Source organism: Streptomyces sp. NPDC041968 (assembly GCF_055589025.1).
The window spans coordinates 169,860-225,620 of record NZ_JBVJCB010000006.1 but is presented as its reverse complement, the minus strand read 5'-3'; the positions used below and the strand labels follow the sequence as shown (position 1 = coordinate 225,620).

Below are 55,761 nucleotides of genomic sequence, written 5' to 3'. Positions count from 1 at the left end.
CGACGTCCGGGACCACGATGTCCGGGTCGTCCGCGAACTCCTCGGCGTGCGTCCGTTGGGCCTGCGCCTCCAGACCGTAGTCCAGTTCTTCAGAGACCCGGTCCTTGAGCTCCGTGATGAGCGGTTTGATGTCCATGCCGGGGACCAGCGGGCCCAGCAGGCGGGCGAAGCGGCTGAGCTGGTTCAGATCGGAGAGCAGGGCCTCGCCGGCGCCCGGATACTGCACCTTGACCGCCACCTCGCGGCCGTCGTGCCACACCGCCCGGTGCACCTGACCGATCGAGGCGGCCGCGGCCGGCTTGTCCTCGAACTCCAGGAACAGGTCGGGCCAGTCCTCGCCGAGCCGCTCAGCCAGCACGCCGTGTACCGTGCGCGTCGGCATCGGCGGTGCCGCTTCCTGCAGCTTGGTCAGCGCCGCCCGGTAGGGGCCGGCGACCTCCTCGGGCAGTGCCGACTCGAAGACGGACAGGGCCTGTCCGAACTTCATCGCCCCGCCCTTCAGCTCGCCCAGCACCTTGAACAGCTGCTCCGCGGTGCGTTGCTGCAACTGCTGGCCGACGATCTCCGCGGACTCACCCACGATGCGCTTGCCGAGCCCCCAGGTGGCCCGCCCGGCGAAGCCGAGCGGGAGCGCGGCGAGCTTGGCGGTCCGGGTGACCGCCTTGCGCGGAAGATCAGACATGCGCCCTCCAAGTCACAGCCGGCCGCGCCGGTACTGCCTTACGGCGTACTCCCGCTGACGGCCCTTGCCCAGCCATTGTCGCGCGCCGCTCCCCGTACTCGGAGGTGTGTTCCTGCCCACCTTTTCCGGCGGCACCGCACGGACAGGCGGGGTGAGCCCGGACGGGGTGCGTGTGCCACCGCAGGCCGGGCAGAGAGACCTCCCATCGCGCGCCGGCGCTCGAGGGCGTCCGGCCGTCCAGGAAGGCAAGCGCGTGGGCCGCGGCCAGCCCGGCGACCGTCGTGGCGAGGGTGAGGTCGCAGGGACGCACCCGCGGCCGGGTGCCGGAGCGCCACTGGGCGACCAGGCGGGGCCAGACCGGGTCCCGGTCGGCGCGCTCCGCGTGCAGGCAGCCCGCGCAGCCGGTCTCGCCCGGCAGGACGAGGGGGCCGACGACGCCGGTCCCCTCCACGACGCCGGCGTACAGATGGGGCGTACCCGAGGCCATCAGGGACTCCGCGGCGGCGGGGTCGGGGGCGTGCACCGCGACATCGTCGCGCGGGGCGACGACCACCAGGGAGAATCCCGAAACGGCCTCCCCGGCCGAGGGCGTGGAACCGCTGCGCGGCGGTCGGCCGGGGGCGGCGCGGCGGACGACACGGCGGGCGGTCTCGTCCCGGCGGTCGCCGACGGACTCGGCGGGGAGCCCGCCGGGGGCGACGTCCCCCGGCTCGACGCATCCGCCGTCGAGTACCTCCACCCCGCCGACACCGGCACCCGACAACAGGGCGGACAGCACCGCGCCCACCCGCCCCGCACCCATGACCCGCACCCGGAGGGACCGCCGGGCCGCGAGGTGCCTGATCGCGTCACCCGGTTCGGAGGTGGTCAGGGACAGGGAGGCCAGATCGGGACGGAGCCGGTCGAGGACCTCCTTCTGCTCCCGCAGGGCGTCGGCGTCCGGTCCGCCGCCCCGGGAGTCGTCGAGAAGCCCGGCCCCGGCCAGCCGGTCCAGCACCCGGTCGACGTGCCCGTCCGGCAGGTCCATGCGACGACCCTCCTCGCGCAGGAGCTGCGGACCGCGGGTGCCGTTGAGCAGTTCGAGGAAGCTGCCCGTCGCGGTGTCCACGGGGCCGAGCGTCAGCGCGTGCGCCGGCGTCATCCCGAACTGCACGGTGTTCAGGTCGCGCCAGCCGCGCCTGAGCGCGGGCTTCACCATCGGATGCATGCCAGGTCCCCCGTAGGTCTTCGCAGGTGGTCGAGCGACACCGTCGGCCCGGCCGCGGTCGGACGCGTACCGGTTTGTCGGAGCGGTCGTGAATCTGTCGGCGAGTGCCAGCATGCCCGGATCCGTGATCGGCCGTCGAAAGTTGTCCACAGGCGGTGGGTATTCGTCGTACAAATCAGTCGTCCACCTCACAGGAGAGGCAGCGGATCGGCGCCGAACCCTTCCGGAGCCGGGACTTCCCCGTGTACAGCGGGTAACGTCGTGGCGTGTCCGCCGACCCACTGCACCGCGCCGGGGCGTCCCAGCGCACACCGACGAATCCACCGCCGAACGGCTCGGGGACGAGCGCGATCGAAGTCCGCAGGAGCACCCGGCGACGCCGGACGGTCTCCGCGTACCGCGAGGGCGACCGCACCGTCGTGCTGATCCCCGCCCGCATGTCCGAGGCGGAGGAGCGGCGCTGGGTGAGCGTCATGCTGGACAAGCTGGCCGCCCAGGAGAGCAAACGCGTCCTCGGCGACGCCGAGCTGGCCGAGCGCGCGGAGCGACTGTCGGGCCAGTACTTCGAGGGGCGGGCCCGGCCCGCCTCGGTACGGTGGGTCACCAACCAGAACACGCGCTGGGGCTCGTGCACGCCGTCCGAGGGAAGCATCCGGCTGTCGCACCGCCTGCAGGGCATGCCCGAGTACGTCGTCGACTACGTCCTCCTCCACGAGCTGGCGCATCTGCTCGTCCCCGGGCACGGGCCCCGTTTCTGGCGGCTGCTGGAGGCGTATCCGAGGACCGAACGGGCCCGGGGCTACCTCGAGGGTGTGGTCGCCGCCGACCGTCTGCCGCACGTGCCCGGCGCCCGCAACGAATAGCGCGCCCCCAGGGGGCGCCCCCGTCAGGTGTCCGACACGGCCCGGCACGGGTTCTGTACCGGGTCTGTACCGACGCCTTCCGGTGTCCGGGACAGCCGTTAGCCTGGCGCGACGCACTTACATTCGGATGGGGGACGGTCGTAACGCATGGCCAGGGAATTCCAACGCGGCCACAAGGCCAGGATCAGTGACCTCACCGCGGGCACGGATCTGTACGTAGGCGTGCAGATCTCCGGCCCCGGGCTGACCTTCGACATCAGCTGTTTCGGTCTGGACGCCGAGGAGCGGCTGTCGGACGACCGGTTCTTCGTGTTCTTCAACCAACCGAAGACCCCCGAGGAATCCATCCAGCTCCTGGGCGCCCAAGCGGGCGACACGGAGTCGTTCCGGGTCACCCTCGACCGGATTCCGCCGCAGATCCGGAAGCTCTCCTTCACGGCGACGATCGACGGCGCCGGGCAGATGTCCCAGGTGTCTTCCGGATACATCCGGATCGTCGCGGGCGGTGAGGAGGTGGCCCGGTACCCGTTCAGCGGCTCGGAGTTCTCCACCGAGCGCGCCGTGATGCTGGGCGACTTCTACATGAAGGACGTCTGGCGCTTCGCCGCCGTCGGACAGGGTTTCGACGGCGGGCTGGACGCGCTGCTGAGGAACTTCGGCGGAGAGGTGGCCGAGGAGGAGGCGCCCGCGCCGCAGCAGGCGCAGCAGCCGCAGGCCGGCGCGGTGCCGGGCTTCGCCCCGCCCGCCCAGGCCGCGGCGCCTCCGGCCTTCGGCGCTCCCGCCGCACCCGCACCCGCCCCCGCGGCGGCCCCGCCTCCCCCCGCACCGCAGCCCGTCCCGCAGGGCTTCGCCCCGCCGCCGGGCGCCACTCCGCCCCCGGCCCCCGCGCCGGGCCCGGGCGTGCACGCCGCGCAGACCATCGTCGCCCCCATGAACACCCCGCCGGGCGGCTCCCCGGTGCCGCCCCCGCCGCCGGGTTACGGCCAGCCGGGCCTGCCCGGTCAGCAGCAGCCGTACGGTCAGGTCCCCGGCCAGACCGCCCCGCCGCCCCCCGGGTACGGCCAGCCGCACACCCCGCCCCCGCCGCCCGGGTACGGCCAGCCCGGCCAGCCGACCCCACCTCCCGGCTACGCCCAGCAGGCCCCCTACGGAACCCCGCACGGCGCGCCACAAGGTGCCCCGCAGGGAATCCCGCAGGGCGCACCGCAGGGAATCCCGCAGGGCGCACCGCAGGGCGCCGGTGTGACGGCCGCGCTGCAGCAGTTCCGTGAGACGGCGACCGGGCAGCGCTGGACCCAGCAGAACAAGAAGCTCGTCCGCGTCGACCTCGGCGCCGAAGGCCAGCCCGTGCTGGCCCGGCAGGGCAGCATGGTGCTCTATCAGGGCAAGGTCGACTTCAGCTACAAGGGCGCCGGATTCGCCGGCCGGGTCGTGGGCAACGCCACCGGCCAGGAGATGCAGCTGATGCGCTGCACCGGCAAGGGACAGGTCTTCCTCGCCGACAACTCGGCGATGCTGCACCCCCTCGAGCTCCAGGGCGACGCCATCTGCGTCTCCGCGGAGAACGTCCTCGCCTTCGACGAGAGCCTCCAGTACGAGGTCCGCCGCATCGAGGGGCACGGCATCCCCGGAGGCGCGCTCTTCACGATGCAGTTCCAGGGGACCGGCACCATCGTCGTCAAGACGCACGGCGTGCCCGTGGTGCTGCCGGTCACGCCCACCACCTTCGCCGACTGCAACGCGGTCGTCGCCTGGTCCGCCGCGGCCCAGGTGGTCGTCTCCAGCCAGGTGCGGATGCGCCGCAACTCCTACGCGGGCGACACGGGCGAGAGCGTCAACCTGCAGTTCCGGGCGGCGCCCGGCAACTTCGTCGTCGTCCAGCCGTACGAGATCTGAGGGAGAGCCCGACATGAACCAGCCGCTCGCGGGCTACGCTCCCGCACCGGTCACCGCCCGCATGGAGAACCACGGCAACCACATGCTGAAGGTCGCCATGCAGACCGGACACGACCTCCTCGCGCGCGTGGGCTCGATGGTCGCCTACGAGGGCTTCGTCCAGTACGAGCCCAACCCGCCTGCCGTCCGCCAGATCGCCCGCGACTGGGCCACCGGTGAGGGCGCGCCCCTGATGAAGTGCTCCGGCGACGGCCTGCTCTACCTCGCCGACTACGGCGCGAACGTCGTCGTCATCAACCTCAACGGCGACGGGATCTCCGTCAACGCCACCAACCTGCTCGCCTTCGACGCGCACCTGACGTGGGGCGTCGAGCGGGTCAAGGGGCTGGCGAAGTTCGCCGGCCAGGGCCTGTGGAACACCAAGATCTCAGGCCAGGGCTGGGTGGCGCTCACCTCCCGGGGCAAGCCGATCGTCGTCGACTGCGGTGGCGGCGAGGACGAGACGTACGTCGACCCGGACGCGCTCGTCGCCTGGTCCCCGAACCTCAAGGTGAAGGGCAAGCGGAGTTTCAAGGCGCAGTCGCTGATCGGCCGCGGCAGTGGCGAGGCCTACCAGATGGCCTTCTCAGGTCAGGGAATCGTCGTCGTCCAGCCCAGCGAGGACAGCACCGACCGCCTCCGGGTACGGGGCTGAGGGGGAGCGAGAACACCATGCAGAGCCCGCTTTTCGCCTACAACGACCAGCAGACCCAGGAAGCCTGGAGCCTGCAGAACAAGCACATGCTCCGCGTCGCCCTCCAGGGCCACGACGACGTACTCGCCCGCAAGGGCACGATGGTCGCCTACCAGGGTCTCGTCGAGTTCGACGCCGAGTACCAGAGCGGCAACCAGTCACGCGCGCGTGCGCACACGGGGGAGGGCCTGGACCTGATGCGCTGCCACGGGCAGGGCACGGTCTTCTTCGCCAACCTCGCCCAGCACATCCACGTGATGGACGTCGACCAGGACGGTCTCACCGTCGACAGCAGCTACGTACTGGCCATGGACTCGTCCCTGCACCACGAGGTGATCGCGGTCGACAGCCTGTACGGCATCTCCGGCTCGGGGAAGTACCAGCTCAACATCACCGGCCGGGGCAGGATCGCCCTGATGACCTCGGGTGCCCCGCTGCTCATGCAGGTGACGCCCGACAAGTTCGTCAACTGCGACGCCGACGCGATCGTCGCCTGGTCCACCGGCCTGCGCGTGCAGATGCAGGCCCAGACGCACTCCTCCGGGGTGTGGCGGCGCCGGGGCAACACCGGCGAGGGCTGGGAGCTGAGCTTCATGGGCAGCGGCTTCGCGCTCGTCCAGCCCAGCGAGCTGCTGCCGCCGCAGAACGCGCAGCTCGGCTCGGGCCTGTCCGCGCAGTACGGCATGGGCCAGCAGGGTGCCCGCGGTCAGAACCAGGGCAACGTCTGGAGCTGAGCGCACAGCGCGGGCCGACGGCCCGGTAAGGGGTGATCGCATACGCGGTCACCCCTTACACGTCAGAGCCGCGACCGGGTCGCCTCCAGCAGGCGTACGACCGACTCGTCGGCCACGTCCGCGACCTCGGCGTACGGGAACCAGCGCAGATCGAGGGACTCGTCACTGATCGCCTCCACGGCCCCGTCCGCGGCCACCGCCGCGTACTGGACGTCCAGATGCCAGGCGCAGGGTGTGTGGTGCCGGTCGAGCCGGACCGGACCGCCGGGGAGCAGGGTCAGACCGGCGATGCCGGACTCCTCCGTGCCCTCGCGCAGGGCCGCCTGCGCCAGGGTCTGGTCGACGGGCTCGCAGTGACCGCCCATCTGCAGCCACATGCGCAACTTCTTGTGCAGGGTCAGCAGGACCTGGCCGCGCGCCGGGTCGATCACCAGGGCGCTCGCCGTGATGTGCCCGTCCCCGCAGGCCTTCCACAGACCGTCGGGGTGCGTGGCGAGGTGGTCCAGGTAGAGCTGCCGCAGTGTGTCCTGGCCCTCGTACCCCTTGAGGACCAGGACCGCGTCGTCGTGAAGGCTCACTCGGCGTCGTCGCTCCGGCCCTCGGCCCCGGTCCCGCCGTGACCCTTGTCGTCCTGCCCGTTCCCGTCCTTCTTCTTCAGGTCGGGCTTGCCGGCCGCCTCGCCGAGCATCTTGTCCAGCTCGGAGAAGTCGAGCTGCTCACGGTGGACGAAGCCGTCCGGGTCGTCCAGGTCGGTCGCCGTCGGCAGCATGTCCGGGTGGGCCCACAGGCCGTCCCGGCCGTCGACACCGCGCGCGTCCGTCAGCGACGCCCACAGACGGGAGGCGTCCCGCAGCCGGCGCGGGCGCAGCTCCAGGCCGATCAGCGTGGCGAACGTCTGCTCCGCAGGACCGCCCGAGGCGCGGCGGCGGCGCAGCGTCTCGCGCAGCGCGTCGGCGGAGGACAGGCGCGGCTTGGCGGCGGCGTGCACCACCGCGTCCACCCAGCCCTCGACCAGGGCGAGCGCCGTCTCCAGCCGGGCCAGCGCCGCCTTCTGCTCCGGCGTGTCCTCCGGCTGGAACATGCCCTGCTGAAGCGCCTCCTGCAGCTGCTCGGGGTTCTGCGGGTCGAACTGGCCGACCACGTCCTCCAGCTTGGCCGTGTCCACCTTGATCCCACGGGCGTAGCCGTCGACCGCACCGAACAGGTGCGAGCGCAGCCACGGCACATGGGCGAAGAGGCGCTGGTGGGCCGCCTCGCGCAGGGCGAGATACAGCCGCACCTCCTCCTGCGGCACGCCGAGGTCCTTGCCGAACGCCTCGATGTTCACCGGCAGCAGGGCGGCCTTCCCGGCCGGGCCGAGCGGCAGGCCCACGTCGGTCGAGCCGACGACCTCGCCGGCCAGAACGCCGACGGCCTGACCGATCTGGGTGCCGAACATGGCGCCGCCCATGGACCGCATCATGCCGATCAGCGGGCCGGCCATGGCCTGCATCTCCTCCGGCAGCACATCGCCCATGGCGGTGCCGACGCGCTCGGCGACCGGATCGACCAGCTCCCGCCAGGCGGGCAGTGTCGCCTCGACCCACTCCGCGCGGCTCCAGGCCACCGCGGTGCCCGCGCCCGACGGCAGCGCCGTCGCGTCGTCCAGCCACAGGTCGGCCAGGCGCACGGCCTCCTGGACGGCCTTGCGCTCGGCGGGGCCCACGCTGGCGTCCTTGGTGCCGTCCGGTGTGCCCTGGGAGACCGTCTGGCGGGCGATCTGCTTGGCCATGTCCCAGTTCACCGGGCCGCCCTCGTAGGAGAGCATCTGGCCGAGCTGCTGGAACGCGGCGCCCAGGTCGGTGGGGTTCATGGAACCGAACATGGCAGCGAACGGGTTGTCCGCACCGGGGCCGCCAAAGCCTCCGGCTCCGGGCATCCCGAATCCGAACGGGTTGGCCGGTCCCTGACCACCGCCGCCCTGCTGGTCCTTCTTCTTGCCCTCGTCGCCGTCGTCCGGCTCCTCCGGCGGAAGGCCGAATCCGAATGGGGTGTCACTCACGGGGTTCCTCGGCTGGTAGGGCCGCCGGTTCTTTCCGGCGGCACGGCTGCCCGACTTTCACACCCAGCGTAGACACCTGGGGCGGTTCGGGCCTCGGTGCTTCGCCGACTGGCGGCCTGCGGCAGGATGGATGCCACCTGGTACGTACGCGTCGAGCGCGCCCGTACTGAAGACAACCGCTGGAGACGCCCGGTGAGTTCCCCAGATCCGCAGGTTCGCGCAGCGCGAAACCAGTCAACCAGTTCCGCCCGCCCCCGCGCGCGGGGACCCGTGGTCGCGGTCACCGGTGCCGCCTCCGGGGTCGGGGCGCTGCTCACCGAGCGGCTCGCCGCGTCCGACGAGGTCAGACAGGTCGTGGCCATCGACGAACGGCGGGGGGAGTGTGCGGCGGCGCAGTGGCAGATCCTGGACGTGCGGGACCCCGCCATCGCCGAGAAGCTGCGCGGCGCGGACGTGGTGGTGCACCTGGCGCTCGACCTCGATCTGGAGACGGACGCGGCCGCCCGGACGGCCTACAACGTGCGGGGGACACAGACCGTGCTGACCGCGGCCGCGGCGGCCGGCGTGCATCGGGTCGTCCTGTGCACCTCCGCGATGGTCTACGGCGCCCTCCCGGACAACGAGCTGCCGCTGTCCGAGGACGCCGAACTGCGCGCCACGGCCGAGGCGACGGGTGTCGGGGACCTGCTGGAGATCGAGCGGCTCGCGCGGCGCGCCCCGCGGGCGCACCCCGGGCTGAACGTGACCGTCGTTCGCCCGGCGGTCCTGGTCGGGGGCGTCGACACCGCGCTGACCAGGTACTTCGAGTCGCCTCGGCTGCTGGTCGTGGCCGGGTCGCGGCCGGCCTGGCAGTTCTGCCACGTGGACGATCTGTGCAGCGCCCTGGAGTACGCCGTCCTGGAGAAGGCCGAGGGGGAACTGGCCGTGGGGTGCGACGGATGGCTGGAGCAGGAGGAGGTCGAGGAGCTCAGCGGGGTCCGGCGGATGGAACTGCCCTCGGCGGTCGCGCTCGGCGCGGCGGCCCGGCTGCACCGGATCGGGCTGACACCCTCACCGGCCGGCGACCTGGCGTACACGATGTACCCCTGGGTGGTGAGCGGCAGCCGGCTGCACGACGCCGGATGGCGGCCGAAGTACACCAACGAGGAGGTCCTCGCCCAGCTGCTCGAGGAGGTCTCCGGGCGGCATACCGTCGCCGGGCGGCGCCTCGGCCGCAAGGACGCGACGGCGGCGGGCGCCGCGGGAGCCACGGTGGCGCTGCTGGGCGCGGCGGCGGTGGTGCGACGGGCGCGGAAGGCGCGACGCCGCTTCTGAGCGGGCACCGCCCGGCCCGGATCTCCCGCGCCCGCCTGTCCCGTACGCCTGCCTGCCCAGGCCGCCCGCCCGTTCCACCACGGGCCGGTCCCCTGTAGAAGGCTCCAAAGCGGTACGCGCGCGTGCCGGGTGATGACGCTATTCCGCGCCGTCCGCGCCGTGGGGCACGATGGACGCATGGCAACCACGAGCGACCACCCGGGCGAGCTGGCCGCCCCGGACCCCGTCAAGCTGATCGGCATCCGGGAGACCCCCCTCTCCGTGGACGAGGTCTTCCGGGCCGTCGGCGACGACGGGGCCGGCGGCACCGCCCTGTTCGTGGGGACGGTACGCAACCACGACGGGGGCACCGACGTCGACCGCCTCGGGTACTCCTGCCACCCCAGCGCCGAGGCCGAGATGCGGCGGATCGCCGAGAAGGTCGTCGCGAAGCACCCCGTACGGGCGCTCGCCGCCGTCCACCGGGTGGGGGACCTGGAGGTGGGCGACCTCGCCGTCGTCGTCGCCGTGTCCTGCCCGCACCGGGGGGAGGCCTTCGACGCGTGCCGGCAGCTGATCGACGACCTGAAGCACGAGGTGCCCATCTGGAAGCACCAGACGTTCTCCGACGGGACCGAGGAGTGGGTGGGCGCCTGCTGACGGGACCACCGTCACCTGCGTACCTCCGGTTGCGTAACCGCACCCCCGGCGTGAGCGTTGTCACTGCGGATGGTTAATCTGCTGATCAGTCAGTCGCGGAGCTCATGGGGTTGGGAGGTCGGCATGGCAGCGCTCGCCTGGTTGCTGATTCCGCTGTTCGCCGCCGTCGGCGCGGGTCTGTGGGGCAGCTGGGCCAACCGGACCCGCAAGGCACGGGGCGACGGTCCCGAACTGGACGGGTACGCCCGGTTCCGCGAGGCCATGGAGCGGGCCCGTACCGGCGCCTGACCTGGCACCGCCCTGACGGTGTTCCGACAGCCGCGTCCCGTACTGTCGTGCCATGCCACGCCGCACCGCGACGATGCTCGCCTCCACCCTGATGCTGATCGCGCTCCTGTGCGCGGGTGTGTTCATCCCCGTGCCGTACTCGGAGATGTCCCCGGGGCCGACGGTGAACACCCTGGGCGATCACGACGGCGAGCCGGTGCTGCAGATCTCCGGACACAAGACCTACGAGGCCGGCGGCCATCTGAACATGACCACCGTCCGGGTCACCAGCGCCGAGTACAAGATGAACCTCGTGGAAGCGGTCTACGGCTGGCTGGCGCACGACAACCGCGTGGTGCCGCACGACACCCTCTACCCGGAGGGCAAGACGGAGGAAGAGGCCACCCAGGAGAACGCCGAGGAGTTCAGCCAGTCCCAGGAGAGCGCCAAGGTCGCCGCCCTGAAGGCGCTCGACATCCCGGTGAAGTCCTGGGTGGTCGTCTCCACGGTGGTCAAGGACTCCCCGGCCGAGGGCAGGCTGCACGCCGGTGACGTGATTAAGGCCGTGGACGGGAAGACCGTCGGGAAACCCGGAGACGTCGCCGACCTGGTGACCGAGCACAAGCCCGGACAGGACGTCGTCTTCACCATCGTGCCCGCCGCGGAGCAGACGGCCGCGGAGAAGGAGAAGCGGACACCCACGAAGACCGAGAAGGTCACGGTCACCACCGAGACCTCCGACGACGCGGGCGAGAAGCGCGCCGTCGTCGGGATCTCCGCGGGAACCGACCACACGTTCCCGTTCTCCATCGACATCAAGCTGGCCGACGTCGGCGGCCCGAGCGCCGGCCTGATGTTCGCCCTCGGCATCTACGACAAGCTCACGCCGGGCGACCTCACCGGCGGCACGTTCGTCGCCGGCACCGGCACGATCGACGACAACGGCAAGGTCGGTCCGATCGGCGGCATCGGGATGAAGACCATCGGCGCGCGCGCCAAGGGGGCCAAGTACTTCCTGACGCCCGCCGACAACTGCGCGGCCGCCGCCGAGGACGTCCCCGACGGGCTCACCCTCGTGAAGGTGGACACCATCGACGACGCCCTCGGCGCGCTCGGCGACATCCGCTCGGGGAAGACGGCCGACCTGCCGAAGTGCGCGGAGGGCTGACCGGCCCCAGCGGTCGCCGACTCCCGGCGGGGCCGGTCTCCGCTACTCCTCGAAGGTCGCCGTCAGAGCCTGGGCCAGACCCGGCACCAGCTCGGAGCCCGTGAGGACCTCCGTGGCCGTGTCCTTCTCCCGCAGCCGCAGGGCCGAGTCGCGGCTGCCGTCGCGCAGGACCGCGACCGTCATGCGGACCTCCTGGCGGTCCGGGTGCTCCGCCACCCACTGCGCCAGCTTCGTCTCGTTCAGCCCCTGGGGGACCTGGGCCTCGGCGGAGGGCGGCAGCATCAGGCGCTCGACGGCGAGGGCGCAGCCGACCACCGCGTCGGGCCAGGCGATGGTGCCCAGGAACTCGTCGAGCGGCTGGTCCGTTGGAATCTCGTCCTGCTCGATCGGGGTCAGGCCGGAGCTCTCCGGCTCGGCCTGCAGACCGAGCCGGTTCGCGAGCGAGGGCTGGTCCGCCGTCAGGCGGGCGGTGTCGACAAGTGCAAAGAGGCGTGCGGGCTGGTCCCAGCCGAGGCCGGAGACGTACTCGTCGATCTCGAGTACGGCCCGGGTGAGGGGGCTCGCTGCCATGGGGGTGTTGGACATGGTCACAATCCTGCCTCGTTACTGGCCCGAATCGGGAACCGAGTAAACGATGAGTAAGTTGCATATGTGTGGGCCCACGATCACGGGGGCGCACGGGGGGCCCGCGAACCCGAGGGCCTGACGGATCAACAGCGAACTTCGAGGTGCGCACCTTGGCTTTCCAGATGCCGGACCGCGGCGGAGGCCCCCCGACGGGGCCGCGGATCAGAGTGGGCCGCCCGTCCCGGCGCGTCCGAACCCTGCTGATGACACTCGGTGTCCTGGCCGTGCTCGGCATGGCCTTCACCATGTTCGCGGGCTTCTGGACGGACTGGCTCTGGTACCGGTCGGTCCACTACTCGTCGGTGTTCACGACGACCCTGTGGACCAAGATCGGGCTGTTCCTCGTGTTCGGCCTGCTGATGGCAGTCGCCGTCGGGTTCAACATCTGGCTGGCCCACCGGCTGCGGCCGCCGCTGAGCGCCATGTCGATGGAGCAGCAGAACCTCGACCGGTACCGGATGGGCATCGCCCCGTACAAGAAGTGGCTGCTCTTCGGCATCACCGCTCTGGTCGGCCTGATCGCCGGCGCCTCGGCGTCCGGTCAGTGGCGGACCTGGCTGATGTGGGTCAACGGCGTGTCCTTCGGGCAGAAGGACCCCCAGTTCAAGCTGGACGTCGCCTTCTACGCCTTCGACCTGCCCTGGTACCGGTTCCTGCTCGGCTTCGGCTTCGCCGCCGTGATCATCTCCGTGATCGCGGCCGCGCTCACCCACTACCTGTACGGCGGGCTGCGCGTCACCAGCCCCGGCGCGCGCGCCACGGCCGCGGCCACCGGGCACCTCTCGGTGCTCCTCGGCATCTTCGTCGCCCTCAAGGCCGTCGCCTACTGGCTCGACCGGTACGGGCTGGCGGTGAAGTCCAGCGACTTCAAGGCGACCGACAACTGGACCGGCCTGCGGTACGTCGACGCCAACGCCTACCTGCCGGCCAAGACGATCCTGTTCTGCATCGCGGTCATCTGCGCGCTGCTGTTCTTCGCCACCATCTGGCGGCGCACCTGGCAGCTGCCGGTGATCGGCTTCGGCCTCATGGTGCTCTCCGCGATCCTCATCGGCGGTCTGTACCCGGCGCTCGTCCAGAAGTTCCAGGTCCAGCCGAACGAGCAGGCCAAGGAAGCGCCGTACGTCGAGAAGAACCTGACGGCGACACGCGACGCCTACGGCATCGAGGGCACCCAGGTCGCCGAGTACCCGGGCAGGAGCGAGACCAAGGACAAGACCAAGCTCCGGGACGACGCGGACGCCGCGGCCTCCGTACGGATCATGGACCCGAACATCGTCTCGCCCACGTTCCAGCAGCTCCAGCAGATGCGTAACTACTACGCGTTCCCGACCAACCTGGACGTCGACCGCTACGCCAAGGACGGCAAGGACCAGGACACGGTCATCGGTCTGCGCGAGCTGAACCTCGCCGGAATCCCGAAGAAGAACTGGATCAACAACCACTTCCGCTACACCCACGGCTACGGCGTCGTCGCGGCCAAGGGCACCGAGGTCGACCCCGAGGGCCGTCCGGTGTTCACCGAGTCCGACCTGCCGTCCGAGGGCGACCTCGGCACCTACGAGCAGCGGGTGTACTACGGCGAGAAGACCACCACGTACTCGATCGTCGGCGGTCCCCAGAAGGAGATCGACTACTCCGACGACACCGGCGAGAAGACGTTCAGCTACAAGGGCGACGGCGGCGTCGACCTCTCCAACCCGATCAACCGGGCGGCGTACGCGGCCGCGTTCAGCGAGCCGCAGATCCTGTACTCCGGCGCGATCGGCGAGGGCTCGAGGATCCTCTACAACCGCACGCCCAAGGAGCGCGTCGAGGCGGTCGCCCCGTGGCTGACCATCGACGGCGACGCCTACCCGGCGGTGGTGGACGGCCGCATCCAGTGGATCGTCGACGCCTACACGACGACGAACGGCTATCCGTACGCGTCCCGTACGACGCTGGGCGACACCACGGCGGACTCGCTGACCGCGAACAACAACTCGCGCGCGGTGGTGGCCCAGCAGAACCAGGTCAACTACATCCGCAACTCCGTGAAGGCGACCGTCGACGCGTACAGCGGCGACGTCAAGCTCTACCAGTGGGACACCAAGGACCCGGTCCTCAAGACCTGGATGAAGGCGTTCCCGAACACGGTGAAGGACAAGAGCGAGATCTCGGGCGCGCTGATGGCGCACCTGCGCTATCCGCAGGACCTGTTCAAGGTCCAGCGCGAGCTGCTCACGCGCTACCACGTGAAGGACGCCAACACGTTCCTCAGCGGCAGCGAGGTGTGGCAGGTGCCGGACGACCCGACCAACAAGTCGGGCGACGCGGTACCGCCGTACTACCTGAGCATGAAGATGCCCGACCAGCAGCAGCAGGCGTTCTCGCTCACGACGACCTTCACACCCAACGGACGTGACAACCTCAGCGCGTTCATGGCGGTCGACGCCGAAGCGGGGACGGAGGGCTACGGCAAGATCAGAATCCTGAAACTGCCGACCAGCACGACCGTCGACGGACCCAAACAGGTCCAGAGCCAGTTCAACTCCGAACAGGACATCGCCGAGTCCATCAGGCTGCTGAGAGGCGGCGACTCGGAGGTCGAGTACGGCAACCTGCTGACGGTGCCGCTCGACGGCGGACTGCTCTACGTGGAACCGGTCTACGTCCGCGGTGGCGACCTCAAGTACCCGCTGCTGCGCAAGGTGCTGGTGAGCTACGGGGGCAACACCGCCTTCGAGAACACCCTCGACGAGGCCCTCAACAAGGTCTTCGGAGCGCAGGCCGCCGAGACCGATCCACCGGCGGACGAGGGCGAGGACACGACCGAGCCACCACCGACGTCCACCAACCCGACGGTCCGGGAAGCGCTGAGCGACGCGCAGGAGGCCTTCGACGCCGGGCAGACAGCCCTGGAGCAGAAGGACCTCGCCGCGTACGCCGAGGCGCAGAAGGACCTGGAGGAGGCGCTGCGGCGGGCCGAGGACGCACAGGCCAAGGCCGACGAGAGCGGCGGCAAGAACGGGGACAAGGGCGAGGACGGCAAGGCCAGTCCCAGCTCCTCACCGAGCGGTGACGCCGGCGGGGGCTCGGACAGCGGCTGACGGCGCTGCCCCGAGTCGACTCCGTGCCCCGCACGGGGCCGTCGTTCGACCTGGTCAGAGCCCACCCCGCGCCGTGATACGGTTGTGAACACAACGGCGCGGGGTGGAGCAGCTCGGTAGCTCGCTGGGCTCATAACCCAGAGGTCGCAGGTTCAAATCCTGTCCCCGCTACTGAAGTCGAGCGCTACGTGCGAGCGACCACGAAGGCCCGGATTCCACAAGGAATCCGGGCCTTCGTGATGTGCGAACGCATGTGCCGACGGGGGCGACGGCCGCGCCGCCCAGGGGAGTTGGGCCCATCTGTGTTTGACTTGTCTCCCTGTGGGCATGTCGACAAAACGCTGAAGTGACCTCACTGGCTGCGGTATACCGGATGTACCCAGGTTGCAGGTGGTGCGACGATGGACGTTATGGGGGACATGGCAAATCTGTTCGGCACAGGGCGTTTTGCCCAGCCGTCGGGTCAGGAGGAGACCGCGGACGAGGCTCAGGAAGTCGCCGACGAGGCCGCCGAGGAAGTGCGTCGGCGGATCGCCGCCGATGCCGGTGACGTCGAGGCGATGAGTGTCCTCGGCGCGATGCTGCTGCGCCGCGGCGACTTCGACGGCGCCGAGACCCACCTGCGCGCCGCCACCGCAGCCGGCGACCGAGCCGCCGCCAACAACCTGGGCGTCCTGTTGCACCAGCGCGGATACGCGGACGAGGCCGCCGGCTGGTGGCGGATCGCCGCCGTCGCCGGGTCCGCCGCGGCCGCGCACGCCCTGGGGCGGCACTTCCGCGAGCGCGGGGACGAGCCCGCCGCCGAGTACTGGCTGTGCCAGTCCGCCGAACAGGGACACGTGCTGGGCGCCTACGCGCTCGCGGACCTGTTGGAGCACCGCGGCGACGAGGCCGGTTCCGAGCGGTGGATGCGGGCCGCGGCCGAACGCGGGCACCGGGAGGCCGCTTACCGGCTGGCCCGGTCGCTGGACCGTGCCGCCCGGCCGGACCGGGACTCCGAGGACGGGCCGGCGACCCCGGCGTCCGAGGAGGCCGAGCAGTGGTACCGGCAGGCCGCCGCACGCGGTCACCGGCGAGCCGCCCTGCACCTCGGGACGATCCTGGAGAAGCGCGGCGAGCTGAAGGAGGCCGCGCGCTGGTACCTGACGTCCGCCAAGGACGGCGAGGCCCGCGCGGCCTGCGCGCTCGGCTTCCTGCTCCGGGACGCCGGGGACGTCGAGAGCGCCGCCGTGTGGTGGCTGCGGGCCGCCCAGGACGGCGACGGCAACGCCGCCAACGCCCTGGGCGCGCTGCACGCCGAGCGTGGCGAGACACAGACCGCCGAGCGCTGGTACCGCGCGGCGATGGACGCCGGGGACGACAACGGGGCGTACAACCTCGGGCTGCTCTGCGCCGAACAGGGGCGCACCACGCAGGCCGAGCAGTGGTACCGCCGGGCGGCCTACGCGGGACACCGGGAGGCCTCCAACGCGCTGGCGATCCTGCTGCTGCGCGGCGGGGACGAGACCGGCGCCGAGCCGTGGTTCTCCAAGGCCGCCGAGGCGGGCAGTGTGGACGCCGCCTTCAACCTCGGCATCCTGCACGCGGGACGGGACGAGGAGCGGGCGGCGCTGAGCTGGTACGAGCGGGCCGCGGCCGCCGGGCACACGGAGGCGGCCCTGCAGGTCGGGATGGCGCGCCTGCGTGCCGGGGACGAGCGCGACGCCGAGCGGTTCCTGCGGTGCGCGGCCGGGGGTGGCAGCGCGGAGGCCGCCTACCGCCTGGCGACGGTGCTCGACGCCCGCCGGCCGCCTGCGCCCGCCCACGAGCTGGGCGAGCCGGCGCACGAGAAGTCCGAGTGCGAGGAGTGGTACGAGCGGGCGGCCTCCCAGGGGCACCGCCGCGCCCAGGTGCGGGTCGGCATGCTGGCCGCGGCCCGGGGCGACGTGGTGGAGGCGGCCCGGTGGTACCGGGAGGCGGCCGAGGCCGGGTCCCGCAACGGCGCCTTCAACCTCGGGCTGCTGCTGGCGCGGGAGGGGAGCGAGCCCGAGGCCGTCGTGTGGTGGCGCCGCGCGGCCGACGCGGGGCACGGGCGGGCGGCGCTGCGGCTGGCGCTGGTCTGCGCGCGGCGGGGCGAGCTGGCCCAGGGGCAGCGGTGGGCCGACCGGGCCGTCTCGCTGGGACCTCGGGAGGTGGCGGAACGGGCGGCCCGGCTGCGGGACGCGCTGCGGCAGGAGCTGTCGGCCTGACGCCGCGCGCCTCCGCGCCGCCCGGCGGGGCGGAGGCGGGGCGCGGCCGGGGCGGAAGCGATTTGCTTCCGGTCGAGGGGTTGACGTAGTGTTCACTTCATCGACGCGGGGTGGAGCAGCTCGGTAGCTCGCTGGGCTCATAACCCAGAGGTCGCAGGTTCAAATCCTGTCCCCGCTACTGAAGGCCGAGGGCCGGAATCCGAAAGGGTTCCGGCCCTCGGCGTGTTGGGCGGCAGTGAGCGCCGTAAGCAGCGGTCGCGACGTGAGTGAGCCCCGGCAACCAGAGGCTGCCGGGGCTCACTCGTACGTGGAAGGGGTCTAGGCCGCCGCGCAGTTCGGACAGGTGCCGCGGTAGGTCACCTCGACGTCCGAGACGGTGAAGCCGAAGCGCTCCGAGTCGGGGAGGTCGGCCATCGGATTGCCGGTCGGGTGGACGTCGCGGATCGCGCCGCACTGGGCGCAGACCAGGTGGTGGTGCGGCCGGTGCGCGTTGGGGTCGTACCGCTTCGCGCGCTTGTCCGTCGCGACCTCGAGCACCTCGCCGAGCGAGACCAGTTCACCCAGGGTGTTGTAGACGGTCGCCCGGGAGATCTCGGGGAGCTTGTCCACGGCTCGGGCGTGCACCTCGTCGGCCGTCAGATGGACGTGTTCGCCCTCGAGGACCTCGGCCACCACACGCCGCTGCGCGGTCATGCGCCATCCGCGTCCGCGCAGTCGTTCCAGTAGGTCACTCATGGAGGCCAGCCTAACAGCTAGGGGGACCAGGTCCCGAACGTGTGTGACTTTGGAGCCTTACTTGACTTAGACAATGTCTATTGTAGGATCGAGACCGGCATTAGCCAAGGGACAGGTTTTGCAGGATTGGCGCAGGAGGCGTACGTGACTCAGGGACCGCTTACTACGGAGGCCGGTGCTCCGGTAGCCGACAACCAGAACAGCGAGACCGCGGGTGCCGGCGGCCCCGTGCTCGTCCAGGACCAGCTCCTTCTCGAGAAGCTGGCCCACTTCAACCGTGAGCGCATCCCGGAGCGTGTCGTGCACGCCCGCGGTGCCGGCGCCTACGGCACCTTCACGGTCACCGCCGATGTCACCCGGTACACGCGTGCCGCGTTCCTCTCCGAGGTCGGCAAGGAGACGGAGACCTTCCTCCGCTTCTCGACCGTGGCCGGCAACCTGGGTGCGGCGGACGCCGTCCGCGACCCGCGTGGCTTCGCGCTGAAGTTCTACACCGAAGAGGGCAACTACGACCTCGTCGGCAACAACACCCCGGTGTTCTTCATCAAGGACGCCATCAAGTTCCCCGACTTCATCCACACCCAGAAGCGCGACCCGTACACGGGCAGCCAGGAGGCGGACAACGTCTGGGACTTCTGGAGCCTGTCGCCGGAGTCGACGCACCAGGTGACCTGGCTGCACGGCGACCGCGGCATCCCCGCCTCGTACCGGCACATGGACGGCTTCGGTTCGCACACCTACCAGTGGAACAACGAGGCCGGCGAGGCCTTCTGGGTGAAGTACCACTTCAAGACGGACCAGGGCATCAAGAACCTGACCGCCGAGGAGGCCGCCAAGCTCGCCGGTGAGGACCCCGACTCCCACCAGCGCGACCTGCGTGAGGCCATCGAGCGCGGCGACTTCCCGTCCTGGGCGGTCGGCGTGCAGATCATGCCGGTGGCCGAGGCGGCGACCTACCGCTTCAACCCGTTCGACCTGACCAAGGTGTGGCCGCACGCGGACTACCCGATCGTCTGGTTCGGCAAGCTGGAGCTCAACCGCAACCCGCAGAACATCTTCGCCGAGGTCGAGCAGTCGATCTTCTCCCCGGCGCACTTCGTGCCCGGCATCGGCCCGTCCCCGGACAAGATGCTCCAGGGCCGCCTCTTCGCGTACGGCGACGCCCACCGCTACCGCGTCGGCATCAACGCCGACCACCTGCCGGTGAACCGCCCGCACGCCACCGAGGCCCGCACCCACGCGCGTGACGGTTTCCTGTACGACGGTCGGCACGGCGGCGCGAAGAACTACGAGCCGAACAGCTTCGGCGGCCCGTTCCAGACGGACCGGGCGCTGTGGCAGCCGGTGGCCCTCACCGGTGTCACGGGCAACACCGAGGCTCCCGTGCACGCCGAGGACAACGACTTCGTCCAGGCGGGCAACCTCTACCGCCTGATGACGGAGGAGGAGAAGGAGCGCCTGGTCGCCAACCTGGCGGGCGGCATCTCCCAGGTCTCGCGCGAGGACATCGTCGAGCGCGCGATCAACAACTTCCGTCAGGCCGACGGAGACTTCGGCAAGCGGCTGGAGGCCGCGGTCCAGGCCCTGCGCGGCTGACGTCCAGCACTGGACCGCTTGTCGTAGCGGCGGGCCGGATCCCCGGGAACGGGGGTCCGGCCCGTTCGTCGTCGTCGCGCGGTCCGCTCAGGCCGTCACCGCCGGCTTCTCGTGCCGCGGTCGGGCCGGCGCCCAGCAGCGGATGATGTCGCGGACCGAGACGATGCCCGCGGGCTCGCCGCCGTCGAGGACGATGAGGTGGCGGAAACCGCCGTGCACCATCGCTTGGGCGGCCTCCTCCACGGTCCAGCACGGCGCGGCGAACACGACGTCGGTGGTCGTGTGGGCGTGGGCCCGTTCGGTGTCGGGGTCCTGGCCCAGGCCCACGGAGATGAGGACGTCGCGTTCGGTCAGGATGCCGATGCCGCCGGCGTCGGGGTCGTGCACCACGGCCGCGCCGACGCGGCGCGCGGACATCAGCGCGGCGGCCTGGCGGAGGGTGTGGTCGGGGCCGATGGTGAGGACGACCGTGCTCATGGCTTGGCGGACGAGCATGGGTGGAGCCACCTCCTGCCGGTGATCCATGAGTTGGTTCATGGATTCACAATTTCACAAGTGGGGGACTCTCAGAGTGGCAGGTAAAGCACAGGTCAACAAGAGGGCGTGAAGAGTGCGGAGCGGGGCGCTCGAGGCGCGCCCGCAGCGCGCTCAGTAGCGCTGGTTGAGGTAGCCGAGCAGCTCGTCGTGGAGCCGGCCGTTGGACGCCGCCGCGTTGCCGCTGTGCGGGCCGGGGCGGCCGTCGAGGCCGGTGAAGGTGCCGCCGGCCTCCGTGACGATGATCGCGTTCGCGGCCATGTCCCAGAGGGAGAGCTCGGGTTCGGCGCAGAGGTCGACCGAGCCCTCGGCGACCATCATGTACGGCCAGAAGTCGCCGTACGCGCGCGTGCGCCACACCTCGCGGGTCAGGTCCAGGAAGCCGTCCAGCCGGCCCTGCTCCTCCCAGCCGCTGAGCGAGGAGTACGCGAAGGAGGCGTCGGAGAGCGCGGACACCTGGGAGACCTGGAGCCGGGAGGCCGAGGTCAGGCTGCGTCCGGTGAAGGCGCCGTGGTCCTTCACCGCCCACCAGCGACGGCCCAGGGCCGGGGCGGAGACGAGGCCGACGACGGGCTGGTAACCGCCTTCGGCGGCTTCCGTGAGCGCGATGAGGGTGGCCCAGACGGGGACGCCGCGCACGTAGTTCTTGGTGCCGTCGATCGGGTCGATGATCCAGCGGCGGGAGCCGCTGCCCGCCACGCCGAACTCCTCGCCGTGGACCGAGTCGCGGGGCCGGGCCCGGGCGAGGTGGCCGCGGATGAGTTCCTCGGCGGCCTTGTCCGCTTCGCTCACCGGGGTCATGTCCGGCTTCGTCTCGACCTTCAGGTCGAGGGCCTTGAAGCGGTCCATCGTCGCGGCGTCGGCGGCGTCCGCGAGGACGTGGGCGAGGCGGAGGTCGTCGAGGTAGTCGGCCATGCGGTCACGGTATCTGCCGGAAGCGGGGCGGGGCCACCAGGGGTTTCGCGGGACGAGCGGGGCCGAGTCGACGGAGGGGCGCCTCGGGCGGGGCGGCGCCCGGTCGTTGGCGGGACGCGGGCGGGTGGGGCCGCGGCGGAGGGGGCCGTCCGGCCCGGCGTGGCGGGGCATCCTTGCCGCGCGAGGACCCTTGACAGTGCCCCCATACCCGTCAAATCTGGGCACCAGGTCGTTCGGCCCGAGGGAGGCGATGGTGCCTGCAGCCCGGGAGTCCCTGCTCGATGCCGCCTACACGGCGTTGGCGCGTCGACCGTGGGCCGCTGTGCGGATGGTGGACGTGGCGGCGGCGGCCGGGGTGTCCCGGCAGACGCTGTACAACGAGTTCGGCAGCAAGGACGGACTCGCCAGGGCGCTCGTCCGCAGGGAGGCGGACGGGTACCTGGCCGGGGTGGACCGCGCGCTGTCCGGCGGCCCGGGCGACCCCCGCGAACGGCTCGCCGCCACCGCCGAGTGGACCACGTCCGCCGCCCGCGAGAACGTCCTGGTACGGGCCATGCTCACCGGCTGCTGGAGCGAACGGCTGCCCGCCCCGGCCCTGACGGCGGTGCCGTCCACCTCCGCCGTACCGGCGCAGCGCCGCGCCGACGGCCCGCTGCCCTCACCCGGTGACCTCGTCGCCCTCGTCCGCGACCGTGCCGTCGCCGCCCTGAACGGCGCGGGCCCGCCCACGCCGCCGAGCGCCACGGAACTGACCCGCTCCTGCGAACTGGCCGTACGGCTCGCGCTGTCCTGCGTCGCGGCGCCGCCCGGCGAGGGAGGGGCCGGGGAACTCGTACGCACCGTGCTGCCGCGCGAACTGACGGTGTGACGGGGGACGCGTCAGTGCGCCGAGCCCGACAACTGCAGTCCGATCACGCCGATGATGACGAAGCTGATCGACACGATCTTCAGGGTCGAGACCAGGTCGCCGAGGAAGATCATGCCGTAGATGGCGGTGCCGGCCGCGCCGATGCCGGTCCACACCGCGTACGCGGGGCCGACGTCGAGCTTCTTCAGGGACATGGTCAGCAGGCCGAAGCTGCCCAGCGCGAAGACGCAGAAGGCGATGGTGGGCCAGAGCCGGGTGAAGCCGTGCGACAGCTTCAGGCAGACGGCGAAGCCGGTTTCGAGCACCCCGGCCACTATGACCAGCAGCCACGCCATGTCGTGTCCTCCCGTAGTCCCGTACCGTGACCGCTGCGTCGCCTGCTCGTCTTCACTTGGTCGCTACGTCCGGCTTTGCTCAGGCTTGGATCCGGCTTGGTGCGATTATGCACTTACCGGTGGCACGGCACGGCAAACAACGCGAAGGTCGCCGCCTTCCTGTCAGTCGCCTTCCTTCCGCTCCCGCGTCGACAGCAGCCGGCGCAGCGAGTACAGCCGGGCCGGGTCGGCGTGTCCGTCGGCGACCCAGGCGTCCAGTGCGCAGTCGGGCTCGTCGTGGCTGCACGCGCGGGGGCAGCCCTCGGTGCCCGGCACCAGGTCGGGGAAGGCGTGGATCACGCGGGACGGGTCGATGTGCGCGAGCCCGAACGACCGTACGCCCGGCGTGTCGACGACCCAGCCGCCCGTGTCCGTGGCCAGGGGCAGGGCGAGGGCCGAGGTGGTGGTGTGCCGGCCGCGTCCCGTCACCGCGTTGACGTGGCCCGTCACGCGACGGCGGTCCTCCGGCACCAGGGTGTTGACCAGGGTCGTCTTGCCGACGCCGGAGTGGCCCACGAAGGCCGTGATCTTGCCGTCCAGGTGCTCCCGGACGAGGTCGGCCGCGGCGCCGTTCTCCAGCTCCTCGCGGCTGGTGACGACGTAGGGGATGTCCAACGCGCCGTACAGCTCCAAAAGTTCGTCCGGCGGGGCGAGGTCCGACTTGGTCATCACCAGCAGCGGGGTGAGGCCGCCGTCGAAGGCCGCGACCAGGCAGCGGTCGATCAGGCGGGGGCGCGGCTCGGGGTCCGCGAGGGCGGTGACGATGGCGAGCTGGTCGGCGTTGGCGACGACGACGCGCTCGTAGGGGTCGTCGTCGTCCGCCGTGCGGCGCAGGACGGAGCTGCGCTCCTCGATGCGGACGATGCGCGCGAGGGTGTCCTTCGTGCCGGTGAGGTCGCCGACCAGGGCCACCCGGTCGCCGACGATCGCGGCCTTGCGGCCGAGTTCCCTGGCCTTCATCGCCATGACCACCCGGTCCTCGACGAGGCAGGTCAGGCGTCCGCGGTCCACGGTGAGGACCAAACCCTCGGCCGCGTCCTCGTGCTTGGGCCGGGTGTGGGTGCGCGGTCGGTTGCCCTTGCGGTTGGGGCGGGACCGGATGTCGTCCTCGTCGGTGTGCTTGCCGTAGCGGCGCATGGCGATCCGTCCCTACGCCCCGAGCATCCCGGTCCACAGGTCGGGGAACTCGGGCAAGGTCTTGGCCGTCGTCGCCACGTTCTCGATCTCCACGCCCTCCACGCCGAGGCCGATGATCGCGCCGGCCGTGGCCATGCGGTGGTCCTCGTAGGTGTGGAAGACGCCGCCGTGCAGCCGGCGCGGGCGGATGTGCAGGCCGTCGGCGGTCTCGGTGACGTCACCGCCGAGTTCGTTGATCTCCTTGGTGAGCGCGGCCAGGCGGTCCGTCTCGTGCAGGCGCAGGTGCGCCACCCCGCGCAGGGTCGAGGGGGAGTCCGCGAGGGCGGCGACGGCCGCGATGCCCGGGGTCAGTTCGCCGACCTCGCCGAGGTCGACGTCGATGCCGTGCACGGCACCCGAACCGGTGAAGACCAGCCCGTAGTCCGTCAGTTCGCAGGCGCCGCCCATCTCGGTGAAGATCTCGCGGAGCCGGTCACCCGGCTGGGTGGTGCGGGACGGCCAGTCCGGGATGACCACCTTGCCGCCGGTCACCAGCGCCGCCGCCAGGAAGGGCTGGGCGTTGGAGAGGTCCGGCTCGATGGTCAGGTCCCGGCCGAGCAGCGCGCCCGGCGTGACCCGCCAGACGTTCGGCTCGCCGCCGGACTCCGGGGTGTCGACCTGGGCGCCGACCGCGCGCAGCATGTCGACGGTCATGCGGATGTGCGGCATGGACGGCAGCGCGGAGCCGGTGTGGCGGACCTCGACGCCCTGGTTGAAGCGCGGTCCGGACAGGAGCAGGGCGCTCACGAACTGCGAGGACGAGGAGGCGTCGATCGCGACCGGGCCGCCCTCCAGCGCCCCGCCACCGTGCACGGTCAACGGCAGCGCACCCCGCGCGTCGTCGTCGATCCGGGCGCCGAGGGCGCGCAGCGCGTCGATCACGCCGTGCAGGGGACGCTCGTACGACCGCGGGTCGCCGTCGAAGCGGATGGGGCCGTCGGCGAGCGTGGCGACCGGCGGCAGGAAGCGCATGACCGTGCCGGCGTTGCCGACGTCGACCGTGGCCGGTCCCCGCAGGCCCGCCGGGATGACCCGCCAGAACTCGCCGGTGCCGTCCGGACCGACGCCCTCCTCGATCTCGACGCCCATCGCGCGCAGGGCCCCGGCCATCAGCAGGGTGTCCCGGGAGCGCAGCGGACGGCGCAGCCAGCCGGGCTCGGAGGCGAGGGCGGCCAGTACCAGAGCGCGGTTGGTGACCGATTTGGACCCGGGCACATGGACGGTCGCGTCGACGGCCCCGCTCGCGTGCGGGGCGGGCCAGAGGGCGGTGTGCGCGGGGTTCACGGTCATGGGCCCCACTTTAATGGCTGAGGACGAGCACAGATCTTGATCAAAAGCGGCGAAACCTGACCGAAAGTGCTGCGAGGGCATGTGCCGTGCATATATGCGACAGCGGCCGGAGAGCGCGGACCACGCGGCGGACGCGGGGGACCGTCGCGTTCACAGCTCCAGCAGCCAGCGTCCCCCGCCCACCAGTGAGCACAGCGACACCGCGTGGAACAGGAAGAACCACACCCCCGCCGGCGCGTGCGTCAGCCGGGCCAGCTGGTCCGCGTCCGAGTCGCCGGTGCCGCCGCGCGCCCGCTTCGCCTGCAGCTCGAAGGCCGGCCGCACCCCGCCGAGGAGCAGGAACCACACCACCGCGTACGCGAACGCCGCCTGCACCTGCGGGCCGGCCAGCCAGGACACCAGGACGAAGGTGGCGCCGGTGAGCACCACCGTCAGCACCCCGTAGGCGTTGCGGACCATCACCAGCAGGGCGGCGAGCAGCGCCGTCGCCAGCCACAGCAGCAGGGTGATGCGTCCCGAGGCCAGCAGCGCGGCGCCGCCGAGGCCGAGCAGCGGGGGAGCGGTGTAGCCGGCGACCGCGGTGAGGATCATCCCGAGCCCGTGCGGCTTGCCCCGGCTGACGGTCAGGCCGCTGGTGTCCGAGTGCAGGGTGATGCCGGTCAGCGTCCGCCCGGTCAGCAGCGCCACCAGCCCGTGGCCGCCCTCGTGGGCGATGGTGACGGCGTTGCGGGCTATCCGCCACAGCCCGTGCGGCACGACGACCGCGAGCGCGGCGACCAGGGTCGCGATCACCACCCACAGGTCGGGATCGGGCTGGGTGCCGGAGACCTCGTCCCAGAGGGAGGCGAGCGAGGCCGATGCGAGGTGGTCCATGTCCGGTGAGGGCTCCTCGTGCGATCGGTCGGGCAGGTGGTGCGCGCCGTCCCGTCGACGGGTGGTGGCCGGAAGACGGGCGGGCCTGGCAGTGTGGCACGTATGTGCGGACGGTATGCGGCGAGTCGTCGACCCGAGGATCTCGCGGGAATCTTCGGGATCGAGAAGTGGGAGCCCGAGGAGACCTTGGAGCCCGACTACAACGTGGCCCCGACCAAGGAGGTCTACGCCGTCCTCGACCGCCCCCTGAAGGACGTCGAGGACCCGAAGCCGGTTCGCCAGCTGCGGAAGCTGAAGTGGGGCCTGGTCCCCTCCTGGTCCAAGACGCCCGAGGGCGGCGCCCGGATGATCAACGCGCGCGCGGAGACCGTCCACGAGAAGCCGTCCTACCGCCGTGCCTTCGCCACCCGGCGCTGCATCCTGCCCGCCGACGGCTACTTCGAATGGGTCACCGGCAAGCAGGAGCGCGACCTGGAGGTCGAGGGGCGCAGGAAGCGGCCCCGCAAGCAGCCGTACTTCGTGACCCCGGCCGACGGGTCCGTCTTCGCCATGGCGGGCCTGTACGAGTTCTGGCGGGACAAGACGCTGCCGGACGACCACCCGCGGGCCTGGTGGGTCACGTGCTCGGTGATCACCACGGAGGCCGAGACCACCCCCCTGGCGCTCGCCCCGGACGACGGACCGCACGCCCTCGCGGACATCCACCCCAGGATGCCGCTGATGCTCACGCCGGACCGGTGGGACGACTGGCTCGACCCGACGCGCACGGACCCCGACGAGCTGACCTCGCTGCTGGCGCCGCCGCCCGCAGGGCTGATGCGGGCGTTCCCCGTCACCACGGCCGTGAGCAACGTGCGCAACAACGGTCCCGAGCTGCTGAAGGAGCTGGAGGGACCGGAAGAGGGCACACTCTTCTGACGTGAGCAGCGAGAACACGCAGACCGAGACCGTCCCCACGGACACCGGCACCGCCCGCGTCACCTGGCACCCGGCGCAGACGCCCCGTCTCGTACTGGGCGTGAGCCACGGCGCGGGCGGCGGCATCGAGGCGCGCGACCTCAGGGCACTGGCGGACGCGCTGCCGGCGCACGGCGTGACCGTCGCCCTCGTCGAGCAGCCCTGGCGGGTGGCCGGCAGGAAGCTCGCGCCCGCGCCGAAGACCCTGGACGCCGGCTGGCGGGGCATCTGGCCCGCGCTGGCCGCGCCCGGGCTGCCGGTGATCTCGGGCGGCCGCAGCGCCGGCGCCCGCGTCGCCTGCCGCACCGCCGCCGAACTGGGCGCCCACGCCGTCCTCGCCCTGAGCTTCCCGCTGCACCCGCCGGGCAAGCCGGAGAAGTCCCGCGCGGAGGAACTGCTGGGGGCCGGCGTGCCGACCCTCGTCGTCCAGGGCGGCAACGACCCGTTCGGCCGCCCGGAGGAGTTCCCGAAGACCCCGGCGGGCACCTACGACCTGATCGAGGTGGCGTACGGCGACCATGGTCTCGCCGTGCCCAAGCGGGCGCCGACCACCCAGGAACAGGCCCTGGAAACGATCACCGACGGGGTCCTGGAGTGGGTCCGCTCACTCGGGTGACGGCCCGGGAATGACCGGCGGACGGCCGCTGTTGTGGCGGACATACCGTGCTGAGCACCAGCACCAGCACCGACGCCGTACGAGAGGGAGCCCGTCGCATGGCATCAGCCTTCTGCCCGAGTCGCAGCAGCCGCGCCGACCTGGACTGGACAGTGCTGCACGCGGCGAAGACCGCCCCCGTCCGGACGTCGGGCGGACCGGATCGGCCGGCGTCCCCGGCCGCGGGACGAGCGCCCTCGACCCTTGGACAAGCGGCCTTGACCGCAGGTCGTCTATCCTCCGATTCGAGCGGGGCCGCATTCGGTTCCGTGACGTCACTGGAGGAGGTGGGTCCGGTCACTGGGACCGACGCAGGGACCGAACACGGCCAGGCGGAGCAGCCCGAGGGCCGGGGCGGGGGCACGGAGTCGTCCGCGGAGCGCAGCGCGCGCTTCGAGCGGGACGCGCTGGAGTTCCTCGACCAGATGTACTCGGCCGCGCTGCGCATGACGCGCAACCCGGCCGACGCCGAGGACCTGGTGCAGGAGACCTACGCCAAGGCGTACGCGTCCTTCCACCAGTTCCGCGAGGGCACCAACCTCAAGGCGTGGCTGTACCGCATCCTCACCAACACCTTCATCAACTCGTACCGCAAGAAGCAGCGCGAACCCCAGCGCAGCGCGGCCGAGGAGATCGAGGACTGGCAGCTCGCGCGCGCCGAGTCGCACATGTCGACCGGTCTGCGCTCCGCCGAGTCGCAGGCGCTCGACCATCTGCCCGACTCGGACGTGAAGCAGGCGCTCCAGGCGATCCCCGAGGAGTTCCGTATCGCCGTGTACCTGGCGGACGTCGAGGGCTTTGCCTACAAGGAGATCGCCGACATCATGGGGACACCCATCGGTACGGTGATGTCCCGGCTGCACCGTGGACGGCGTCAGCTGCGCGGCATGCTGGAGGACTACGCCCGCGATCGCGGCCTGGTCCCGGCCGGCGCCGGAGAGTCGAACGAAGCGAAAGGCTCGGGGTCATGAGCTGCGGAGAGCCGCACGAGACGGAGTGCAGCGAAATCCTCGATCATCTCTACGAGTTCCTCGACAAGGAGATGCCGGACTCGGACTGCGTGAAGTTCGAGCACCACTTCGAGGAGTGCTCGCCCTGCCTGGAGAAGTACGGGCTGGAGCAGGCCGTGAAGAAGCTGGTCAAGCGGTGCTGCGGGCAGGACGACGTACCGGGTGACCTGAGGTCCAAGGTGATGGGCCGGATCGACCTGATCCGCTCCGGGCAGTCCGTGCCCGAACACGACGTCACGGCCGCGCCGCCGACTCCGCAGGAGTCCTGAGGCGGTCCCGGACCGGTCCGGTTCCGTACCGGTCCGGTCCCCTTACGTGACGTGGCACGTCAGGAGCCACATCACTCGTACGTGCTAATCCGCGGGTTATCTGTCCGCACGTCCCTGCCCCCGCCCTAGGCTCCGGAGCCTGACAGACATGGCCGGGGGAGGGGCACATGGACGCCGTACCGGCACGCGCGCGGGCGTACGTCGCCGGCGCGGTCCTCGCCGCCCTGGTCTGTCTGCGCCCGCTGCCGGAGGCGGACACACCCTGGTGGACCGTGGCGCTGCTCGCCGGGCTGTGCGCGGGCTCGGAGCTGGCCGCCCGTTCCGCCCGCTCCTGTTCCTTCGGCACCTGCTACCCCGTCCTGCTCGCCGGGGCCTTCCTGCTGCCACCGCCGGCCGCCGCGCTCGTGGCGCTGCCCGGGGCCCTGCTGTCGCCGGTGGCGCGGCGCCCCGCCGCGCTGCGGCGCGTCTGGCGGGCCGCTCAGCTGGCCCTCGCCGTGTGGGCGGCGGCACGGGTGCACGGGGGCCTCGACGGCCCGGAGGCGGTCGTCGCGGCCGACTTCCCGTACGCGCTCGGGCCGGCGGGGGCCGCGGTGCTGGCCTTCTGCCTGGTGCTGACCCTGCTGGACGGCGGCATCTCGGTGCTCGCCGACCGGGTGCCCGCGCGCCGGGCCTGGCGCGGGCTGTTCTCCCGGTCGCCGGCGCCGATCGCCGTGCACGGTCTCGCCGGGCTGATGATGGCCGTCCTGTGGCGCAGCCCGTACGGGGCCGTCGCCGCGCTGCTCGTGCTGCCGCCGATGTGCGTGGCGTGGTGGGCCTTCGCCCAGTACCACCGGGAGCGGGCCGCCCACCAGGCGACCATCCGCGCCCTGGTGCAGGCCGTCGACATCAAGGACGGCTACACGCGCGGGCACAGCGAGCGCGTCGGACAGGCCTCCATGATGATCGCCCGGGAACTGGGCATGGACGACGAGCGCGTCGAGACGCTCCGCTTCGCCGGGATCCTGCACGACGTCGGCAAGCTCGGTGTGCCCACCCGGCTGCTGCGCAAGGACGGGCCGCTGACGCCCGAGGAACGCCGGGTGATCGAGCTGCACCCCGAGTACGGGCACGAGATGGTGCGCGGCATCCGCTTCCTGGGCGAGGCCCGGGCCGCCGTCCTCCACCACCACGAACGACTGGACGGCAGCGGCTACCCGTACGGCCTGACCGGCGACCGGATCCCGGAGTCGGCCCGGGTGGTGGCCGTCGCCGACGCCTTCGACGCGATGACGTCCACGCGCTCCTACCGCCGGGCCCGGCCCGTCCCGGCGGCCGTGGAGGAACTCCGGCGGTGCGCCGGGGCCCAGTTCGACCCGCGGATGGTCGGAGCGCTGGTCCGCGCCCTGGACCGCCACGGCTGGCGCCCGGCCGTGACGGCGGACGGCACGCCGGCCAGGCCCCCGGACGCGGTCCCGGGCCGTCGCGGTGGGGAGCCGGGGGACAGCGTCGGCGGAGGGGCGCGGAACAGCGCGGGGAGAGGGGCGCGATGACGGAACAGCCGGGGCGAGGCACCGGCACCCACTGCGGGGGCGGGACGTGACGGCGTCACCGTACGGGCCCCTGACCGCGTACCGGCCCCGGGCGTCGGCGGCTTACACGCTGCTCCCGGCGTGTGCCGGGCTGCTCGCGCTCGCCTCCCTCGTGTCCGTCCTGTGGTCGGGACCGGCGGACCGGTCCGCCGCGCTCGCCTTCGGTCTTCTCGTCGCCCTCGGCGAGCTGACCCGGTGGACGGGGACCGGGGCCCGGGAGGCCGCGCCGCTCGCGGCCGCCGGAGCGCCGGCGTACGCCCTGCTCGGGGACGTCGCCGGGCGGCCCACCCAGCACGGCGTCGGCCAGACCGTCACCGTCGTGCTCGCCGCCTCCCTGCTCGGCAGCGTGCCCCGCATCGCGCGGGGCGGCGGGCCCGTGCTGGACCACCTGGCGCGGCGCGTGCTCACCGTCGCCTTCGCCGCCGTGTGCTTCCGGCCGCTGTACACCCAAGGGGCCTTCCACGACTGGAGCGGTCCCGCCCAGGTGCTGCTGCTCCTCGCCCTGCTGGCCCTGACCGCGCTGTGCGACGCCCTGCTCGCCGCGGCCCCGGCGCACGCACGCACCGGGTGGCCCTTCGGCCCGCTGCTGCGCGAGGAGCTGCGCGGCATGGTCGGGATCACGTCCGCGGTCTGCGCGACCGGGGCGGTGATGGCGCTCGCGGTGGCCGTCGCGGGGCTGTGGGCGCTCCCCGTCCTGTGCGTACCGCTGCTCCTCACCCAGCTGTCCTACCGGCGGTACGCGGCCGTGCGGGCCACCTACCGGCAGACCATCGCCTCCCTGGCCCGGGCCACCGAGATCGCCGGGTACACCCCGGCCGGTCACGCCCGCCGCGTCGCCGGGCTCAGCGGCGCCGTCGGGCGCGAGCTGGGGCTGTCCGGCACGGACCTGACCGTGCTGGAGTACGCGGCCCTCATGCACGACATCGGCCAGCTGAGCCTCGTCGACCCGGTACCGGCCGGAGCCACCGCCTGCCTGCCCGCCGCGGAGCAGCGGCGCATCGCCCTGCTCGGCGGGGCCGTCGTGCGCCAGACCGGGGTCGACGCGGCGGTCGCGGTGGTGGTGGAGCGCCAGGCCGACCCCTGCCGGGAGCAGCCGCTCGCCGCGCGGATCGTGCGGGCCGTCAACGCCTACGAGGAGAAGGCGCGGGACGCCGGCCCCGGCGGCGGCCTCACGGCGCTGGAGGAGCTGCGCCTGGCCACCGCGGACGACTACGCACCCGACGTCGTGGAGGCGCTGGCCCGGGTGCTCTCCCGGCAGGGAGAGGCCAGGCGTGAGCGGCTCGGTTGAGGGCAGGGGCGGGACGGGGGCGGGCTGTCTTACCGGCCCCGCTACTGGGTAACCCATGGGTAATGAGCGACCTCGTGGCCGTACGTGGTTGGATGCGAAGGAGAAGGTGTCCGGGGGCGCGGGAAGGCACAGCCAGCCCACAGAACGGAACTGGCAGGCGGGAATCGTGAGGATCTTCGGCAAGGGACGGCACCGGCCCTCCGCCTCCTGGCGGCAGGCCACCGACCGGGCGTTCACACTGATCGGCGACGGTCGGTACGAGGATGCCGGCGCGCTGCTCACGCGCGCCGCCGACCTGGAACCGTGGCTGTCGGAGTCCTGGTTCAACCTCGCCCTGCTGCACAAGTTCCGGCACGACTGGGAGCAGGCCAGGGCGGCCGGCCTGCGGGCCGTGGCGCTGCTCGACCGGGACGTCGGTGCGCCCGACTGGTGGAACGTCGGCATCGCGGCGACCGCCCTGCAGGACTGGCCGCTGGCCCGCCGGGCCTGGCAGGCCTACGGGCTGCGTACCCCGGGGAACGCGACGGACGCCGGCGAGCCGCTCGGCATGGAGCTGGGCAGCGCCGCCGTCCGGCTGTCCCCGGAGGGGGAGGCCGAGGTCGTCTGGGGGCGGCGGCTGGACCCCGCCCGCGTCGAGGTGCTGTCCATCCCGCTGCCCTCCTCCGGCCGGCGCTGGGGTGAGGTCGTCCTGCACGACGGGGTGCCGCACGGGGAGCGGACCACCACCGCCGGACACGCCTACCCGGTCTTCGACGAGATCGAGCTGTGGGCGCCGTCGCCCGTGCCCACCTGGGTGGTCCTCCTGGAGGCCGCCACCGAGGCCGACCGGGACGCCCTGGAGCAGCTCGCCGCCGACGCGGGGTTCGCCGCCGAGGACTGGTCGTCGTCGGTCCGGCTGCTGTGCCGGATGTGCTCGGAGTCACGGATGCCGTCCGACGAGGGCGAGGGCGAGCACCTCGACCCGCACGACCACAGCGAACCGGGGCATCCCGGGCCGCTCGGCCACCGCACCGACGGGCAGCTGTGGGTGCCGGAGCGGGAGTGCGGGGTGGCGGCGCCGGCCGCGCTGGTGAGGGGGCTGCTGGACGGGTGGGTCGCGGACAGCCCGGACTCGCGTGACTGGCGGGATCTGGAAGAGGTCTGCTGAGCGGCCCCGTAGTCTTTACCAGCGCCTGGGCGGCAGCGGTCGCCGGCGGCATCACCCTTAGTTGTTCGAGGAAGGCATACGTCGGTCATGGCCCAGCAGGACACCGATCAGCAGCACGCGGGCGTGCTCCCCGTGGACGAGGACGGGTTCGTCGTCGACACCGGGGAGTGCGAGGAGCGCGAGACGGCCTGGCGGGAGCGCGGCACCTCGCGTCCGATCACGGTGGTCGGCAACCCGGTGCTGCACAAGGAGTGCGAGGACGTCACCGACTTCGGCGAGGAGTTCCAGCAGCTGGTCGCGGACATGTTCGCCAGCCAGCGCACCGCCGAGGGCGTCGGCCTCGCCGCCAACCAGATCGGCGTCGCCAAGAAGGTCTTCGTCTACGACTGCCCCGACGACGAGGGCGTCCGCCACGTGGGCGTGGTCTGCAACCCGCGGCTCGTCGAACTGCCCGCCGACCGGCGCCGGCTGGACGACAGCAACGAGGGCTGCCTGTCCGTGCCCACCGCCTACGCGCCGCTCGCCCGCCCCGACTACGCCGAGGTGACCGGGCAGGACGAGAAGGGCAACCCGGTCAAGGTGCGCGGCACCGGCTACTTCGCACGGTGTTTGCAGCACGAGACGGACCACCTGTACGGGTACCTGTACATCGATCGGCTCTCCAAGCGTGAACGCAGGGAAGCGCTGCGGCAGATGGCCGAGAACGAGCCGCGCTACCCCGTGGTCGCGAACGACTGACACCGCCCCACCGGTCACACATCTTCCGTACGCACGGCGCCTGTTCGGGACTCCCCCGGGCAGGCGCCGTGCGTCTGTCGGAACCTGCCACACAACAGGAGAATTCCGGCACCAGGGGTAGTGAATGGAGCAAATCCGTTCCCATAGCGGTCAGTTGTGGTGCTGAATAGGAAGCGCGGGGATACGCAACGGCGCACGCCCCGCTCAGCGCGAGGGGTGCGCCACCGGCGGCTGAGAGGGGTTTGTTCGTGCATGCTTTCTCACACGGCACCACAGCGACACCGACCGCGATCGCAGTACCGCCATCGCTCCGCCTTCCGGTGATCGAGGCGGCATTTCCCCGCCGACTGCACCCGTATTGGCCGCGGCTCCAGGAGAAGACCCGTACCTGGCTGCTCGAGAAACGGCTCATGCCGGCGGACAAGGTCGCGGAATATGCCGATGGCCTGTGCTACACGGATCTCATGGCGGGGTACTACCTGGGCGCCCCCGACGAGGTCCTGCAGGCGATCGCGGACTACAGCGCCTGGTTCTTCGTCTGGGACGACCGGCACGACCGCGACATCGTCCACGACCGCCCCGGCGCCTGGCGGCGGCTGCGGAACCAGCTGCACGCGGCCCTCGACTCTCCCGAGGACCACCTGCACCACGAGGACACCCTGGTCGCCGGGTTCGCCGACAGTGTGCGGCGGTTGTACGCCTTCCTGCCGCCGCCGGCGAAGTGGAATGCCCGGTTCGCCCGGCACTTCCACGCGGTGATCGAGGCGTACGACCGGGAATTCCACAACCGGACCCACGGAATCGTGCCCGGGGTGGAGGAGTACCTCGAACTGCGCCGGCTCACGTTCGCGCACTGGATCTGGACCGATCTGCTGGAGCCGAGCGCGGGCTGCGAACTCCCGGACACCGTGCGGAAACACCCGGCGTACCGTCGGGCCGCCTTACTGAGTCAGGAATTCGCCGCCTGGTACAACGACCTCTGCTCCCTGCCCAAGGAAATTGCGGGCGACGAGGTCCACAATCTCGGTATCAGCCTCATCACTCATCACGGACTGACCCTGGAGGAATCCATAGGGGAAGTCCGGCGGTGCGTGGAGGAATGCATCACCGAATTTCTCGGCGTGGAACAGGAAGCGTTACGGCTCGCCGACCGGCTCGACGACGGCACCGTGCGCGGAAAAGAACTGAGCGGCGCGGTGCGGGCCAACGTCGGCAATATGCGGAACTGGTTCAGTTCCGTCTACTGGTTCCACCACGAGTCCGGCCGGTACATGGTCGACAACTGGGACGACCGGTCCACACCCCCGTACGTCAACAACGAAGCGGCAGGTGAGAAATGACCGTCCAGTCCTTCCCCGAGTCCCCGGCGACCGCCGGACAGGACGCGCCCGCGTCCCCCGTGAGCCGGGACCAGGCGACACCCGAGCTGCGCGAGCCGCCCGTGGCGGGCGGCGGCGTCCCGCTCCTCGGCCACGGCTGGCGGCTGGCCCGTGACCCGCTGGCCTTCATGTCCCAGCTGCGCGACCACGGTGACATCGTTCGCATCAAGCTGGGCCCCAAGACCGTCTACGCGGTCACCGCGCCCGAACTCACGGGCGCCCTGGCCCTGAGCCCCGACTACCACATAGCCGGTCCGCTCTGGGAGTCCCTGGAGGGCCTGCTCGGCAAGGAGGGCGTGGCGACGGCCAACGGCCCGCTCCACCGCCGGCAGCGGCGCACCATCCAGCCGGCGTTCCGGCTCGACGCCATCCCCGCCTACGGGCCGATCATGGAGGAGGAGGCACACGCGCTCGCCGAACGCTGGCAGCCCGGGCGGACGGTCGACGCCACCTCCGAGTCCTTCCGGGTCGCCGTGCGCGTCGCGGCCCGCTGCCTGCTGCGCGGCCAGTACATGGACGAGCGGGCGGAGCGGCTGTGCGTCGCGCTCGCCACCGTCTTCCGGGGCATGTACCGGCGCATGGTCGTCCCGCTGGGGCCGCTCTACCGGCTGCCGCTTCCGGCCAATCGCGAATTCAACAACGCGCTGGCCGATCTGCACCTGCTGGTCGACGAGATCATCGCCGAGCGCCGCGCGTCCGGTCAAAAGCCGGACGATTTGCTGACGGCGTTGCTGGAGGCGAAGGACGACAATGGTGACCCGATCGGTGAACAGGAGATCCACGACCAGGTGGTCGCGATACTCACCCCCGGAAGTGAGACCATCGCCTCCACCATCATGTGGTTGCTGCAGGCACTTGCCGACCACCCGGAACACGCGGACCGCATACGGGACGAAGTCCGGGAGGTCACCGGAGGGCGCCCCGTCGCATTCGAGGACGTCCGCAGACTCACCCACACGAACAATGTCATCGTGGAAGCCATGCGTTTGCGTCCCGCCGTGTGGGTATTGACGCGCCGCGCGGTCGTCGAGACCGAACTCGGTGGCTATCGCATTCCGGCCGGGTCGGACATCATCTACAGTCCGTTCGCAATCCAGCGCGATGCGAAGTCGTACGCCGACAACCTGGAGTTCGACCCGGACCGATGGCTTCCGGAGCGTGCGGGGGCGGTACCGAAATACGCCATGAAGCCGTTCAGCGTCGGCAATCGGAAGTGCCCGAGCGACCACTTCTCGATGGCGCAGCTGACGCTGATCACGGCGGCCCTGGCCGCGAAGTACCGCTTCGAGCAGGTGGCCGGCTCCAACGACGCGGTCCGGGTGGGCATCACCCTCCGTCCGCACGACCTGCTGGTCAGGCCCGTGGCCCGGTGACGCTCAGGCCGCCGCCTGCGGGCCGCGGAAGGCGCGCCGGTAGGCGTGCGGTGTGGTGTCCAGGGCCCTGACGAACTGGTGCCTGAGGGCCGCTGCCGTACCGAATCCGGTGCGCCACGCGATCGCGTCCATGGTCTCGTCCGTCGCCTCCAGCAGCCGCTGGGCCAGCAGCACGCGCTGGCGCAGTATCCAGCGGTAGGGGGTCGTACCCGTCTCCTGCTGGAAGCGGCGGGCGAAGGTGCGCGGCGACATGTGCGCCCGCGCCGCGAGCTGGTCGACGGTGACCTCCTCGTCGAGGTGCTGCTCCATCCAGGACAGCACCTCGCCGACGGTGTCGCAGGAGGAACGCGGCAGCGGCCGTTCGATGTACTGGGCCTGGCCGCCGTCCCGGTGCGGCGGCACGACCATGCGCCGGGCGATCTTGTTGGCGACCTCCGGCCCCTGCTCCTTGCGGACGATGTGCAGACAGGCGTCGATGCCGGCGGCGGTGCCGGCGCTGGTGATCACCGGGTCCTCGTCCACGTAGAGCACGTCGGGGGCCACGGACGCCCGCGGGTACTGCCGGGTCAGCTCGGCGGCGTGGTGCCAGTGCACCGCGCACCGCCGGCCGTCCAGCAGACCGGCGGCGCCCAGCACGAACACCCCGGAGCACACGCTCAACACCCGCGCACCCCGGTCCACGGCCCGCCGCAGCGCCTCCAGCAGCTCCGGCGGGTACTCGCGGCGGGCGAAGTCGCTCCCCGCCGGCACCGTGATCAGGTCGGCCTCCTCCAGCCGCTCCAGCCCGTACGGCGTGGAGACGGTGAGCCCGCCGACGTGGGTGGTCAGCTCGGGGCCCTCCGCGGAGACCACCGCGAAGTCGTACCGCGGCAGGCCCTCGTCGGTCCGGTCGATGCCGAAGACCTCGCAGACGACGCCGAGTTCGAAAGGATGCGCGCCGTCCAGCAGGACGGCTGCCACGTTCCGCAACATGCCGACAGTGTGCCTCGGAAGTGGCAGGAAATCGAGGCCCTGCGGCAGTCCTGCCACTGCCGGTAAGGAGTCCGGGGCGCGACAGTGGTGTCATGAACAGCAACCAGATGGAAGCCCTGATCGGAATGCTCGTGACCTTCGGACTCCTGGTCCTCATGGTCCTCCCCTCGGTGATCGGCATCGTGCGCGAGAAGCGCATCGACCGTCAGCTCAGGGAGGCCCAGGAGAACCGGCGGGAGAGCGAGGAGCCCCGGCGGACTCAGAAGTCCTCGGACAGGTCGACGGTGCCCTCCACCGCGACCTGGTACGCCGAGGGGCGGCGCTCGAAGAAGTTGGTCAGCTCCTGAACGCCCTGCAGCTCCATGAAGGAGAAGGGGTTCTCGGAGCCGTACACCGGGGCGAAGCCGAGCCGCGTCAGACGCTGGTCGGCGACGCACTCCAGGTACTCCCGCATCGAGTCGGTGTTCATGCCCGGGAGGCCGTCACCGCACAGGTCGCGCGCGAACTGCAGCTCGGCCTCGACGGCCTCCCGCAGCATGTCGGTGACCTGCTGCCGGAGCTGGTCGTCGAACAGCTCCGGCTCCTCCTTGCGCACCGTGTCCACCACGTCGAAGGCGAAGGACATGTGCATGGTCTCGTCCCGGAACACCCAGTTGGTGCCGGTGGCCAGGCCGTGCAGCAGGCCCCGGCTGCGGAACCAGTACACGTAGGCGAAGGCGCCGTAGAAGAACAGGCCCTCGATGCACGCGGCGAAGCAGATGAGGTTGAGCAGGAAGCGGCGGCGGTCGGCCCGGCTCTCCAGCCGGTCGATCGACTCGACCGAGTCCATCCACTTGAAGCAGAACCCGGCCTTCTCGCGGATGGAGGGGATGTTCTCCACGGCCGCGAAGGCGGCGGCGCGGTCCTCCGGGTCGGGCAGGTAGGTGTCCAGCAGCGTCAGGTAGAACTGGACGTGCACGGCCTCCTCGAAGAGCTGGCGGGACAGGTACAGCCGCGCCTCGGGGGAGTTGATGTGCTTGTAGAGGGTGAGCACCAGGTTGTTCGCGACGATCGAGTCGCCGGTGGCGAAGAAGGCCACCAGCCGGCCGATCAGGTGCTGCTCCATGGGGCTGAGCTTCGCCAGGTCGGCGACGTCCGAGTGGAGGTCGACCTCCTCGACGTGCCAGGTGTTCTTGATGGCGTCCCGGTAGCGCTCGTAGAAGTCCGGGTAGCGCATGGGGCGCAGGGTCAGTTCGAAGCCCGGGTCGAGCAGGTTCTTGGTGGCGGGGGTCGCGGGGATCTCGGTGGTCATTACTGGCAGGCCTCGCAGGACTCGGGGTTCTCCAGGGAGCAGGCGACCGCTTCGGGATCGGGGGTCTGCTGTGCGGGGACGGTGGCCCGGGCGGCGGCGCGGGCGATGCGGGTCGCCGGGCGGGAACGCAGGTAGTACGTGGTCTTCAGGCCCTGCTTCCAGGCGTACGCGTACATCGAGGAGAGCTTCCCGATGGTCGGCGTCTCCAGGAACAGGTTCAGCGACTGGGCCTGGTCGAGGTAGGGGGTGCGGGCGGCGGCCATGTCGATCAGGCCGCGCTGCGGGATCTCCCAGGCGGTGCGGTACAGGGCGCGGACGTCCTCGGGGATCCAGGAGAAGCCCTGCACCGAGCCGTTGGCCTCGCGCAGCGCCTCGCGGGTGCGGGCGTCCCACACGCCGAGCCGCTTGAGGTCGTCCACCAGGTACGAGTTGACCTGGAGGAACTCGCCGGAGAGCGTCTCGCGCTTGAACAGGTTGGACACCTGCGGCTCGATGCACTCGTAGGCGCCCACGATCGAGGCGATGGTGGCGGTCGGGGCGATCGCCAGGAGCAGGGAGTTGCGCAGGCCGGTGGTGGCCATGCGCGCGCGCAGCGCGGCCCAGCGCTCGGGCCAGGCGGCCTCGACGCCGTAGTGGTCGGGGTGCAGCACGCCCCGGGCCGTACGGGTCTTCTCCCAGGCCGGCAGCGGGCCGTTGCGCTCGGCGAGGTCGGTGGAGGTCTCGTAGGCCGCGAGCATGATGCGCTCGGCGATGCGGGTGGAGAGGGCCTTCGCCTCGGGGGAGTCGAAGGGCAGGCGCAGCCGGAAGAAGACGTCCTGCAGGCCCATCGCGCCGAGGCCCACCGGGCGCCAGCGGGCGTTGGAGCGGCCCGCCTGCTCGGTCGGGTAGAAGTTGATGTCGACGACCCGGTCCAGGAAGGTGACGGCGGTGCGGACGGTGGCGTCCAGCCGCTCCCAGTCGAGGTCGCCCGCGGCCACGTCGACGAAGGCGCCGAGGTTGACCGAGCCCAGGTTGCAGACCGCCGTCTCCCCGTCGTCGGTGACCTCCAGGATCTCCGTGCAGAGGTTGGAGGAGTGGACGACGTGGCCCGGCTCGGCGGTCTGGTTGGCGGTGCGGTTGGCGGTGTCCTTGAAGGTCATCCAGCCGTTGCCGGTCTGCGCGAGGGTACGCATCATGCGCCCGTACAGCTCACGGGCGGGCAGCGTCCTGCGGGCCAGCCCCGCCGCCTCCGCCGCGCGGTACGCCGCGTCGAACTCCGCGCCCCAGAGGTCGACCAGCTCGGGCACGTCGGCGGGTGAGAACAGGGACCACTGCCCGTCGGCGTCCACCCGGCGCATGAACTCGTCCGGCACCCAGTGGGCGAGGTTGAGGTTGTGGGTGCGGCGGGCGTCCTCGCCGGTGTTGTCCCGCAGCTCCAGGAACTCCTCGATGTCGGCGTGCCAGGTCTCCAGGTAGACCGCCGCGGCGCCCTTGCGCCGGCCGCCCTGGTTCACGGCGGCGACCGAGGCGTCGAGCGTCTTCAGGAACGGGACGATGCCGTTGGAGTGCCCGTTGGTGCCGCGGATGAGCGAGCCGCGGGAGCGGATGCGGGAGTAGGCGATGCCGATGCCGCCGGCGTGCTTGGAGAGGCGGGCCACCTGGTGGAGGCGGTCGTAGAGGGAGTCCAGCTCGTCCTTGGGGGAGTCGAGGAGGTAGCAGGACGACATCTGGGCGTGCCGGGTGCCGGAGTTGAAGAGGGTGGGGGAGGAGGGCAGGTAGTCGAGGCGGCTCATCAGCCCGTAGAGGGCGGCCACCTCGTCGGCCGAGCGGGCGGTGTCGTCCTCGGCGAGCCCGGCGGCCACGCGCAGCATGAAGTGCTGGGGCGTCTCGACCACCTTGCGGGTGATCGGGTGCCGGAGCAGGTAGCGGCTGTGCAGGGTGCGCAGACCGAAGTAGCCGAAGCGGTCGTCGGCGGCCGGGTCGATCAGCGCGTCCAGGCGCTCCGCGTGCCGCCGTACGAACGCGGCGGTGCGGTCGGCGATCAGGCCCTCGCGGTGACCGGTGGCGACCGACCCGGTGAAGGACGTGACGCCCTGGGAGGCGGCCTCGGCCCGGATGGTGAGGGTCAGCAGGCGGGCGGCGAGCCGGGAGTAGACCGGGTCCTCCGAGATCAGTCCGGCGGCGGCCTCGGTGGCCAGCTCGCGCAGCTCGGCCTCGTCCGCACGGGCGGACCGGCCGCGCAGCGCGGCGGCGGCGACCCGGCCGGGGTCGGCGCCCGGGAGGTCGGCGGTCAGCTCGGTCAGGGTCCGCAGCAACGCGGTACCGGGACCGTCCGGTTCCCCGGTCGCCGTCACCGGGGTCGCTGAAGCCGGATCGGCTGGCGCGATGGTCACGTGGAGCACTCCCTCGCTCGGCACGGGGCCCGGCGGAGGGCAGGAGGCAGTTCACGAGCGCGCACGGCGTCGCGTCCACCGGCCCACTCCACGAGACCCGGACGTCATGGCACCCGGGCCAAGGCGGCCGGGCGCACTGTCGGCAGGTCCTCGGACTCAAGCCCGTGCGCGGACACGTGGAGACGCGAACACGCACAAGTACACCGTTGCGGGACAGTTCCGGATTCGCACCGGATTCCCCTGCGGCGACAGCGAGCACGAGCATACATCTTGTGCCGGGTACCGCCAGCACCCCCAGATGTTGTGTCCGTGAGCGTGTCGGGAGGGTGTCAGAGCGTCAGTTCATAGGTGAGCAGGGTGAAGTCGTCCAGCTTCGGCAGGGGGTTCCAGTCGCGCTCCGGGGTGCGGGTGAAACCCAGGCGCGCGTAGAGGCGGTGGGCGCCGTGCATGGTGCGCTGGGTGGACAGCACGACCCGCGCGCAGCCCGGCACGGACCGGGCGCGGTCGACGCAGGCCCGCACCAGCGCCTCGCCGGCGCCGCGTCCGCGCGCCTCGCGGGCGACGGCGAGCATGCGTATCTCGGCCTCGCCGGGACGGGCGATGTCGGCCATCGGGCCACCGCGGGGCACGAAGGTGACGCCACCGAGCACACCGCCGTCCGATGCGGCGACCAGCACCTCGGCGGCGGCCGCCCGCCGGGCCACGGCGCGCAGCTCGTGGAGGTAGGCGTCGTCCTCCCCGAAGTCGAGGAGGCCGTCGCCCAGGTAGGCGCGCGCGGTGATCTCACCGAGGGTGTCGTACTCCTCGGCCGTGGCACGCCGGATCACGAAGTCCATGCCCCCGAGTGTGCCCGACGGGTACGACAGCGGGCCGCCGGATTTCTCCGACGGCCCGCCTGAGGGAGGGGGTCAGTGCGAGGTGCCCGCCGTGGCCGGCGGCAGTTCCGCCTCGACGCCGGGGTCGCCCGCGTCCGCCGTGTAGTCACCGGGCTTGGTCTCGTCGACGCCGTCGGGCGCCTTGAGCGCCCGCATGACGAAGGTCAGGACCACGGTGACCACCACGTTCAGCACGAAGGCGGTGAGGCCGATGTAGCCGATCTCACCGATGCCCGGGATCTCGTCGGAGGAACCGCCGAAGTGCTTCTGCGTCGGCGAGGCCACCCCGTACGCGGCGACCGTGCCGTAGACCATGCCGACCGCCCAGCCGCCGAGCAGGGCCCAGCGGTGGAACCAGCGGGTGAACAGGCCGCCCACCAGGGCCGGGAAGGTCTGCAGGATCCAGATGCCGCCGAGCAGCTGGAAGTTGATCGCGACCGTCTTGTCCATGCCGAGCACGAAGACCAGCGCGCCCACCTTCACCAGCAGGGACACCAGCTTGGAGACCTTCGTCTCCTGGGCCGGGGTGGCGTCCGGCTTGATGAAGTCCTTGTAGATGTTGCGGGTGAAGAGGTTGGCGGCCGCGATCGACATGATCGCCGCCGGGACCAGGGCGCCGATGCCGATCGCCGCGAAGGCCACACCGGCGAACCAGTCCGGGAACATGTTCTCGAAGAGCTGGGGGATCGCCAGCTGCCCGTTCTCCACCTTCACCCCGGCCGCGATCGCCATGAAGCCCAGCAGCGCGAGCAGGCCCAGCATCAGCGAGTACAGCGGCAGGATCGTGGTGTTGCGGCGGATCACCTCACGGCTGCGCGAGGACAGCGTCGCGGTGATCGAGTGCGGGTACATGAAGAGCGCGAGCGCGGAGCCCAGCGCCAGCGTGGCGTAGGTCCACTGGCCGCCGTGGTCCGGCGTCAGCGAGCCCTTGCCCGACTCGGTGAACTTGTCGCCCGCCGCCGCGAAGATGTCGTCGAAGCCGCCCAGCTTGATCGGGATGTAGATGATCGCCACCGCGATGACGATGTAGATCAGCGTGTCCTTCACGAAGGCGATCAGCGCGGGCGCGCGCAGCCCCGACGAGTAGGTGTACGCCGCCAGCACGCCGAAGGCGATCAGCAGGGGCAGGTCCTTGATGAACCAGTTGGTGTCCTCGCCGCCGCCGACGCCCATCACGTCCAGCACGGCCTGGATGCCGACGAGCTGGAGCGCGATGTACGGCATGGTGGCGAGGATGCCGGTCACGGCCACCGCCAGCGACAGCCCCTTCGAGCCGAACCGGCCGCGCACGAAGTCCGAGGTCGTCACGTAGCCGTGCTTGTGGGAGACCGACCACAGCCGGGGCAGGAAGGTGAAGATCAGCGGGTAGACCAGGATCGTGTACGGCACCGCGAAGAAGCCCGAGGCGCCGGCCGCGTAGATCGCCGCCGGCACGGCCACGAAGGTGTACGCCGTGTACAGGTCGCCGCCCAGCAGGAACCAGGTGACCCAGGTGCCGAACGAGCGGCCGCCCAGGCCCCACTCGTCGAGGCTGTGCTCGTTCTCGGCCCTGCGCCAGCGGGCGGCCAGGAAGCCCATGGCGGTGACGAGCAGGAAGAAGAAGATGAAGACGGCGAGTGCGACGCCGTTCACGCCGTCGTTCACCGGGAACCGCCTTCCCGGCGGGCGCGCTGGTCACGCTGCCACAGCTTGTAGGCGATCATCGTCAGCGCGGTGGAGAGCACCACCCACGCCATCTGGTACCAGTAGAAGAACGGGATGCCGATGAAGGCCGGGTCGGTCTTCGCGTACGAACCGACCCAGAGCATGGCGACGAACGGTGCGACAAGGCAGAGGCCGATGACGACGCGCACCGGCGTCACCACCGGCCCTCTGCTCACTTCTGGGGCTTGTGACATACGGCGGCTCCGTCCCCTCGCTGATCACCTCGTGCAGTGCGCACGAAATGTAGGTGACGGCGTCGAGACAGCGGAACCCCTCGTCCGCATATCGGTCCTGAACTGCAACTTCGCGGTCCCGGGTGCCGGAATATGTCGGACACGCGCGCCGCGGGACGGGCGGGAGCGGTCGGACGGGCCCTAGTCCTGGGGCCGCTTCAGCCGGGCCACGAACTTGTAGCGGTCGCCCCGGTACACCGAGCGCACCCACTCCACGGGCTGACCGGTGCGGTCCTGCGAGTGCCGGGAGAGCATCAGCATGGGCAGGCCGACGTCGGTGCCGAGCAGCCCGGCCTCGCGCGGGGTGGCCAGCGAGGTCTCGATGGTCTCCTCGGCCTCGGCGAGGTGGACGTCGTAGACCTCGGCGAGCGCCGTGTAGAGGGACGTGTACTTCACCAGGGAGCGGCGCAGCGCCGGGAAGCGCTTGGCGCTGAGGTGGGTGGTCTCGATGGCCATGGGCTCGCCGTTGGCCATGCGCAGCCGCTCGATGCGCAGCACCCGACCGCCGGCCGTGATGTCCAGCAGTCCGGCGAGCCGGTCGTCGGCGGTGATGTAGCCGATGTCCAGCAGCTGCGAAGTGGGTTCGAGACCCTGGGCCCGCATGTCCTCGGTGTACGAGGTGAGTTGCAGGGCCTGCGAGACCTTGGGCTTGGCGACGAAGGTGCCCTTGCCCTGGATGCGCTCCAGGCGGCCCTCGACGACCAGTTCCTGCAGGGCCTGGCGCACCGTCGTGCGCGAGGTGTCGAACTCGGCGGCCAGGGTGCGCTCGGGAGGGACCGGCGTGCCCGGCGCCTGGGTCCGGGTCATGTCCAGCAGGTGCTTCTTCAGTCGGTAGTACTTGGGCACGCGCGCGGTACGGACGGTCGCCCCACCCTCGTTCTCCGCACTGCTGACGTCGGTGCTCATGCTCTGCCTTCCCGGCTCCGGGTGCCGAAGCGACCGATATCCCTGTCGGCCACGGCCCACATCGTGGCACGGCTCCGGGCAGGATGGCCCCGCACGCTCCGTGATCCCTTCTGTATACCTCCGCGCCCCTCGTTGGTCTAGTCCACAGCGCCGTCGGACACCGCTGGTACGCGCGTTCGGGACCGTGTCGGCACGCCCTCCGGTGGGCGGTGGTACACCCCCTCCCGGTCCGCCCGATCTGCCGCTTGCGCAATGAAAGGTCCCTGCATATCTCGGTCGCATCACGGACGCATGGACCGTGCTTGCACACCCTTGACAGCCCTATTGGTCTGGGCCAAGCTCCCCGTACTGGTCTACACCATTGGTCCAGGTCCCGGCCCCATGGGCGGTCCGCGTCGACGAGCAACCGCGGGGAGGCAGGGGGGTTTTGTGGCATCCCTGAGGAGGGTGGCGTGAAGCGCAAGCTGATAGCCGCGATCGGTATCGCGGGCATGATGGTCTCGATCGCGGCGTGCGGGGGCGACGACGGCGACGACGGCAAGAAGGCCGGGGCGGACGGTTACGCCGGTGAGACGCTCACCGTGTGGGTGATGGACGGATCCTCGCCGGACGACTGGCAGGCCGACCTCGCCAAGGAGTTCGAGGCGAAGACCAAGGCCAAGGTCAAGTTCGAGATCCAGAAGTGGAACGGTATCCAGCAGAAGCTGACCACCGCCCTCTCCGAGGAGAACCCTCCCGACGTCTTCGAGATCGGCAACACCCAGACGCCGGCCTACGCCAAGACCGGCGGCCTCGCCGACCTGAGCGACCTCAAGAGCGAGATCGGCACCGACTGGTCCGAGTCCCTCAACAAGTCCGCGGTCTTCGAGGACAAGCAGTACGCCGCCCCGTGGTTCGTGGTGAACCGCGTGGTCATCTACAACAAGAAGATCTGGGCGGACGCGGGCATCAAGGACACGCCCAAGACCCGCGACGAGTTCTACGACGCCCTCAAGACGATCGGCGACAAGACCGACGCCGAGCCGATCTACCTGCCCGGCCAGAACTGGTACCACTTCGTGGGCCTGGCCATCGGCGAGGGTGCCGAGCTGGTCAAGAAGGACGGCGACAAGTACGTCTCCAACCTGGAGGACCCGAAGATCGCCGCCGCCACCGAGACCTACAAGAAGTTCCAGGCCCTCTCCAAGGCGCCCAAGGACAAGGACGAGGCCACCCCGCAGCAGGGTGAGATCTTCGCCAAGGGCAAGACCGGCGCGATCATCGGCATGGGCTGGGAGGGCGGCACGGCGATCGCCACCAACCCGGCGATCGAGAAGGACCTCGGCTACTTCACCATCCCGGGCGCCACGGCCGACAAGCCCGAGGGCGTCTTCCTCGGCGGCTCCAACCTGGCCGTCGCCGCGGGCAGCAAGAAGCAGGAACTCGCCAAGGAGTTCCTGAAGATCGCGCTGTCCGACAAGTTCGAGGGCGCGCTGTCCAAGGCCAACGGCGTCATCCCGAACAAGGACGCGCTCCAGAGCAACCTCAAGGGCAACGCCGCCGCCGAGGCCGCCGCGCCGGCCTCGGCGGGCGGTGACACCACGCCGCTGATCCCGGAGTGGGCCGCGGTCGAGAACGACCCGAACCCGATCAAGACCTACCTGACGGCCGTGCTGAAGGGGAAGTCCCCGGCCGAGGCCGCCGAGCAGGTCGAGGGCGAGTTCAACAAGCGCCTGGCGCAGCAGCAGTAACACCGGGTGAGCCGGGACGGGGGCCGCGCCACGGCCCCCGCCCCGGCGTCGAGTTGAGCAGGTCGAGAAGAGAGAGACCGCGAGCATGACCGTGCAGACCGAACGGCCGCCCTCCGGCCCGTCGGACGTCCGCAAGACGGACGGCGAGGGAACCGGCAGGCCGAAACCGAGAGCCGCGTCGCGCACCGGCGCGCTCGTACCGTACCTGTTGCTGCTGCCCGCCTGCGCGGCCACGGTGCTCCTGCTCGGCTGGCCACTGGTGAAGGACGGTCTGCTGTCCTTCCAGAACCTCAACATGGCGCAGCTGATCCAGCACGTCACCGAGTGGACCGGCTTCGACAACTACAAGGCGGTCCTCACCGGCGAGGACTTCTGGCGGGTCACCGTCCGCTCGATCATCTTCACCGCGGTCAACGTCGCCCTCACCATGGTGGTCGGCGGCCTGATCGGCCTGCTGCTCGCCCGCCTCGGCCGGGTGATGCGGCTGGTGCTGCTGCTCGGCCTGGTGCTGGCGTGGGCCATGCCGGTGGTCGCCGCGACCACCGTCTACCAGTGGCTCTTCGCCCAGCGCTTCGGCGTCGTCAACTGGGTCCTGGACAAGCTCGGCTGGCACTCCATGGCCGACTACAGCTGGACCGGCAGCCAGATGTCGACCTTCTTCGTCGTCACCGTGCTGATCGTCTGGATGTCGGTCCCCTTCGTCGCGATCAACCTCTACGCGGCGACCACCACCATCTCCGGCGAGCTGTACGAGGCCGCCGCCCTCGACGGGGCCGGCGCCTGGCGCAGCTTCACCACGGTCACCCTGCCGGTTTTGCGGCCGTTCCTCTACGCGACGACCTTCCTGGAGATCATCTGGATCTTCAAGGCCTTCGTCCAGGTCTACACCTTCAACGGCGGCGGCCCGGACCGTCTCACCGAGATCCTGCCCGTCTACGCCTACATCGAGGGCGTCGGCAACCAGCACTACGGCATGGGCGCGGCGATCGCCGTCCTGACCATCCTGATCCTGCTCGGCCTGACCGCCTACTACCTCAGGATCGTGCTCAAGCAAGAGGAGGACGAGCTGTGAAGCGCTCGCTCTTCGGCCGCCTGTGGCCCAACGTCACGGCCGTCGTCCTGTTCATCGGCCTCGTCTTCCCCGTCTACTGGATGTTCGCCACGGCCTTCAAGCCGGCGGGCGACATCATCTCGGAGGACCCGGTCTGGTTCCCGACCGACGTCACCTTCGACCACTTCAAGACCGCGGTCGAGGCCGACCACTTCTGGACCTACGTCGGCAACTCGTTCATCGTCACCGTCTGCGCGGTCGTCTTCTCCCTGGTCATCGCGCTGGCCGGCGCGTTCGCCCTGGCGCGGATGCGGTTCAGGGGGCGGCGCGGCTTCATCGTCGGCTTCATGCTCGCCCAGATGGCGCCCTGGGAAGTCATGGTCATCGCCATCTACATGATCGTGCGCGACGCCTCGATGCTGAACAGCCTCGTGCCGCTCACCCTCTTCTACATGATGATGATCCTGCCCTTCACCATCCTGACGCTGCGCGGCTTCGTCGCCGCCGTGCCGAGGGAACTGGAGGAGTCCGCGCTGGTCGACGGCTGCACCCGGGCCCAGGCGTTCCGCCGGGTCATCCTGCCGCTGCTCGCCCCGGGGCTGATGTCCACCTCGATGTTCGGCTTCATCACCGCGTGGAACGAACTGCCCCTCGTGCTGGTCGTCAACAAGGAGGCCGAGGCGCAGACCCTGCCGCTGTGGCTCACCAGCTTCCAGACCGTCTTCGGCGACAACTGGGGTGCGACGATGGCCGCCTCGTCGCTCTTCGCCATCCCGATCCTGATCCTCTTCGTCTTCCTGCAGCGCAAGGCCGTCAGCGGCCTGACCGCCGGCGCCGTGAAGGGATAACGCCACCCGATGACGACAATCGCCAGCGGCACCGACACGCTCACGCGCGACGCGCTGACCGTCCTCCAGCCCGGCTTCACCGGGACCACCGCCCCCGACTGGCTGCTGCGCAGCCTCGGCGAGGGGCTGGCCTCCGTCGGCCTGTTCGGGCGCAACATCGCCTCGGCCGGGCAACTGGCCGCCCTGACCGCCCAACTGCGCGCCGAACGCGACGACGTGCTGGTCGCCATCGACGAGGAGGGCGGCGACGTCACCCGCCTGGAGGTCCGCACCGGCTCCTCCTTCCCCGGCAACCTCGCCCTCGGCGCGGTGGACGACGTCGAGCTGACCCGGGAGGTGGCCGCGGAACTGGGCCGCCGGCTCGCGGCCTGCGGGGTGAACCTCAACTGGGCGCCGTCCGCCGACGTCAACTCCAACCCGGACAACCCGGTCATCGGCGTGCGCTCCTTCGGTGCCGGCACCGGCCTGGTCTCCCGGCACACCGCCGCCTACGTCACCGGCCTCCAGTCGGTGGGCGTGGCCGCCTGCACCAAGCACTTCCCCGGTCACGGCGACACCGCCGTCGACTCCCACCACGCGATGCCGCGCATCGACGTGGGCGCCGAGGTGCTGGCCGAGCGCGACCTCGCCCCCTTCCGCGCGGCCATCGCCGCCGGCAGCCGCGCGGTGATGAGCGCCCACATCCTGGTCCCGGCCCTGGACCCGGACCGGCCGGCCACGCTGTCCCGCCGCATCCTGACCGACCTGCTCCGCGGCGAACTGGGCCACGAGGGCCTGATCGTCACCGACGGCATGGAGATGCGGGCCATCTCGGGCACCTACGGCATCGAACGCGGCAGCGTCCTGGCCATCGGGGCGGGCGCCGACGCGATCTGCGTGGGCGGTGGCCTGGCCGACGAGGAGACCGTGCTGCGGCTGCGCGACGCCCTGGTCGAGGCCGTCCGCTCGGGCCAGTTGCCCGAGGACCGGCTGGCCGACGCGGCGGAACGGGTCCGCGCCCTGGCCCGCTGGACCTCCGCGCACCGCACCGACGCCGCCCGGACCGCGAGCGGCACCGACGGCGACGTGGGCCTGAGGGCCGCCCGCCGGGCCCTGCGGATCACCGGCTCCGACGGCTTCACCGCCCTCACCGACGCGCCCTACGTCGCCGCGCTGACCCCCGTGGCGAACATCGCGGTCGGCGACGAGACCCCCTGGGGCGTCGCCGCCGAGCTGTTCCGTCTGCTCCCCGGCACGGAGACCGGCAGCTTCACCGGGCCGGACGCCGGGAAGGACGTGCTGGGCGCGGCGGGTCCGCGCCGCATCGTGGCCGTCGTCCGCGACGAACACCGGCACCCCTGGATGGCGGCCGCCCTCGACACGTTGCTGGCGGAGCGCCCCGACACGATCGTCGTCGAGATGGGCGTGCCCCGCGCGGCACCACGCGGCGCCCTCCACCTGGCCACCCACGGCGCAGCCCGCGTCTGCGGCCGCGCAGCCGCGGAGGCCCTCACGGGGGCGTGACACACACCCTGCCCGACATGCCGAAGACGCCTACCCCCTCCTGCGAGGGGGTAGGCGTCTTCGCCGTACGGCGGGCCCGGGTGCACGAGGGACGGGGGGAGGGGTGTGAGGCCGGCACGCGCGTGGGGTGTCCGGCGCTCAAGGGTCTGCGGCTGGCACAGGCGTGCGGTGCGGCGGGCCGGGGGCGCGGGGCACGGGCGTGAGGGGGGACGGGCGTGCGGTGCGGCGGCGCTCGGGGGCGCGGCGCACGGGCGTGAGGGGGGCGCACGCGTGGGGTGCGGGCGGCCCGGGGGGCTGGGGCACGGGCGGGAGGCGGGCACAGGCGTGCGGTGCGGGCGCCCGAGATCCGAGGCGGGCATACGCGTGCGGTGCCGCCGCCGGGTCCGAGGCGGGCGCAGGCGTGCGGTGCGGCCGCCCGGGGACCTGTCGCGGGCAGGTGGCGGTGCGGCGGCGACAGTGGGCGGGCCCCACCGATGCTCACGCGTGGGCGGGACCGGCGGCCCGCCCACGCGTCCCCCGGGCGGGCCGCGACCTGCACGGTCGCCCCCCCCCGGGCGGGCGACCGGGAGTCGCTCCCGGCGTCTCCGTGCGGGTGTCACGGTCCGTGGGGTGCCTGGTCAGGCGCGGCTCCCGCGCAGGTGGGACACGGCGAAGGGCGCCGCCCCGGTGACCGGGGACCAGCGCCCTCCCTGCACGTGCCCGCGGACTCAGATGCCCTGCCAGGCGGGCTTGTGCGCGAAGGTGTGCCGGAAGTAGTCGGCCAGCTTCAGCTTGGAGGCGGCGGCCTCGTCGACGACGACGGTGGCATGCGGGTGGAGCTGGAGCGCGGAGGCCGGGCACACCGCCGCCACCGGACCCTCGACACTCGCGGCGACCGCGTCCGCCTTGCCCTCGCCGGTGGCGAGCAGCACCACGTGCCGGGCCTCCAGGATGGTGCCGATGCCCTGTGTGATCACGTGGTGCGGGACCTGTTCGATGTCACCGTCGAAGAAGCGCGCGTTGTCGACGCGGGTCTGCTCGGTGAGCGTCTTGATCCGGGTCCGCGAGGCCAGCGAGGAGCACGGCTCGTTGAAGCCGATGTGCCCGTCGGTCCCGATTCCCAGCAGCTGGAGGTCGACCCCGCCGGCTCCGCCCAGCGCCTCGTCGTACGCCTCGCACGCCCCCTGCACGTCGTCCGCCGTGCCGTCCGGACCCATGAACGCGTCCATGCCGATCCCCAGCGGTTCGAGCACCTCGCGCCGCAGCACCGAGCGGTACGACTCGGGGTGATCCGCGGGCAGCCCCACGTACTCGTCGAGCTGGGCGATCCTGGCCCGCGCGGTGTCCACGGCGCCCGAGCGCACCTTGGCCGCCAGCGCCTCGTAGACGGGCAGCGGCGTCGATCCGGTGGCCACCCCGAGCAGGGCGTCGGGCTTGCGTCGGAGCAGCTGCGCCATGGCTTCGGCTATCAGTTCGCCGCCTGCCCTGGCGTCGGGAACGATGACAACTTCCACGCTTGCCTGCCGTTTCGAAGAGAGGACTCACCCGGGGTCCGGGACTGGCTGTGTGGGGCCCTATGTGGTTTAGACCAATCTAACAGAGCGGGACCCCGCGAGCGCGTCGAACCGGCCGGTGAAACAGCGGCCCCGGACCTTACGTCAGCGAACCGCCCGTCGCGTCCACCCAGCTCCCCGTGACCCACCGTCCTTCATGCGAGGCGAGGAACGCCACCACGTCGGCCACCTCGGCCGGCGTGCCGACCCCGCCCAGCGCGGAGAGTGCCGCCGCCCGCTCCCAGCCGTCCGCGCTCCCGTGCAGCAGGTCGGCCGTGTTGTCGGTGTCGATGATGCCGGGCGCCACCGAGTTCACCGTGATGCCGCGGGCGCCCAGCACCTTGGAGAGGTCGCGCGAGAAGACGTCCAGCGCTCCCTTCGTCATCGCGTACGCCATGTTGGCCGGCATCACGGCGGTGCGGGCCAGCCCCGAGGAGATGTTGATGACCCGGCCGCCGTCGCGAATCCGCCCCATGCCGTGCTTGAGGAGGAAGAACGGCGCCCTCACGTTGACCGCGAAGACCGCGTCGTACTCGGCTTCCCCTATCTCCCCTATGGGTCGCGTGTTCCCGATGCCGGCGTTGTTCACCAGGACGTCCAGCCCGTCCGCGTGCCGGTCGAACTCCTCCCACAGGGCCTCGGCCGCCCCGGGGGCGCTCAAGTCGGCACGGATCGCGAACGCCGAGCCGCCCGCCGCCTCGATCTCCGCGACCGTCCCCTTCGCCGCCGCCTCGTCCCTCCCGTAGTGCACCGCGACCCGGGCGCCGTCCCGCCCCAGCCGCTCGGCGATGCCGCGTCCGATACCCCTGCTCGCCCCCGTGACAAGAGCCGTCCTGCCGGTAAGCACGCCCATGACGACGCCCCCTTCGCATTTCCCTAGCGGTCGCTACAGAAAAGACCGTACTGCACCGCGGCGACAATTTTCTAGTGCTCGCTATAAAATGAACTCCATGGTGAGCGACGAGAAGAGCGGACAGGTGGGGGCGTCGGCCGGGAGGGGCGCGGCCAGGACCCGGGGCCGGCCCCGTTCCTTCGACCGGGCGACGGCCCTGGAGAAGGCGCTGATGGCCTTCTGGGAACACGGTTACGAGGCCACGTCCGTCTCCGACCTCACCCGCGTCATGGACATCGGCGCCCCGAGCCTCTACGCCGCCTTCGGCGACAAGCGCTCGCTCTTCGAGGAGGTCGTCCAGGAGTACGGCGTGCGTTACGGCTCCTTCGGCACCCGCGCCCTCGACGAGGAGCCGACCGCGCGGGCGGGGACGGAGCGGATGCTGCGCGAGGCCGCCGTCGAGTACACGGCGCCGGGCCGGCCGCACGGCTGCCTCGTCATCCACGCGGCCGCCAACTGCTCGACGCCCGAGGTCGAGGAGTCCCTCCGGCGGCGGCGCAACGCCAACATCGCCGCGATCGAGAGCCGGATAGCCGCCGACGTGGACGCGGGCGTGCTCCCGCCGACCACCGATGCCGCGACCCTGGCCCGCTACACCGGCGCGATGATCCAAGGCATGTCCCAGCAGGCGCGCGACGGCGCGAGCCGGGCGGAACTGGAGGCACTCGTGGAAATTGCCCTGGCCGCCTGGCCCCGCGTGTGAGCCAACAGGGTTAGGCTTCTGCCGGGCACTCGGGTGACCGGGCGCCCGGCGGAGCACGACAACGACAAACGGCGTTCATCGCATGGACACGGTGAGTGGTCTAGTCCACAATGGCCACGGATGGCACTTGCCGTGACGCTCACGCAAGGTGATCGCCAGACTTCCGCCTTCCCCGCACAGGAGGGCGGACCGAGGAACCGGAGCTCTCTGCCCTGACTGCCCCGGCTCCTCATCCTTCGGCCGACCGGGACCGCACACCCCACGGCCGATGTTGCTCCGGGCTGCGGTGCCGGGAGGGTTGAGGGTCCCTCCCAGGCGCCGCGGCCCGCGGGTGTCTCCGGGGCCCGATCCCGCCCCTCCGCCGGTGCGAACCTTCCGGTTTCGGGCGCTGTCCGTACCGCCAGGTACGCTCAGCCACGTGCCCTCCATGAACGAACTCGTACGCCAGCACACAGCGCTCGACGACTCCGACCTCGAGTGGCTCCACCTGCTGGTCTCGGAGTGGCAGCTCCTCTCCGACCTCTCCTTCGCCGACCTCGTCCTGTGGGTGCCCACCCGCGACGGCACGCGCTACGTCTCGGTCGCCCAGATGCGCCCGAACACCGGCCCGACCTCCTACCAGGACGACATGGTCGGCCACCTCGTTCCGCGCGGCCGGCGCCCCATGCTGGACGCCGCCCTGGACGAGGGCCGGATCGTGCGCGAGGGCGACCCGGAGTGGCGCGAGGAGGTCCCGGTCCGCGTCGAGTCCATCCCCGTGCGGCGCCAGGGGCGCGTCCTGGGCGTCATCGCCCGCAACACCAACCTGCTCACCGTGCGCACGCCGAGCCGTCTGGAGCTCACCTACCTCCAGAGCGCCTCCGACCTCGCCCAGATGATCGCGGCCGGTGCCTTCCCGTTCGAGAACCAGCAGGTCGACATGGACGCCTCACCTCGCGTGGGCGACGGTCTGATCAGGGTCGACGGGGACGGCATCGTCCAGTACGCCTCGCCGAACGCGCTGTCGGCGTACCACCGCATGGGCCTCGCCGCCGACCTGGTCGGCCACCACCTCGGCCGCACCACCGCCGAACTCGCCCCCTCCCGCGGCCCCGTGGACGAGGCACTCGCCAAGGTGGCCAGCGGCTGGGCGCCCCGCGAGTTCGAGATCGAGGCCCATGACGGGGTGATCCAGTTCCGTGCCATCCCCCTCAAGCCCAAGGGCACGCGCATCGGTTCGCTGGTGCTCCTCCGCGACGTCACGGAACTGCGCCGTCGCGAGCGCGAGTTGATCACCAAGGACGCCACCATCCGGGAGATCCACCACCGGGTGAAGAACAACCTCCAGACGGTGGCGGCCCTGCTGCGCCTCCAGGCCCGGCGCATCGAGTCCGACCGGGGACGCGAGGCACTCGAAGAGGCCGTACGCCGCGTCGGGTCGATCGCGATCGTGCATGAGACGCTCTCCCAGAATCTGGACGAGCGCGTGGAGTTCGACGAGATCGCCGACCGCGTGCTGGCGATGGTGGCGGAGATCTCGCCGGGCAAGGTCACCGGCCGGCGCACCGGACGCTTCGGCATCCTGGACGCCGAGGTGGCGACCCCGCTGTCGATGGTCCTGACCGAGGTGCTGCAGAACGCCCTGGAGCACGGCTTCCGTGAGGGCGACACCGGCACGGTCGAGGTCTCCGCGGTCCGTGGCGGTACGACGAAGGAGGCCCGGCTGCTGGTCACCGTCCAGGACGACGGGGTCGGCCTGCCCGAGCACTTCGACCCGCACCGCTCCGGCAACCTCGGCCTGCAGATCGTCCGCACCCTGGTGGAGGGCGAGCTGGGCGGCTCCTTCGACATGGTCCCGGCCCCGAGTCGCGGCACCCGGGTGATCCTCGACATCCCGGTGCCCGCAGCGAAGTAGCGGCGCCGGGGCCCGGTAGACCGGGCCCCGGACAGCAAAGCCCCGGACAGCAAAAAGCCCCGGACCGGTGAAGGTCCGAGGCCAGTGCTCGTGCGTTGCATCGTCCGATGCGCATCGGGGGTACTGCGCGCTGCGGCTCGGGAGCGGGGGTTGCGTACTCGCTGTACGCGCCGCCAAGCTCAGGCTGTCAGCAGGGGTGGATGGTCAGGCGGAGGCCTGACGAGCCCGGTTGCGGGCGGCACGGCGCTTCATTGCGCGGCGCTCGTCCTCGCTGAGACCACCCCAGACGCCGGAGTCCTGACCGGACTCGAGCGCCCACTGCAGGCACTGCTCCATGACAGGGCAGCGACGGCAGACGGCCTTGGCTTCCTCGATCTGCAGCAGCGCGGGACCGGTGTTGCCGATGGGGAAGAAGAGCTCGGGGTCTTCCTCGCGGCAAACGGCGCGGTGACGCCAGTCCATGGCTGCTACCTCTCCTTGGTATTACATGCAGGTTGCTTGTGAATGTGAACGCTTTCACGAATCCCTCAACAAGGGAAGGGCCTACCGTCAGGTTGCCCTGCGTGGTCCTGTGATTTGAAGAGGGGTTCTGGTGATCTGTGGAGGCTGGTGTTGCGGGCCGTCCCGATCGCCAAGAAGAGACTCGCAAACCTCAGCGGCGGATACAACCCCTTCCGGAAAGTTTTTTTTGATTCTTCGGTGTCGACTAGGTCACAGCCGTACTTCCATGGGGTGGACCCTGGCCTAAACGTTCGAGTGAAAGGACTTTCGCCCCTTCTGCTCACACAATCACACGCAGTGCACGGCGTACGCCTGTGAACGTCACGCTGGTCCGCAGTCCCAGGTGGTCACCGTCCATCTGGAGGGGGAGCGGGACCTTCGAATGCAAGGTGAACCCGGTCAGATCGTGCAGGGAGACGGCATGCCGGCCCCGGGGTCCCCGCTCGGGGGACGAAGTGAGCAACTGGGTCCCATACCGGGCAACCGCGCCCGTGGACAGGCGGCTGAGTCCGAAGACGTCG

52 protein-coding genes, 2 tRNA genes and 1 riboswitch (2 of these 55 running past the window's edge) are annotated in these 55,761 nt (G+C 71.2%); of the genes, 31 read left to right on the top strand and 23 right to left on the bottom strand.

Going from position 1 to position 55,761, the window contains the following annotated elements:
- Together ACZ6EG_RS16995 and ACZ6EG_RS16990 are read right to left on the bottom strand one after the other, a co-directional pair.
- On the bottom strand, positions 1-682 hold the beginning of the coding sequence (locus tag ACZ6EG_RS16995; protein ID WP_391969642.1) for an ABC1 kinase family protein. Its footprint begins 710 nt before the window's first position; only the first 682 of its 1,392 coding nucleotides appear in the window; its start codon is at positions 680-682; its stop codon lies off the left edge, out of view.
- The gene (locus ACZ6EG_RS16990; protein ID WP_469605268.1) at positions 675-1,889 is read right to left on the bottom strand and encodes a TOMM precursor leader peptide-binding protein; all 1,215 of its coding nucleotides are present in this window, start codon (positions 1,887-1,889) and stop codon (positions 675-677) included. Before ACZ6EG_RS16990 ends, ACZ6EG_RS16995 begins: the two co-directional genes overlap by 8 nt.
- Before the next feature lie 266 nt (positions 1,890-2,155).
- Here ACZ6EG_RS16990 and ACZ6EG_RS16985 point away from each other — a divergent pair, with 266 nt between their 5' ends.
- From ACZ6EG_RS16985 to ACZ6EG_RS16970, 4 genes are all read left to right on the top strand, one after another.
- A complete protein-coding gene (locus tag ACZ6EG_RS16985; protein ID WP_356604375.1) occupies positions 2,156-2,752 on the top strand; it encodes a M48 metallopeptidase family protein in 597 nt (198 codons plus the stop codon).
- Positions 2,753-2,899: 147 nt separating this feature from the next.
- Positions 2,900-4,648, top strand: a complete 1,749-nt coding sequence (locus tag ACZ6EG_RS16980) for a TerD family protein (RefSeq protein WP_469605264.1) — start codon at positions 2,900-2,902, stop codon at positions 4,646-4,648.
- Between the two features lie 13 nt (positions 4,649-4,661).
- Complete coding sequence (locus tag ACZ6EG_RS16975; RefSeq protein ID WP_053136797.1) at positions 4,662-5,342, top strand: AIM24 family protein; 681 nt, start codon at positions 4,662-4,664, stop codon at positions 5,340-5,342.
- Between the two features lie 17 nt (positions 5,343-5,359).
- A complete protein-coding gene (locus tag ACZ6EG_RS16970) occupies positions 5,360-6,115 on the top strand; it encodes an AIM24 family protein (RefSeq protein ID WP_391969639.1) in 756 nt (251 codons plus the stop codon).
- 62 nt (positions 6,116-6,177) lie between these two features.
- Here ACZ6EG_RS16970 and ACZ6EG_RS16965 read toward each other — a convergent pair whose 3' ends face one another.
- Positions 6,178-6,693, bottom strand: coding sequence for an NUDIX hydrolase (locus ACZ6EG_RS16965; RefSeq protein ID WP_469605260.1), 516 nt, complete (start codon positions 6,691-6,693; stop codon positions 6,178-6,180).
- A complete protein-coding gene (locus ACZ6EG_RS16960) occupies positions 6,690-8,156 on the bottom strand; it encodes a zinc-dependent metalloprotease (RefSeq protein ID WP_391969637.1) in 1,467 nt (488 codons plus the stop codon). Before ACZ6EG_RS16960 ends, ACZ6EG_RS16965 begins: the two co-directional genes overlap by 4 nt.
- Positions 8,157-8,348: 192 nt before the next feature.
- On the opposite strand from ACZ6EG_RS16960, the gene ACZ6EG_RS16955 reads away from it, so the two are divergent.
- The 4 genes from ACZ6EG_RS16955 (at position 8,349) to ACZ6EG_RS16940 (ending at position 11,544) form a co-directional block, all read left to right on the top strand.
- Positions 8,349-9,470 carry an SDR family oxidoreductase gene (locus tag ACZ6EG_RS16955; RefSeq protein ID WP_469605255.1) on the top strand — a complete coding sequence of 374 codons (1,122 nt, stop codon included), beginning with the start codon at positions 8,349-8,351 and terminating at the stop codon, positions 9,468-9,470.
- A gap of 177 nt (positions 9,471-9,647) precedes the next feature.
- Positions 9,648-10,109 carry a molybdenum cofactor biosynthesis protein MoaE gene (locus tag ACZ6EG_RS16950; RefSeq protein ID WP_469605252.1) on the top strand — a complete coding sequence of 154 codons (462 nt, stop codon included), beginning with the start codon at positions 9,648-9,650 and terminating at the stop codon, positions 10,107-10,109.
- A 123-nt stretch (positions 10,110-10,232) separates the two neighbouring features.
- Positions 10,233-10,397 (top strand): hypothetical protein, encoded by a 165-nt coding sequence (locus tag ACZ6EG_RS16945; protein WP_356604389.1) that lies wholly within the window; start codon positions 10,233-10,235, stop codon positions 10,395-10,397.
- 52 nt (positions 10,398-10,449) lie between these two features.
- The gene (locus ACZ6EG_RS16940) at positions 10,450-11,544 is read left to right on the top strand and encodes a YlbL family protein (protein ID WP_391969635.1); all 1,095 of its coding nucleotides are present in this window, start codon (positions 10,450-10,452) and stop codon (positions 11,542-11,544) included.
- A 42-nt stretch (positions 11,545-11,586) separates the two neighbouring features.
- Here ACZ6EG_RS16940 and ACZ6EG_RS16935 read toward each other — a convergent pair whose 3' ends face one another.
- Entirely contained in the window at positions 11,587-12,129 is a 543-nt protein-coding gene (locus ACZ6EG_RS16935; protein ID WP_391969634.1) for a PPA1309 family protein, read from the bottom strand.
- 164 nt (positions 12,130-12,293) lie between these two features.
- On the opposite strand from ACZ6EG_RS16935, the gene ACZ6EG_RS16930 reads away from it, so the two are divergent.
- From ACZ6EG_RS16930 to ACZ6EG_RS16915, 4 genes are all read left to right on the top strand, one after another.
- Positions 12,294-15,260: a UPF0182 family membrane protein gene (locus ACZ6EG_RS16930; RefSeq protein ID WP_469605551.1), complete on the top strand. Its 2,967-nt coding sequence runs from the start codon at positions 12,294-12,296 to the stop codon at positions 15,258-15,260.
- Positions 15,261-15,357: 97 nt separating this feature from the next.
- Positions 15,358-15,431: transfer RNA gene (locus tag ACZ6EG_RS16925), tRNA-Met, on the top strand.
- A 239-nt stretch (positions 15,432-15,670) separates the two neighbouring features.
- Positions 15,671-17,488, top strand: a complete 1,818-nt coding sequence (locus ACZ6EG_RS16920; RefSeq protein ID WP_469605247.1) for a tetratricopeptide repeat protein — start codon at positions 15,671-15,673, stop codon at positions 17,486-17,488.
- Positions 17,489-17,592: 104 nt separating this feature from the next.
- Positions 17,593-17,666 (top strand) — tRNA-Met (locus ACZ6EG_RS16915).
- 140 nt (positions 17,667-17,806) lie between these two features.
- On the opposite strand, the gene ACZ6EG_RS16910 is transcribed toward ACZ6EG_RS16915, so the two are convergent.
- Positions 17,807-18,223 (bottom strand): Fur family transcriptional regulator, encoded by a 417-nt coding sequence (locus ACZ6EG_RS16910; RefSeq protein WP_053136827.1) that lies wholly within the window; start codon positions 18,221-18,223, stop codon positions 17,807-17,809.
- Between the two features lie 144 nt (positions 18,224-18,367).
- On the opposite strand from ACZ6EG_RS16910, the gene ACZ6EG_RS16905 reads away from it, so the two are divergent.
- Positions 18,368-19,819 (top strand): catalase, encoded by a 1,452-nt coding sequence (locus ACZ6EG_RS16905; protein WP_469605243.1) that lies wholly within the window; start codon positions 18,368-18,370, stop codon positions 19,817-19,819.
- 87 nt (positions 19,820-19,906) lie between these two features.
- Here ACZ6EG_RS16905 and ACZ6EG_RS16900 read toward each other — a convergent pair whose 3' ends face one another.
- Complete coding sequence (locus ACZ6EG_RS16900) at positions 19,907-20,314, bottom strand: CBS domain-containing protein (RefSeq protein WP_391969631.1); 408 nt, start codon at positions 20,312-20,314, stop codon at positions 19,907-19,909.
- Positions 20,315-20,467: 153 nt separating this feature from the next.
- A complete protein-coding gene (hisN, locus tag ACZ6EG_RS16895; RefSeq protein ID WP_383645098.1) occupies positions 20,468-21,268 on the bottom strand; it encodes a histidinol-phosphatase in 801 nt (266 codons plus the stop codon).
- 250 nt (positions 21,269-21,518) lie between these two features.
- Between hisN and ACZ6EG_RS16890 the strand changes: the two genes are divergently transcribed.
- The gene (locus ACZ6EG_RS16890) at positions 21,519-22,136 is read left to right on the top strand and encodes a TetR/AcrR family transcriptional regulator (protein ID WP_391969630.1); all 618 of its coding nucleotides are present in this window, start codon (positions 21,519-21,521) and stop codon (positions 22,134-22,136) included.
- An 11-nt stretch (positions 22,137-22,147) separates the two neighbouring features.
- Here the strand turns inward: ACZ6EG_RS16890 and ACZ6EG_RS16885 are convergent, their stop codons facing one another.
- The 4 genes from ACZ6EG_RS16885 to ACZ6EG_RS16870 all read right to left on the bottom strand — a co-directional run bounded on the left by ACZ6EG_RS16885 (position 22,148) and on the right by ACZ6EG_RS16870 (position 25,849).
- Positions 22,148-22,471 carry a DMT family transporter gene (locus ACZ6EG_RS16885; RefSeq protein WP_053136842.1) on the bottom strand — a complete coding sequence of 108 codons (324 nt, stop codon included), beginning with the start codon at positions 22,469-22,471 and terminating at the stop codon, positions 22,148-22,150.
- Between the two features lie 162 nt (positions 22,472-22,633).
- On the bottom strand, positions 22,634-23,647 hold the full coding sequence (gene rsgA, locus ACZ6EG_RS16880) for a ribosome small subunit-dependent GTPase A (protein ID WP_391969629.1): 1,014 nt from the start codon (positions 23,645-23,647) through the stop codon (positions 22,634-22,636).
- A 12-nt stretch (positions 23,648-23,659) separates the two neighbouring features.
- Complete coding sequence (gene aroA / locus ACZ6EG_RS16875; RefSeq protein WP_391969628.1) at positions 23,660-24,976, bottom strand: 3-phosphoshikimate 1-carboxyvinyltransferase; 1,317 nt, start codon at positions 24,974-24,976, stop codon at positions 23,660-23,662.
- A gap of 150 nt (positions 24,977-25,126) precedes the next feature.
- Positions 25,127-25,849: a M50 family metallopeptidase gene (locus ACZ6EG_RS16870; RefSeq protein ID WP_391969627.1), complete on the bottom strand. Its 723-nt coding sequence runs from the start codon at positions 25,847-25,849 to the stop codon at positions 25,127-25,129.
- A 102-nt stretch (positions 25,850-25,951) separates the two neighbouring features.
- On the opposite strand from ACZ6EG_RS16870, the gene ACZ6EG_RS16865 reads away from it, so the two are divergent.
- From ACZ6EG_RS16865 to ACZ6EG_RS16820, 10 genes are all read left to right on the top strand, one after another.
- A complete protein-coding gene (locus ACZ6EG_RS16865) occupies positions 25,952-26,767 on the top strand; it encodes an SOS response-associated peptidase (protein WP_469605230.1) in 816 nt (271 codons plus the stop codon).
- A gap of 1 nt (position 26,768) precedes the next feature.
- Entirely contained in the window at positions 26,769-27,422 is a 654-nt protein-coding gene (locus ACZ6EG_RS16860; protein ID WP_469605227.1) for an alpha/beta hydrolase family protein, read from the top strand.
- Between the two features lie 326 nt (positions 27,423-27,748).
- Entirely contained in the window at positions 27,749-28,432 is a 684-nt protein-coding gene (gene sigR / locus ACZ6EG_RS16855) for an RNA polymerase sigma factor SigR (RefSeq protein ID WP_391969795.1), read from the top strand.
- Positions 28,429-28,740 (top strand): mycothiol system anti-sigma-R factor, encoded by a 312-nt coding sequence (rsrA, locus tag ACZ6EG_RS16850; RefSeq protein WP_356604415.1) that lies wholly within the window; start codon positions 28,429-28,431, stop codon positions 28,738-28,740. The genes sigR and rsrA overlap by 4 nt, the downstream gene beginning before the upstream one ends.
- Positions 28,741-28,907: 167 nt before the next feature.
- The gene (locus ACZ6EG_RS16845; protein ID WP_469605224.1) at positions 28,908-30,269 is read left to right on the top strand and encodes an HD-GYP domain-containing protein; all 1,362 of its coding nucleotides are present in this window, start codon (positions 28,908-28,910) and stop codon (positions 30,267-30,269) included.
- A gap of 70 nt (positions 30,270-30,339) precedes the next feature.
- Complete coding sequence (locus tag ACZ6EG_RS16840) at positions 30,340-31,596, top strand: HD-GYP domain-containing protein (protein ID WP_391969794.1); 1,257 nt, start codon at positions 30,340-30,342, stop codon at positions 31,594-31,596.
- A 166-nt stretch (positions 31,597-31,762) separates the two neighbouring features.
- Positions 31,763-32,743 carry a tetratricopeptide repeat protein gene (locus ACZ6EG_RS16835; protein ID WP_356604419.1) on the top strand — a complete coding sequence of 327 codons (981 nt, stop codon included), beginning with the start codon at positions 31,763-31,765 and terminating at the stop codon, positions 32,741-32,743.
- A gap of 87 nt (positions 32,744-32,830) precedes the next feature.
- Positions 32,831-33,481 (top strand): peptide deformylase, encoded by a 651-nt coding sequence (gene def / locus ACZ6EG_RS16830; RefSeq protein WP_391969623.1) that lies wholly within the window; start codon positions 32,831-32,833, stop codon positions 33,479-33,481.
- 248 nt (positions 33,482-33,729) lie between these two features.
- Complete coding sequence (cyc1, locus tag ACZ6EG_RS16825; protein WP_469605220.1) at positions 33,730-34,821, top strand: epi-isozizaene synthase; 1,092 nt, start codon at positions 33,730-33,732, stop codon at positions 34,819-34,821.
- Positions 34,818-36,233, top strand: a complete 1,416-nt coding sequence (locus ACZ6EG_RS16820; protein WP_391969621.1) for a bifunctional albaflavenone monooxygenase/terpene synthase — start codon at positions 34,818-34,820, stop codon at positions 36,231-36,233. The genes cyc1 and ACZ6EG_RS16820 overlap by 4 nt, the downstream gene beginning before the upstream one ends.
- A 3-nt stretch (positions 36,234-36,236) precedes the next feature.
- Here ACZ6EG_RS16820 and ACZ6EG_RS16815 read toward each other — a convergent pair whose 3' ends face one another.
- Positions 36,237-37,205, bottom strand: a complete 969-nt coding sequence (locus ACZ6EG_RS16815; protein WP_391969620.1) for a GlxA family transcriptional regulator — start codon at positions 37,203-37,205, stop codon at positions 36,237-36,239.
- Positions 37,206-37,297: 92 nt separating this feature from the next.
- Here ACZ6EG_RS16815 and ACZ6EG_RS16810 point away from each other — a divergent pair, with 92 nt between their 5' ends.
- Complete coding sequence (locus ACZ6EG_RS16810; RefSeq protein ID WP_391969619.1) at positions 37,298-37,552, top strand: ATP synthase subunit B family protein; 255 nt, start codon at positions 37,298-37,300, stop codon at positions 37,550-37,552.
- Here the strand turns inward: ACZ6EG_RS16810 and ACZ6EG_RS16805 are convergent.
- The 6 genes from ACZ6EG_RS16805 to ACZ6EG_RS16780 all read right to left on the bottom strand — a co-directional run bounded on the left by ACZ6EG_RS16805 (position 37,465) and on the right by ACZ6EG_RS16780 (position 44,586).
- Complete coding sequence (locus tag ACZ6EG_RS16805; protein WP_391969618.1) at positions 37,465-38,496, bottom strand: ribonucleotide-diphosphate reductase subunit beta; 1,032 nt, start codon at positions 38,494-38,496, stop codon at positions 37,465-37,467. The genes ACZ6EG_RS16810 and ACZ6EG_RS16805 overlap by 88 nt on opposite strands.
- Positions 38,496-40,868 carry a ribonucleoside-diphosphate reductase subunit alpha gene (locus tag ACZ6EG_RS16800; RefSeq protein ID WP_391969617.1) on the bottom strand — a complete coding sequence of 791 codons (2,373 nt, stop codon included), beginning with the start codon at positions 40,866-40,868 and terminating at the stop codon, positions 38,496-38,498. The genes ACZ6EG_RS16805 and ACZ6EG_RS16800 overlap by 1 nt, the downstream gene beginning before the upstream one ends.
- 124 nt (positions 40,869-40,992) lie before the next feature.
- A riboswitch (cobalamin riboswitch) is annotated at positions 40,993-41,170 on the bottom strand.
- A gap of 27 nt (positions 41,171-41,197) precedes the next feature.
- On the bottom strand, positions 41,198-41,704 hold the full coding sequence (locus tag ACZ6EG_RS16795) for a GNAT family N-acetyltransferase (RefSeq protein WP_053136891.1): 507 nt from the start codon (positions 41,702-41,704) through the stop codon (positions 41,198-41,200).
- A 72-nt stretch (positions 41,705-41,776) separates the two neighbouring features.
- A complete protein-coding gene (gene mctP / locus ACZ6EG_RS16790) occupies positions 41,777-43,387 on the bottom strand; it encodes a monocarboxylate uptake permease MctP (protein ID WP_391969616.1) in 1,611 nt (536 codons plus the stop codon).
- Complete coding sequence (locus ACZ6EG_RS16785; RefSeq protein WP_391969615.1) at positions 43,384-43,641, bottom strand: DUF3311 domain-containing protein; 258 nt, start codon at positions 43,639-43,641, stop codon at positions 43,384-43,386. Before ACZ6EG_RS16785 ends, mctP begins: the two co-directional genes overlap by 4 nt.
- A 180-nt stretch (positions 43,642-43,821) precedes the next feature.
- Positions 43,822-44,586: a GntR family transcriptional regulator gene (locus ACZ6EG_RS16780; protein WP_053136900.1), complete on the bottom strand. Its 765-nt coding sequence runs from the start codon at positions 44,584-44,586 to the stop codon at positions 43,822-43,824.
- Positions 44,587-45,038: 452 nt separating this feature from the next.
- Between ACZ6EG_RS16780 and ACZ6EG_RS16775 the strand changes: the two genes are divergently transcribed.
- The 4 genes from ACZ6EG_RS16775 to ACZ6EG_RS16760 all read left to right on the top strand — a co-directional run bounded on the left by ACZ6EG_RS16775 (position 45,039) and on the right by ACZ6EG_RS16760 (position 49,718).
- The gene (locus ACZ6EG_RS16775; RefSeq protein WP_469605210.1) at positions 45,039-46,316 is read left to right on the top strand and encodes an extracellular solute-binding protein; all 1,278 of its coding nucleotides are present in this window, start codon (positions 45,039-45,041) and stop codon (positions 46,314-46,316) included.
- A gap of 85 nt (positions 46,317-46,401) precedes the next feature.
- Positions 46,402-47,388 (top strand): carbohydrate ABC transporter permease, encoded by a 987-nt coding sequence (locus ACZ6EG_RS16770; protein ID WP_391969613.1) that lies wholly within the window; start codon positions 46,402-46,404, stop codon positions 47,386-47,388.
- Positions 47,385-48,215, top strand: coding sequence for a carbohydrate ABC transporter permease (locus ACZ6EG_RS16765; protein WP_391969612.1), 831 nt, complete (start codon positions 47,385-47,387; stop codon positions 48,213-48,215). Before ACZ6EG_RS16770 ends, ACZ6EG_RS16765 begins: the two co-directional genes overlap by 4 nt.
- Before the next feature lie 9 nt (positions 48,216-48,224).
- The gene (locus ACZ6EG_RS16760) at positions 48,225-49,718 is read left to right on the top strand and encodes a glycoside hydrolase family 3 protein (protein WP_391969611.1); all 1,494 of its coding nucleotides are present in this window, start codon (positions 48,225-48,227) and stop codon (positions 49,716-49,718) included.
- Between the two features lie 707 nt (positions 49,719-50,425).
- Here the strand turns inward: ACZ6EG_RS16760 and nagB are convergent.
- Complete coding sequence (gene nagB, locus ACZ6EG_RS16755; RefSeq protein ID WP_469605205.1) at positions 50,426-51,211, bottom strand: glucosamine-6-phosphate deaminase; 786 nt, start codon at positions 51,209-51,211, stop codon at positions 50,426-50,428.
- Positions 51,212-51,350: 139 nt separating this feature from the next.
- Positions 51,351-52,103 (bottom strand): SDR family oxidoreductase, encoded by a 753-nt coding sequence (locus ACZ6EG_RS16750; RefSeq protein WP_469605202.1) that lies wholly within the window; start codon positions 52,101-52,103, stop codon positions 51,351-51,353.
- Between the two features lie 97 nt (positions 52,104-52,200).
- Between ACZ6EG_RS16750 and ACZ6EG_RS16745 the strand changes: the two genes are divergently transcribed.
- Positions 52,201-52,845, top strand: a complete 645-nt coding sequence (locus ACZ6EG_RS16745) for a TetR/AcrR family transcriptional regulator (RefSeq protein ID WP_469605199.1) — start codon at positions 52,201-52,203, stop codon at positions 52,843-52,845.
- A gap of 418 nt (positions 52,846-53,263) precedes the next feature.
- The gene (locus ACZ6EG_RS16740) at positions 53,264-54,739 is read left to right on the top strand and encodes a sensor histidine kinase (protein ID WP_383645168.1); all 1,476 of its coding nucleotides are present in this window, start codon (positions 53,264-53,266) and stop codon (positions 54,737-54,739) included.
- Between the two features lie 204 nt (positions 54,740-54,943).
- Here ACZ6EG_RS16740 and ACZ6EG_RS16735 read toward each other — a convergent pair whose 3' ends face one another.
- Together ACZ6EG_RS16735 and ACZ6EG_RS16730 are read right to left on the bottom strand one after the other, a co-directional pair.
- The gene (locus tag ACZ6EG_RS16735) at positions 54,944-55,201 is read right to left on the bottom strand and encodes a WhiB family transcriptional regulator (RefSeq protein ID WP_003973730.1); all 258 of its coding nucleotides are present in this window, start codon (positions 55,199-55,201) and stop codon (positions 54,944-54,946) included.
- A gap of 319 nt (positions 55,202-55,520) precedes the next feature.
- Positions 55,521-55,761, bottom strand: partial view of a diacylglycerol/lipid kinase family protein gene (locus ACZ6EG_RS16730; protein ID WP_469605195.1) — the final stretch only. The gene runs 728 nt beyond the window's last position; 241 of the gene's 969 nt are visible here — the last part of the coding sequence; its start codon lies beyond the right edge, outside the window; its stop codon occupies positions 55,521-55,523.

Excerpts from the sequence above, each read along its gene's own strand:
- ACZ6EG_RS16910 (WP_053136827.1), bottom strand. The coding sequence starts at position 18,223 with ATGAGTGACCTACTGGAACGACTGCGCGGACGCGGATGGCGCATGACC.
- ACZ6EG_RS16990 (WP_469605268.1), bottom strand. The coding sequence starts at position 1,889 with ATGCATCCGATGGTGAAGCCCGCGCTCAGGCGCGGCTGGCGCGACCTG.
- ACZ6EG_RS16780 (WP_053136900.1), bottom strand. The coding sequence starts at position 44,586 with ATGAGCACCGACGTCAGCAGTGCGGAGAACGAGGGTGGGGCGACCGTC.
- ACZ6EG_RS16980 (WP_469605264.1), top strand. The coding sequence starts at position 2,900 with ATGGCCAGGGAATTCCAACGCGGCCACAAGGCCAGGATCAGTGACCTC.
- ACZ6EG_RS16820 (WP_391969621.1), top strand. The coding sequence starts at position 34,818 with ATGACCGTCCAGTCCTTCCCCGAGTCCCCGGCGACCGCCGGACAGGAC.
- ACZ6EG_RS16870 (WP_391969627.1), bottom strand. The coding sequence starts at position 25,849 with ATGGACCACCTCGCATCGGCCTCGCTCGCCTCCCTCTGGGACGAGGTC.
- ACZ6EG_RS16975 (WP_053136797.1), top strand. The coding sequence starts at position 4,662 with ATGAACCAGCCGCTCGCGGGCTACGCTCCCGCACCGGTCACCGCCCGC.
- ACZ6EG_RS16785 (WP_391969615.1), bottom strand. The coding sequence starts at position 43,641 with ATGTCACAAGCCCCAGAAGTGAGCAGAGGGCCGGTGGTGACGCCGGTG.
- ACZ6EG_RS16810 (WP_391969619.1), top strand. The coding sequence starts at position 37,298 with ATGAACAGCAACCAGATGGAAGCCCTGATCGGAATGCTCGTGACCTTC.
- ACZ6EG_RS16885 (WP_053136842.1), bottom strand. The coding sequence starts at position 22,471 with ATGGCGTGGCTGCTGGTCATAGTGGCCGGGGTGCTCGAAACCGGCTTC.
- ACZ6EG_RS16970 (WP_391969639.1), top strand. The coding sequence starts at position 5,360 with ATGCAGAGCCCGCTTTTCGCCTACAACGACCAGCAGACCCAGGAAGCC.
- ACZ6EG_RS16795 (WP_053136891.1), bottom strand. The coding sequence starts at position 41,704 with ATGGACTTCGTGATCCGGCGTGCCACGGCCGAGGAGTACGACACCCTC.
- ACZ6EG_RS16950 (WP_469605252.1), top strand. The coding sequence starts at position 9,648 with ATGGCAACCACGAGCGACCACCCGGGCGAGCTGGCCGCCCCGGACCCC.
- ACZ6EG_RS16770 (WP_391969613.1), top strand. The coding sequence starts at position 46,402 with ATGACCGTGCAGACCGAACGGCCGCCCTCCGGCCCGTCGGACGTCCGC.
- rsgA (WP_391969629.1), bottom strand. The coding sequence starts at position 23,647 with ATGCGCCGCTACGGCAAGCACACCGACGAGGACGACATCCGGTCCCGC.
- hisN (WP_383645098.1), bottom strand. The coding sequence starts at position 21,268 with ATGGCCGACTACCTCGACGACCTCCGCCTCGCCCACGTCCTCGCGGAC.
- ACZ6EG_RS16815 (WP_391969620.1), bottom strand. The coding sequence starts at position 37,205 with ATGTTGCGGAACGTGGCAGCCGTCCTGCTGGACGGCGCGCATCCTTTC.
- aroA (WP_391969628.1), bottom strand. The coding sequence starts at position 24,976 with ATGACCGTGAACCCCGCGCACACCGCCCTCTGGCCCGCCCCGCACGCG.
- ACZ6EG_RS16805 (WP_391969618.1), bottom strand. The coding sequence starts at position 38,496 with ATGACCACCGAGATCCCCGCGACCCCCGCCACCAAGAACCTGCTCGAC.
- ACZ6EG_RS16930 (WP_469605551.1), top strand. The coding sequence starts at position 12,294 with ATGCCGGACCGCGGCGGAGGCCCCCCGACGGGGCCGCGGATCAGAGTG.
- ACZ6EG_RS16940 (WP_391969635.1), top strand. The coding sequence starts at position 10,450 with ATGCCACGCCGCACCGCGACGATGCTCGCCTCCACCCTGATGCTGATC.
- ACZ6EG_RS16920 (WP_469605247.1), top strand. The coding sequence starts at position 15,671 with ATGGGGGACATGGCAAATCTGTTCGGCACAGGGCGTTTTGCCCAGCCG.
- rsrA (WP_356604415.1), top strand. The coding sequence starts at position 28,429 with ATGAGCTGCGGAGAGCCGCACGAGACGGAGTGCAGCGAAATCCTCGAT.
- ACZ6EG_RS16750 (WP_469605202.1), bottom strand. The coding sequence starts at position 52,103 with ATGGGCGTGCTTACCGGCAGGACGGCTCTTGTCACGGGGGCGAGCAGG.
- ACZ6EG_RS16865 (WP_469605230.1), top strand. The coding sequence starts at position 25,952 with ATGTGCGGACGGTATGCGGCGAGTCGTCGACCCGAGGATCTCGCGGGA.
- ACZ6EG_RS16890 (WP_391969630.1), top strand. The coding sequence starts at position 21,519 with ATGGTGCCTGCAGCCCGGGAGTCCCTGCTCGATGCCGCCTACACGGCG.
- ACZ6EG_RS16745 (WP_469605199.1), top strand. The coding sequence starts at position 52,201 with ATGGTGAGCGACGAGAAGAGCGGACAGGTGGGGGCGTCGGCCGGGAGG.
- ACZ6EG_RS16945 (WP_356604389.1), top strand. The coding sequence starts at position 10,233 with ATGGCAGCGCTCGCCTGGTTGCTGATTCCGCTGTTCGCCGCCGTCGGC.
- ACZ6EG_RS16935 (WP_391969634.1), bottom strand. The coding sequence starts at position 12,129 with ATGTCCAACACCCCCATGGCAGCGAGCCCCCTCACCCGGGCCGTACTC.
- ACZ6EG_RS16900 (WP_391969631.1), bottom strand. The coding sequence starts at position 20,314 with ATGCTCGTCCGCCAAGCCATGAGCACGGTCGTCCTCACCATCGGCCCC.
- ACZ6EG_RS16735 (WP_003973730.1), bottom strand. The coding sequence starts at position 55,201 with ATGGACTGGCGTCACCGCGCCGTTTGCCGCGAGGAAGACCCCGAGCTC.
- ACZ6EG_RS16760 (WP_391969611.1), top strand. The coding sequence starts at position 48,225 with ATGACGACAATCGCCAGCGGCACCGACACGCTCACGCGCGACGCGCTG.
- ACZ6EG_RS16845 (WP_469605224.1), top strand. The coding sequence starts at position 28,908 with ATGGACGCCGTACCGGCACGCGCGCGGGCGTACGTCGCCGGCGCGGTC.
- def (WP_391969623.1), top strand. The coding sequence starts at position 32,831 with ATGGCCCAGCAGGACACCGATCAGCAGCACGCGGGCGTGCTCCCCGTG.